Source organism: uncultured Succinatimonas sp. (assembly GCF_905203285.1).
GTDB lineage: Bacteria > Pseudomonadota > Gammaproteobacteria > Enterobacterales > Succinivibrionaceae > Succinatimonas.
In genome coordinates this window covers 1-57,671 of record NZ_CAJKVK010000002.1, presented here as the reverse complement: position 1 = coordinate 57,671, position 57,671 = coordinate 1, and the positions used below count along the sequence as shown (strand labels likewise).

General features: G+C 44.1%; 53 protein-coding genes (1 of these 53 running past the window's edge). 20 read left to right on the top strand and 33 right to left on the bottom strand.

The genetic code is table 11. From position 1 onward, the window contains the following. From nqrE to pheS, 12 genes are all read right to left on the bottom strand, one after another. Nucleotides 1-368, bottom strand: partial view of an NADH:ubiquinone reductase (Na(+)-transporting) subunit E gene (gene nqrE, locus QZ019_RS00625; protein ID WP_294564845.1) — the 5' portion only. The gene continues 232 nt to the left of window position 1, outside the view; the window shows 368 of its 600 coding nt (coding positions 1-368); it begins with the start codon at nt 366-368; its stop codon lies off the left edge, out of view. A gap of 2 nt (nt 369-370) precedes the next feature. Beyond that, on the bottom strand, nt 371-1,033 hold the full coding sequence (locus tag QZ019_RS00620; RefSeq protein WP_294564843.1) for an NADH:ubiquinone reductase (Na(+)-transporting) subunit D: 663 nt from the start codon (nt 1,031-1,033) through the stop codon (nt 371-373). Further along, on the bottom strand, nt 1,030-1,818 hold the full coding sequence (locus QZ019_RS00615; RefSeq protein WP_295481588.1) for a Na(+)-translocating NADH-quinone reductase subunit C: 789 nt from the start codon (nt 1,816-1,818) through the stop codon (nt 1,030-1,032). The genes QZ019_RS00620 and QZ019_RS00615 overlap by 4 nt, the downstream gene beginning before the upstream one ends. Beyond that, nucleotides 1,811-3,043, bottom strand: a complete 1,233-nt coding sequence (locus QZ019_RS00610; protein ID WP_295481614.1) for an NADH:ubiquinone reductase (Na(+)-transporting) subunit B — start codon at nt 3,041-3,043, stop codon at nt 1,811-1,813. The genes QZ019_RS00615 and QZ019_RS00610 overlap by 8 nt, the downstream gene beginning before the upstream one ends. An 18-nt stretch (nt 3,044-3,061) precedes the next feature. Continuing rightward, on the bottom strand, nt 3,062-4,414 hold the full coding sequence (locus tag QZ019_RS00605) for a Na(+)-translocating NADH-quinone reductase subunit A (protein ID WP_295481587.1): 1,353 nt from the start codon (nt 4,412-4,414) through the stop codon (nt 3,062-3,064). Between the two features lie 284 nt (nt 4,415-4,698). Further along, nucleotides 4,699-5,982, bottom strand: a complete 1,284-nt coding sequence (locus QZ019_RS00600; RefSeq protein ID WP_295481585.1) for an AmpG family muropeptide MFS transporter — start codon at nt 5,980-5,982, stop codon at nt 4,699-4,701. 1 nt (nt 5,983) lies between these two features. Beyond that, a complete protein-coding gene (locus tag QZ019_RS00595) occupies nt 5,984-6,472 on the bottom strand; it encodes a YajQ family cyclic di-GMP-binding protein (RefSeq protein ID WP_294564836.1) in 489 nt (162 codons plus the stop codon). A gap of 6 nt (nt 6,473-6,478) precedes the next feature. After that, nucleotides 6,479-8,359 carry a 1-deoxy-D-xylulose-5-phosphate synthase gene (gene dxs, locus QZ019_RS00590; RefSeq protein WP_295481582.1) on the bottom strand — a complete coding sequence of 627 codons (1,881 nt, stop codon included), beginning with the start codon at nt 8,357-8,359 and terminating at the stop codon, nt 6,479-6,481. Nucleotides 8,360-8,362: 3 nt separating this feature from the next. Continuing rightward, a complete protein-coding gene (gene ispA / locus QZ019_RS00585; RefSeq protein WP_295481580.1) occupies nt 8,363-9,247 on the bottom strand; it encodes a (2E,6E)-farnesyl diphosphate synthase in 885 nt (294 codons plus the stop codon). A gap of 8 nt (nt 9,248-9,255) precedes the next feature. Further along, the gene (gene xseB / locus QZ019_RS00580; protein ID WP_295481578.1) at nt 9,256-9,561 is read right to left on the bottom strand and encodes an exodeoxyribonuclease VII small subunit; all 306 of its coding nucleotides are present in this window, start codon (nt 9,559-9,561) and stop codon (nt 9,256-9,258) included. Beyond that, entirely contained in the window at nt 9,533-11,908 is a 2,376-nt protein-coding gene (gene pheT / locus QZ019_RS00575) for a phenylalanine--tRNA ligase subunit beta (protein ID WP_295481576.1), read from the bottom strand. Before pheT ends, xseB begins: the two co-directional genes overlap by 29 nt. Before the next feature lie 27 nt (nt 11,909-11,935). Next, nucleotides 11,936-12,919 carry a phenylalanine--tRNA ligase subunit alpha gene (gene pheS, locus QZ019_RS00570; protein WP_294564824.1) on the bottom strand — a complete coding sequence of 328 codons (984 nt, stop codon included), beginning with the start codon at nt 12,917-12,919 and terminating at the stop codon, nt 11,936-11,938. Between the two features lie 235 nt (nt 12,920-13,154). Here pheS and QZ019_RS00565 point away from each other — a divergent pair, with 235 nt between their 5' ends. From QZ019_RS00565 to QZ019_RS00550, 4 genes are read left to right on the top strand one after another with little or no spacing between them, the layout of a single operon-like run. After that, complete coding sequence (locus QZ019_RS00565) at nt 13,155-14,342, top strand: FtsX-like permease family protein (RefSeq protein ID WP_295481574.1); 1,188 nt, start codon at nt 13,155-13,157, stop codon at nt 14,340-14,342. 2 nt (nt 14,343-14,344) lie between these two features. Then, entirely contained in the window at nt 14,345-15,022 is a 678-nt protein-coding gene (lolD, locus tag QZ019_RS00560) for a lipoprotein-releasing ABC transporter ATP-binding protein LolD (RefSeq protein ID WP_295481572.1), read from the top strand. Beyond that, a complete protein-coding gene (locus tag QZ019_RS00555; protein WP_295481570.1) occupies nt 15,023-16,270 on the top strand; it encodes a lipoprotein-releasing ABC transporter permease subunit in 1,248 nt (415 codons plus the stop codon). It abuts the gene before it with no gap. A gap of 11 nt (nt 16,271-16,281) precedes the next feature. After that, a complete protein-coding gene (locus QZ019_RS00550; RefSeq protein ID WP_295481568.1) occupies nt 16,282-16,839 on the top strand; it encodes a DJ-1 family glyoxalase III in 558 nt (185 codons plus the stop codon). 59 nt (nt 16,840-16,898) lie between these two features. On the opposite strand, the gene thiI is transcribed toward QZ019_RS00550, so the two are convergent. The 5 genes from thiI to glgC all read right to left on the bottom strand — a co-directional run bounded on the left by thiI (nt 16,899) and on the right by glgC (nt 22,643). Then, nucleotides 16,899-18,356, bottom strand: coding sequence for a tRNA uracil 4-sulfurtransferase ThiI (gene thiI, locus QZ019_RS00545; RefSeq protein ID WP_295481566.1), 1,458 nt, complete (start codon nt 18,354-18,356; stop codon nt 16,899-16,901). Between the two features lie 86 nt (nt 18,357-18,442). Continuing rightward, the gene (locus QZ019_RS00540; protein WP_294564808.1) at nt 18,443-19,186 is read right to left on the bottom strand and encodes a peptidylprolyl isomerase; all 744 of its coding nucleotides are present in this window, start codon (nt 19,184-19,186) and stop codon (nt 18,443-18,445) included. 22 nt (nt 19,187-19,208) lie between these two features. Next, nucleotides 19,209-19,709, bottom strand: coding sequence for a hypothetical protein (locus QZ019_RS00535; RefSeq protein ID WP_295481565.1), 501 nt, complete (start codon nt 19,707-19,709; stop codon nt 19,209-19,211). Nucleotides 19,710-19,739: 30 nt separating this feature from the next. Then, nucleotides 19,740-20,891, bottom strand: a complete 1,152-nt coding sequence (locus QZ019_RS00530; RefSeq protein ID WP_295481564.1) for a 1-acyl-sn-glycerol-3-phosphate acyltransferase — start codon at nt 20,889-20,891, stop codon at nt 19,740-19,742. A 429-nt stretch (nt 20,892-21,320) separates the two neighbouring features. Continuing rightward, nucleotides 21,321-22,643: a glucose-1-phosphate adenylyltransferase gene (glgC, locus tag QZ019_RS00525; RefSeq protein ID WP_295481562.1), complete on the bottom strand. Its 1,323-nt coding sequence runs from the start codon at nt 22,641-22,643 to the stop codon at nt 21,321-21,323. Between the two features lie 292 nt (nt 22,644-22,935). Here glgC and QZ019_RS00520 point away from each other — a divergent pair, with 292 nt between their 5' ends. Together QZ019_RS00520 and QZ019_RS00515 are read left to right on the top strand one after the other, a co-directional pair. Beyond that, a complete protein-coding gene (locus QZ019_RS00520) occupies nt 22,936-23,628 on the top strand; it encodes a 5'-methylthioadenosine/adenosylhomocysteine nucleosidase (protein ID WP_295481559.1) in 693 nt (230 codons plus the stop codon). A gap of 10 nt (nt 23,629-23,638) precedes the next feature. Next, the gene (locus tag QZ019_RS00515) at nt 23,639-24,259 is read left to right on the top strand and encodes a Smr/MutS family protein (protein ID WP_295481557.1); all 621 of its coding nucleotides are present in this window, start codon (nt 23,639-23,641) and stop codon (nt 24,257-24,259) included. Between the two features lie 62 nt (nt 24,260-24,321). Here the strand turns inward: QZ019_RS00515 and asd are convergent, their stop codons facing one another. Then, entirely contained in the window at nt 24,322-25,434 is a 1,113-nt protein-coding gene (asd, locus tag QZ019_RS00510; protein ID WP_295481555.1) for an aspartate-semialdehyde dehydrogenase, read from the bottom strand. 9 nt (nt 25,435-25,443) lie between these two features. Continuing rightward, on the bottom strand, nt 25,444-25,920 hold the full coding sequence (locus QZ019_RS00505) for a hypothetical protein (RefSeq protein WP_295481554.1): 477 nt from the start codon (nt 25,918-25,920) through the stop codon (nt 25,444-25,446). Nucleotides 25,921-26,077: 157 nt separating this feature from the next. Between QZ019_RS00505 and QZ019_RS00500 the strand changes: the two genes are divergently transcribed. Together QZ019_RS00500 and lolB are read left to right on the top strand one after the other, a co-directional pair. Then, a complete protein-coding gene (locus QZ019_RS00500) occupies nt 26,078-27,811 on the top strand; it encodes a YcaO-like family protein (protein ID WP_295481552.1) in 1,734 nt (577 codons plus the stop codon). 3 nt (nt 27,812-27,814) lie between these two features. Continuing rightward, entirely contained in the window at nt 27,815-28,420 is a 606-nt protein-coding gene (gene lolB / locus QZ019_RS00495) for a lipoprotein insertase outer membrane protein LolB (RefSeq protein ID WP_295481550.1), read from the top strand. A gap of 62 nt (nt 28,421-28,482) precedes the next feature. Here lolB and QZ019_RS00490 read toward each other — a convergent pair whose 3' ends face one another. Further along, the gene (locus tag QZ019_RS00490; protein WP_009143677.1) at nt 28,483-28,761 is read right to left on the bottom strand and encodes an HU family DNA-binding protein; all 279 of its coding nucleotides are present in this window, start codon (nt 28,759-28,761) and stop codon (nt 28,483-28,485) included. 422 nt (nt 28,762-29,183) lie between these two features. Between QZ019_RS00490 and purH the strand changes: the two genes are divergently transcribed. Further along, the gene (gene purH, locus QZ019_RS00485) at nt 29,184-30,770 is read left to right on the top strand and encodes a bifunctional phosphoribosylaminoimidazolecarboxamide formyltransferase/IMP cyclohydrolase (RefSeq protein ID WP_294564778.1); all 1,587 of its coding nucleotides are present in this window, start codon (nt 29,184-29,186) and stop codon (nt 30,768-30,770) included. Nucleotides 30,771-30,785: 15 nt separating this feature from the next. Then, nucleotides 30,786-32,069 carry a phosphoribosylamine--glycine ligase gene (gene purD / locus QZ019_RS00480; RefSeq protein ID WP_294564775.1) on the top strand — a complete coding sequence of 428 codons (1,284 nt, stop codon included), beginning with the start codon at nt 30,786-30,788 and terminating at the stop codon, nt 32,067-32,069. 258 nt (nt 32,070-32,327) lie between these two features. Here the strand turns inward: purD and QZ019_RS00475 are convergent, their stop codons facing one another. Further along, complete coding sequence (locus QZ019_RS00475; RefSeq protein ID WP_295481547.1) at nt 32,328-33,434, bottom strand: ATP/GTP-binding protein; 1,107 nt, start codon at nt 33,432-33,434, stop codon at nt 32,328-32,330. A gap of 223 nt (nt 33,435-33,657) precedes the next feature. On the opposite strand from QZ019_RS00475, the gene QZ019_RS00470 reads away from it, so the two are divergent. Beyond that, nucleotides 33,658-34,431, top strand: a complete 774-nt coding sequence (locus tag QZ019_RS00470) for a sulfite exporter TauE/SafE family protein (protein WP_295481545.1) — start codon at nt 33,658-33,660, stop codon at nt 34,429-34,431. Here QZ019_RS00470 and QZ019_RS00465 read toward each other — a convergent pair. Beyond that, on the bottom strand, nt 34,372-35,022 hold the full coding sequence (locus QZ019_RS00465; protein ID WP_295481543.1) for a DUF416 family protein: 651 nt from the start codon (nt 35,020-35,022) through the stop codon (nt 34,372-34,374). The genes QZ019_RS00470 and QZ019_RS00465 overlap by 60 nt on opposite strands. A 95-nt stretch (nt 35,023-35,117) precedes the next feature. Between QZ019_RS00465 and QZ019_RS00460 the strand changes: the two genes are divergently transcribed. From QZ019_RS00460 to QZ019_RS00430, 7 genes are all read left to right on the top strand, one after another. Continuing rightward, a complete protein-coding gene (locus QZ019_RS00460; RefSeq protein WP_295481542.1) occupies nt 35,118-36,080 on the top strand; it encodes an MBL fold metallo-hydrolase in 963 nt (320 codons plus the stop codon). Between the two features lie 82 nt (nt 36,081-36,162). After that, nucleotides 36,163-36,999, top strand: coding sequence for a carbohydrate ABC transporter permease (locus QZ019_RS00455; RefSeq protein ID WP_295481540.1), 837 nt, complete (start codon nt 36,163-36,165; stop codon nt 36,997-36,999). A gap of 16 nt (nt 37,000-37,015) precedes the next feature. Then, nucleotides 37,016-38,251, top strand: coding sequence for an ABC transporter substrate-binding protein (locus QZ019_RS00450; protein ID WP_294564752.1), 1,236 nt, complete (start codon nt 37,016-37,018; stop codon nt 38,249-38,251). 35 nt (nt 38,252-38,286) lie between these two features. Continuing rightward, entirely contained in the window at nt 38,287-39,159 is an 873-nt protein-coding gene (locus tag QZ019_RS00445) for a carbohydrate ABC transporter permease (protein ID WP_294564749.1), read from the top strand. A gap of 15 nt (nt 39,160-39,174) precedes the next feature. Then, the gene (locus QZ019_RS00440; protein ID WP_295481537.1) at nt 39,175-40,269 is read left to right on the top strand and encodes an ABC transporter ATP-binding protein; all 1,095 of its coding nucleotides are present in this window, start codon (nt 39,175-39,177) and stop codon (nt 40,267-40,269) included. A 292-nt stretch (nt 40,270-40,561) separates the two neighbouring features. Then, the gene (locus QZ019_RS00435; RefSeq protein WP_295481536.1) at nt 40,562-42,319 is read left to right on the top strand and encodes a peptidoglycan DD-metalloendopeptidase family protein; all 1,758 of its coding nucleotides are present in this window, start codon (nt 40,562-40,564) and stop codon (nt 42,317-42,319) included. A gap of 156 nt (nt 42,320-42,475) precedes the next feature. Then, the gene (locus QZ019_RS00430) at nt 42,476-42,976 is read left to right on the top strand and encodes an Rsd/AlgQ family anti-sigma factor (RefSeq protein WP_294564740.1); all 501 of its coding nucleotides are present in this window, start codon (nt 42,476-42,478) and stop codon (nt 42,974-42,976) included. A 13-nt stretch (nt 42,977-42,989) separates the two neighbouring features. Here the strand turns inward: QZ019_RS00430 and QZ019_RS00425 are convergent, their stop codons facing one another. From QZ019_RS00425 to gltX, 7 genes are all read right to left on the bottom strand, one after another. After that, nucleotides 42,990-44,204, bottom strand: a complete 1,215-nt coding sequence (locus QZ019_RS00425; RefSeq protein ID WP_295481534.1) for an RNA-guided endonuclease TnpB family protein — start codon at nt 44,202-44,204, stop codon at nt 42,990-42,992. A 6-nt stretch (nt 44,205-44,210) separates the two neighbouring features. Beyond that, a complete protein-coding gene (gene tnpA / locus QZ019_RS00420; protein ID WP_295481532.1) occupies nt 44,211-44,633 on the bottom strand; it encodes an IS200/IS605 family transposase in 423 nt (140 codons plus the stop codon). Nucleotides 44,634-44,726: 93 nt separating this feature from the next. Next, nucleotides 44,727-46,103 (bottom strand): DNA repair protein RadA, encoded by a 1,377-nt coding sequence (radA, locus tag QZ019_RS00415; protein ID WP_295481530.1) that lies wholly within the window; start codon nt 46,101-46,103, stop codon nt 44,727-44,729. 2 nt (nt 46,104-46,105) lie between these two features. After that, complete coding sequence (serB, locus tag QZ019_RS00410) at nt 46,106-47,005, bottom strand: phosphoserine phosphatase SerB (protein ID WP_295481528.1); 900 nt, start codon at nt 47,003-47,005, stop codon at nt 46,106-46,108. A 67-nt stretch (nt 47,006-47,072) separates the two neighbouring features. After that, nucleotides 47,073-47,822, bottom strand: a complete 750-nt coding sequence (locus QZ019_RS00405) for a TatD family hydrolase (RefSeq protein WP_295481526.1) — start codon at nt 47,820-47,822, stop codon at nt 47,073-47,075. 1 nt (nt 47,823) lies between these two features. Continuing rightward, complete coding sequence (gene prfC / locus QZ019_RS00400) at nt 47,824-49,416, bottom strand: peptide chain release factor 3 (RefSeq protein WP_295481525.1); 1,593 nt, start codon at nt 49,414-49,416, stop codon at nt 47,824-47,826. 58 nt (nt 49,417-49,474) lie between these two features. Beyond that, nucleotides 49,475-50,875 (bottom strand): glutamate--tRNA ligase, encoded by a 1,401-nt coding sequence (gene gltX / locus QZ019_RS00395; protein ID WP_295481523.1) that lies wholly within the window; start codon nt 50,873-50,875, stop codon nt 49,475-49,477. 229 nt (nt 50,876-51,104) lie between these two features. On the opposite strand from gltX, the gene ptsP reads away from it, so the two are divergent. Both ptsP and QZ019_RS00385 read left to right on the top strand, forming a co-directional pair. After that, nucleotides 51,105-52,772, top strand: a complete 1,668-nt coding sequence (gene ptsP / locus QZ019_RS00390) for a phosphoenolpyruvate--protein phosphotransferase (RefSeq protein ID WP_295481521.1) — start codon at nt 51,105-51,107, stop codon at nt 52,770-52,772. Between the two features lie 5 nt (nt 52,773-52,777). Then, nucleotides 52,778-54,097, top strand: a complete 1,320-nt coding sequence (locus QZ019_RS00385) for a four-carbon acid sugar kinase family protein (protein ID WP_295481519.1) — start codon at nt 52,778-52,780, stop codon at nt 54,095-54,097. A 93-nt stretch (nt 54,098-54,190) separates the two neighbouring features. Here the strand turns inward: QZ019_RS00385 and QZ019_RS00380 are convergent, their stop codons facing one another. The 4 genes from QZ019_RS00380 to QZ019_RS00365 all read right to left on the bottom strand — a co-directional run. Then, nucleotides 54,191-55,138, bottom strand: a complete 948-nt coding sequence (locus QZ019_RS00380) for a transketolase C-terminal domain-containing protein (RefSeq protein WP_295481518.1) — start codon at nt 55,136-55,138, stop codon at nt 54,191-54,193. Between the two features lie 12 nt (nt 55,139-55,150). Next, nucleotides 55,151-55,969: a transketolase gene (locus tag QZ019_RS00375; RefSeq protein WP_295481516.1), complete on the bottom strand. Its 819-nt coding sequence runs from the start codon at nt 55,967-55,969 to the stop codon at nt 55,151-55,153. Between the two features lie 56 nt (nt 55,970-56,025). Then, entirely contained in the window at nt 56,026-57,303 is a 1,278-nt protein-coding gene (locus QZ019_RS00370; RefSeq protein ID WP_286035530.1) for a TRAP transporter large permease, read from the bottom strand. 15 nt (nt 57,304-57,318) lie between these two features. Continuing rightward, on the bottom strand, nt 57,319-57,671 hold a 353-nt coding region (locus QZ019_RS00365; RefSeq protein ID WP_295481513.1), incomplete at its 5' end, for a TRAP transporter small permease.

Genomic DNA, 57,671 nt, shown 5'->3' with positions numbered 1-57,671 from the left:
ATAACGCAGTTTACGGTAATGAGCGGTAAGAAAATACCCAAGGCGCTATAGAGGCTCGGTACGAATTTATCAAGGAACATTTCCAAGATCTGTACGATAGCTGCAATAACGCCGATCCAGGTAATAAAGCTCAAGAACGAGAGGTCAAGGCCCTGAATCAAGGCATCAGGCTTTAACACGTAGGTATTGATGAGGTTGTTGGCAGGAACGGCCAAAATCTGCACCATAACTACGGCAAGGCCCAAACCTACGGAAGTGGTAACTTTCTTTGAAACTGCAAGGAAAGTACACATACCGAGGAAGAAGGACAAAGCCATGTTCTCGATAAAAATACTCTTAACAAAGAGGGAAAGATAATGTTCTAACATTATTAGTAATCCTCCTTATGAGTATCGTATTCGGCAGGCTCGATAAGTTCCTTACGATAGCTCTTGACGGCCCAAATCAAAAGACCGACCAAGAAGAAGCCGCAAGGAGGCATTACGAGGAGACCGCACGGAACATACCAGCCACCGTTGTTAACGGTTTCCATGATGGTGATGCCGAACCAGGATCCGGCGCCGAAGATTTCACGGAAAGTAGCGATAATGCAGAGCACGACCATGTAGCCGATACCGTTGCCCAAGCCGTCAAAGAATGACTGAACGGGCGGATACTTCAAAGCAAAGCCTTCGGTACGACCCATAACGATACAGTTAGTGATGATCAAACCGACATATACGGACAATTGCTTTGACAGATCGTAGGCAAATGCTCTTAAGATCTGGTCAACGACGATAACCAAGGAAGCGATAATGGTCATCTGAGCGATGATTCGCACGCTGCTTGGAATGTAATTACGAGTAAGGGATACCGCGTAGTTTGACAAAGCGGTAACCGCCGTTACGGAAATACCCATAACGAACGCTGTTTTCATGCTTGAGGTAACAGCAAGAGTGGAGCAGATACCCAGAATCTGAATCATCACCGGGTTATTGGTGATAAGAGGCTCTAGGAAAGCTTCTCTCCAAGTAGGGACCTTTACATCACTCATTTAAGGATCTCCCCCTTGCGAAGGTTGTCAAGAAACGGCTTATATGCATCGCCGAACCAGTAATGAACGGCATTATTAACGCCATTTGAAGTCAAAGTAGCGCCTGATAATGCGTCAACGTCAAAGTCCTTACCGGGACCTTCACGATCCGGGACTTTGGTAATGTTCAAAGCGTATTCACCGTCGGCGTTTTCAAGCTTCTTACCCTGCCAAATGGCCTGCCAGCGCGGGTTGTCGATTTCACCGCCCAAGCCCGGGGTTTCACCGTGGCTGTAGAAGACGATGCCTTCAACGGTGTTGGCGTCAGTTGACAAAGCTAAGTAGCCGTATGCGGTACTCCACAATGCCTGACCGTAGAACGGGAGGATAATGCGGGTCGGAGTGCCGTTATCATCTTTAGCGATGTAAATCGGCATCAACTTGGCGCGTGAACGGATTTTAGCGATATCTTTATCAGCCGGAATGGCTTCGGAAGCACCAGCCTGCTTTGCTGCTGAAGCGAAATTGTAGCCGTCAGCCTGAGCCTGCATCTCAGGAACGATATTTCCTGAAGCGACGTCAAGCATTCTTGCCTCAATATGCTTTGCATAAGTGTCGGCAACGGTGGTTTCCACGTTGTAGCCGGAAACTTTCAAAATGTTGACCTGACGGTCATTGGCGATTGCAGCCTGCTGGAACGGTCCTAAAGCAACTACCGCACTTGATACCAAGACGGAGCAGACCAAGCAGAATGCAATGATGATGACGAAAGTTCCGACAGCAGAATCTTTATTCAGCTTAAGCACGGCTAACTCTCCTCTTCTTAATATTGCGCAGAGTTGCTAAGTAGTCGAACATCGGTGCGCAGCAGTTGGCGAACAAGATGGCGAGCATCATGCCTTCCGGATATGCCGGGTTAACGACACGAATCAAAATTACCATCACGCCGATCAGAATACCGAAAGCCCATTTGCCGCTGTTGGTAAAGGAGCTTGAGACAGGATCGGTAGCCATGAAGACCAAGCCGAAGGCAAAGCCGCCCAAAACGAGATGCCACATGAAGTTCATGGAGAACATCGGGTTGGTGTCGGAGCCGATGGCGTTAAACATGGTAGAGCACAGGAAAGCACCGATCAAAACGCCGAGCATGATGCGGGCGGATGCGATGCCGGTAACCAGGATGATTACGGCGCCTACCAAAATCATTAAGGTTGAACCTTCACCGATACAGCCGGGGATGTTACCTAAGAATGCGTCCATCCAGGTGATCTTCTCACCGGCGAAGTTGACTAAAGCGTCAACGCCGCCTTCCTGCCACTGGGCAAGAGGAGTTGCACCCGAGAAGCCGTCAACCGGAACCCAGCAGTTGGTACCTGAAATGCTTGCAGGATATGCAAAGAACAAGAAGGCACGACCTGCCAAAGCAGGGTTCATGAAGTTGCGGCCGGTACCGCCGAACAATTCTTTAGCGATAACGACGCCGAAGGAAATACCTAAGGCTGCCTGCCATAAAGGAATTGACGGAGGAACGATGAGGGCAAACAAGATAGAGGTTACGAAGAAGCCTTCGTTAACTTCATGCTTACGGACGATGCAGAACAGAACTTCCCAGAAACCGCCGACGGCAAAGACGACGATGTAAATAGGAAGGAAGTGGACTGCGCCGATTAACATCTTGCTGTAGAAGCCGGCATCAGCACCGAGCGATCCGCCTAACATCTGCACTAAAGCATAGTGATAGTCATAGCTAAAGAGCTTGTAGGAAGCGGATGCGATATCGGCGGCATTAGGCAATGAAGCGATAGCGCCGATGGTCTGGTTGCCTACGTTATACCAGCCCCATAACATGGCCGGGAGAACGGCAAACCATACGATGATCATGATGCGCTTCAAATCAACGAAGTCGCGGACATGAGTTGAACCGGTGGTTACCTTGCCCGGGGTGAATAAGAAGGTAAAAGTGCCTTCGTAGAGAGGATACAGCTTCTCAAGGACGCCGCCCTTCTCAAACATAGGCGCAAATTTTTTCATTATCTCTAACAACACGGCTTAACCCTCCAGCTCGATCTTAGTCAAGCTTCTGCGGAGCAAAGGACCGTAATCGGTCTTGCCAGGACATGCGTAAGTGCACAAAGCCAAGTCTTCTTCGGCAAGCTCTAACAAGCCAAGGAGCTTTGCCTGATCAACGTCGTTGATTTCAATGGCACGCAGCAGCATGGTAGGTTCCATATCAAACGGGAATACCTTCTCGTACTGTCCGATAGGAACCATCGGGCGCGGACCGCCGTTTAAAGCGGTATTGAAGGTATAAGCGGCCGGTTTGAAGAAAGCCGAAGCGAATGCACGGGATACAGAATGACGGTTAAAGCCCGGACCCATCCAGCCGAGGAACTCATTCATGGTGCCCTCTTCGATAAGGGAAACCTGAAGATGATAACGGCCTAAATATGCAAACGGACCTACTGCCTTATTGCCCCACAGTACGCTGCCTGCGATAACGCGGACGCCGTGAGGGGCGTTGGCGATTTCGCCTGCGGTCAGCTCGCTTACTGAAGCACCCTGGTAGGTAGATACCAGACGCGGGTTATTGGCGCAGGGACCTGCAACGGAAATGACGCGCTTACCGTAGTACTGACCTTCGGTAAACAAATGACCGATTGCGATTACATCCTGATAGCCGATGTGCCAAACGGTCTTGGTATCGGAAACAGGATCAAGGAAATGAATGTGAGTTCCCGGCAAACCTGCAGGATGCGGACCGGTGAAAACTTCTTCGCTTACGTTATTTGCGGTGCAGGAAGGTAAAGAACCTTCGGCTTTGCAGACGTATACCTTGAAATCGCCTAAACGGCTTAACACCTTAAGGCCATTGAGGAAAGCTTCGGGATCGGCGCTAATTACCACTTTCGGATCGGCGGCAAGCGGATTAGTGTCCATTGCCGTGACGAATAATGAGTGCGGTAAAGTATTGACGGCAGGGATCTTGTCAAACGGACGGGCACGGAAAGCTGTCCACATGCCGGACTCGACGAGCTCATCAATGACTTCTTTTGAAGTCAGATCCATTAATTTGTCGGCCGGGGTCTTCTTAAACTCAACGCTCTTGCCGTTCGGATCAATTTCAATTACAACTGACTGCAGGACACGTCTCTCACCGCGATTTACGGCTACAACCTTTCCCGCAACCGGAGCGGTAAAACGTGCTCCGGGATTTTTCTTATCCTCGAAAAGAACCTGTCCTTTTTTGACGACGTCGCCTGTTTCAATCGCCATGGAAGGTCTCAAGCCGGGATGATCACACACGCCTAAGATACCGACGTGAGTTACCGCTGGAGACTCTCCTATAGATTGCAGAGGCTGGCCGCCGATCGGCAGGTCCAATCCTTTTTTGATGTTAATCATAGGCGGTTCCAATCCTAAACTTCTGGGAGAAAACAACTACTCCACTGCAAATCCTCTTAAATTGAGCGGTATTTTTATTGGTAATAAAAGCCAAACTCAAATAAGCAGACTTAATCGGATAAATTTTATCATAAATATGAAAAAGTAATTTACGAAAATTACGCGCTTTTGTACTGCGTCAACATTTTGCAAAAAATTTGTTCTATCTATTAAAAATTTTTAAAAAGCGTCTTGACTGATGCAAATTCATCATTTTGCATGTTTAAAGAATGGAAAAACGCGCCCTACTCAAAGACCGACCCTTTACCGTTCCACGGCGCGACCTTAAATAAAAGAAGCATTCCGGGGATGGCAAGCAGCGTACATAAAATAAAGAAATTTTCCCAGCCAAGCCCCTCGACCAAAAATCCCGTCGCGGCATTGCAGAAAGTACGAGGAACCGCAGAAAAGGAAGTTAAAAGCGCAAATTGCGTTGCAGTATAAGCTGGATTGGTTTCACGCGCGATAAAGGACACGAAAGCCGCGGTACCAAGTCCCGTACCTAAGGCTTCAGCACCGATCACCAGGGCTAAAAGCCACACTCCGGCTTTGCCTTCGCCGCCTGCGTGCGCAAGCCACACGAAACCTAAAATCGTCACCATCTGCGCAATACCGAAAAGCCACAGCGCCTTGTTGATGCCGATTTTAAGCATGATGACGCCGCCCAGCAGTCCGCCTGCCACCATTGACCATAAGCCTGCGTTCTTGGCGACGATGCCGATTGTCGTGAGATTAAATCCCATATCCATATAAAACGGCGTGGCAAGCGCCGTTGCCATCGAATCGCCGATTTTATATAAAAAGACAAAGGCTACGGTTAAAAGAGCGGCAAAAACACCGCGCCTTTTTAAAAACTCGGAAAAAGGCTCGACCACGGCCTGCTTTAAAGTGCGCGGCGTATGTGCAACCTTAGGCTCTTTTAAAAAGACGCTTAGAATAAAGCCCGGCAGCAAAGCGCAGCCTGTTATGGTAAAAACCGCGTGCCAGGGCAGGATATCGGCTAAAATCAGCGACAAACCGCCCGGGACTAAACTTGAAATGCGATAGGCGTTAACAAAAAGCGAGTTGCCAAGGCCAAGCTCGTTATCAGGCAAGATTTCGCGCCGATATGCGTCAATGACTATATCCTGACTTGCCGAAGCAAAAGCGACCAAAAGCGCAAAAAAAGATACCAAAGCCATCGAGTGCTGCGGCTTTAAAAAGCCTAATGAGCTGATTAACACGATAAGAGCAAGCTGCGTAACAAGCATCCAGCCGCGCCTTCTGCCTAAATTAAACAGAGTAAAACGATCTAAAAAAGGCGCCCACAAAAATTTCCAGGTATAAGGGATCATGATAAGCGACATGATCCCGATGATTTTCAGATCAATTCCTTCTTTGCGCAGCCAGGCCGACATCAGATTCAACAGGACAAAAAGCGGCAAACCGGATGAAAATCCGGTTATAAGACAAATGCCCATGTTTTTGGAAAAGATTTGCGCGGCAAGCGTCGGCTTGTTTTCTTTACCTGCCGCTTCTTGTGAGACCATATCAGTCGCGGAAATTGTTGTACTGCAGCGGCTGGGAAAGTTCGGCCCCGCGCACTAACGCAATAACCGCCTGCAAATCGTCGCGCTTTTTACCGCTTACTCTTACGGTATCGTCATTGATTTTCGCGTCAACTTTAATTTTGGAATCTTTTATAAGCTTGATAATCTTTTTGCCCAGATCTTTATCAATGCCTTCTTTAAATTTCACGGTCTGAATCGATTTTTTGCCAGAACGGGTAATTTCCCCGAATTCAGCTGCCGTAGCTTCGATATTGCGCTTAACGAGCTTGCCGCGCAAAATGTCATCCATCTGCTGCACCTGAAATTCTTCGTCAGCCTCGACCTTAACCGTAAGCTCCTGCTTGTTTAAAGTAAATGCCGCCTCAACGCCGCGAAAATCATAGCGGCTTTGCAGTTCACGATTGGCATTATCCACGGCGTTTTGCAGTTCATCTTTTTTAATTTCCGAAACAATGTCAAATGACGGCATATTTACTTACTCCTTAAGAAAAGCTGCCAAAGTTTCATCAAGACCTGAAACGTCAAGCTTCAGATCATGCATGATTTCTTTACGGGTTCCTTCCATGATATAGCGATCAGGAAGTCCCAAATTTAAAACTTTAATCTGCCTGTCGCAGCGCTCACGCTGCACGAAAGAGGCAATCTCCTCACCGATGCCGCCCTTTACCACACCGTCCTCAACAGTAACGATGCGCTCATGAGTTTTCATCAGCTCTTTAACCAAAGCCTCATCCCAAGGCTTTATAAAACGCATGTCAACAAGGGTATAGCCTTTGGTTTTAGCGTATTCAAGATAATCCTGCGAGAAAGCGCCAAAGCACAGCAATACGGTTTTAGCACCTTCACATAAGATTCTGCCCTTGCCAAGCTCTACGGTATCATCAAGCGTTATACCGTCAAGATCGCCGGCGCCTTCAGTACGCGGATAACGCACCGCACAGGGCTTGCCGAGCTTAAATCCGGTGTTTAGCATCTTATAAAGTTCATCACGCGATGACGGCGCCATGATAATAAGATTGGGAATTGCCTTTAACGCCGCGATATCAAAAGCACCGTGATGAGTAGGACCGTCAGGACCTACTACGCCCGCTCTGTCAATGGCGAGCATAATCGGCAGATCCTGCAAAGCCAAATCATGGAACACGCTGTCATAAGCGCGCTGCAGGAATGTTGAGTAAATCGCGACCACAGGGCGCATTCCTCCTGCGGCAAGTCCCGAGGCAAAAACAAGAGAATGTTCTTCGGCAATAGCCACGTCAAAAAAGCGCTCTGGGTATCTTTTGGCAAACTCATCAAGCGCCGATCCGATACGCATGGCGGGAGTAATGCCGACCAACTTGTCGTTTTGTGCCGCCTTATCGCACATCCAGCGGCCGAAAACCGCGGAAAAAGAGCGATCGGAAGGAAAAGGAGTCGGATGAACGCCTTCAGCGGGGTCAAAGCGCGGGACTCCGTGATAGCAAATCGGATCTTTTTCAGCAGGAGGATAGCCTTTTCCTTTGCAGGTAACGACATGCAGGAACTGCAAACCGCCTATTTCCTTGACGTTCTGCAGGATCTGCACCAAACCTCTGACATCATGGCCGTCCACGGGTCCTATATAATTAAAGCCGAATTCCTCAAACAAGGTACCGGGCATGATCATGCCTTTGACATGCTCTTGCGCCCTTAAAGCAAAACGCCTTATCGCCGGCAATTTTTCCAAAACCTTTTTTCCGCCCTCGACAAGCTTGGCGTAATGAGGATTGGACAATACCCGCGACAATCCTTGGGCAAGTCCGCCGACATTTTCTGAAATGCTCATCTCGTTATCATTTAAGATGACAAGAAGATTTACGCCCTTATCGATAAAGGCTCCGGCATGATTCAACGCTTCAAACGCCATACCGCCTGACAGCGCACCGTCGCCTATTACCGCGACCACATGGCGCTTACTTTTAAGTTTATGCTGCGCCACGGCTATGCCTAAGGCAGATCCTATGGACGTTGACGCGTGTCCCGTGGATAAAACGTCATAAGGGGTCTCTCCGCGCCAGATAAACGCGTGCAATCCGCCTTTTTGCCTGATGGTGGCAAGTTCTTTACGATGTCCGGTTAAAATTTTATGCGGATATGCCTGATGACCAACATCCCAAATCAAAAAATCATCAGGAGTATCAAACACATAATGCAGCGCCACGGTGAGCTCGACAACGCCGAGTCCCGACGCTAAATGACCTGCGGTTTTACTTACGGTATCAATTAAGGTTTGCCTCACCTCCCGGCAAAGCTCGGGAAGCTGAGAGCGACTTAGTTTTCTGACATCGGCCGCATCATGAATTTTATCCAAAAGCGGCATTAAATCCTTTTCTTCCATTTATCAGTGATCGCGACTTACGGTAAATTCTGCAAAAGCTTTTAAAAATGTGGTATCGCAGCTTAGTATACTTAATTTATCTTGTGCTTTCTGTGCGGTCTGCCGCGCATAGAGTTTTGCCTCTTCAAGTCCCATAAGGGCAGGATAAGTGCTCTTATCAAGACCTTCGTCACTGCCGACCGGCTTGCCGATAACCGCGGTATCACCGATTACGTCAAGCACGTCGTCCCAAACCTGAAAGGCAAGACCGGTTAAAGCGGCATATTCATCCAAAACGACTTTAGTTTTTTCATCGGCATCGGCGCAAACGGCACCCATGGCGACTGCCGCGCGAATCAGCGCCCCGGTCTTTTTGGAGTGCAGAACTTTTAATCTCTCAAGCGGAATATGCTTGCCCTCGGCATCCAGATCCATGGCCTGTCCGCCGCACATGCCGGAAAATCCCGCGCCTTTGGCTAAAACCGCACACAGATCTCCTCTAAGCTCTCCGCTAAGACCTGATTTTTTATCACTGGCAAATTCAAAGCCTAAAGTCTGCAGCGCGTCGCCTGCAAGTAAAGCGGTAGCCTGCCCGAACTTCTTATGAACCGTTGGATGGCCGCGGCGCAGCTCATCATCGTCCATTTCAGGCATGTCGTCATGAATAAGGGAATAAGCGTGAATGCATTCGACCGCGGCCGCGGCATAATCAAGTACCGCATCGCTTGCGCCCAATGCCTTTCCGGTTGCATAAACAAGCAGCGGGCGCGATCTCTTACCGCCTAATATAAGACCGTAGCTCATTGCTTCCTTCAATGACGGAGCACATCCGTCAAAAGCATCAAGACGCGACTGCATAAAAGAGTTAACCCTATTTTTAACCCATAGGGCAAATTCATTTAACTCCACGCTTCCTCCTAAAAAGGGACGTCGTCTGAATCCGCTGCGTCCGCTTTGCTTTGTTCCGCTTCTTCAAGCTGTTTTTGTACTTTAAGTCTTGCAAGTGTGACTTTCTGCGTCATTTCATCAAGACTTTTACGGCAGGAAAGCACGAGCTCCATGCCTTTGCCGTAAGCGGCAATGGCATCGTCAATTGACATCTGACCGTTTTCAAGCGCGGCTACAAGCTGTTCAAGCTCCGAAAGCCGCTCTTCCAAACTAAGATCTTTTTTCCCTGCCATAATTGCTCCGTCATTAAGCGCGCAAATCGCCGTCAAAGTCATTTTTGACGCCTGCGACAATCTTATTTGCCAGATCTTCGACCACACTGTCCTCAAGAGTGCGGTCAGGATCCTGGAAAATAACGCCTAAAGCAAGACTGCGCTTGTCGCCAAGTGATGCATCCTCAAAGACGTCAAAGACGCGTACTTCTTTGATTATCGGGCTTATGCCCTTAATCAAATCGACGACGGCTACTGCCTCAACATCCTTATTCAAGACGAAAGCAAAATCACGACGTACGGACGGGAACTTGGAGATCGGTGCATAAAGCGGGATTTTGCGCGTAACAATCGCAGATTTTTCAATTTCAAATACGCCGACAGGCTGCTTAAAGCCCAAAGCTTTTTGAGCAAGAGGATGCAGCATGCCGACTACGCCGACTTTACGTCCGTTTAAATAAAGATCAGCGCCCTGACCAGGGTGCAGGAACTTACATTGAGTACGAACCCACTTAAAGGCCTTAGGATCGGCAGTTAATGACAAAACGGCTTCCACGGTGCCTTTAACGTCAAAGAAATCGACGGGACGGCTCTTTATATTCCACAACTCATCATCGTTATCACCGACGCAGATACCGGCAAGCATTGCTTCCTGACGGACTCCGTTCTCCGCGTCCTTGTCGATAATGTAGCGCAAACCGTTTTCAAACAAACGTACGCGCTTTTGCTGACGGTTGACATTATATTTGGCGACCACGGCAAGGCTTGCAAGCAAAGTGGTACGCATCGCCGACATCTCGGATGAAATCGGAGAGGTAAGCATCAAAGGATGTGCATCGTCAAATACGCTTAACACTTTAGGATCGGTAAAGGAATAAGTAATGGCCTCAAGATAACCGTTATCGGTCATGACGTCCCTTATTCTTCTATCCTTAACTACATGCTCCGCCTCATGGGTCATGTACAAATCGGAAACCGGCAGACTGTTTTCAATATTGTTGTAGCCGTGAATTCTTGCAACTTCCTCGATTAAATCCTCTTCAATCGCGATATCAAAACGGAAGCTCGGGGAAGTGGCGGTAAAGCCGTCGGCGGTCTTGGTCGGATTTAAATCAAGACGCGACAAAATATTAAAGACTTCGTCATCGTCAATGCGCTTGCCTAAAACTTTGGCAAGGCGATCGCGGCGCAAGGCAATAGGATTATAAACGGGCAAGAGATCTTCATGCTCGACGCCGTTTATAGGACCTGCCGTGCCGCCTGCAATCTGCAGCAGCAAATCGGTAGCGCGTTCCATGGCAAGACGCTGCACAAAAGGATCGACTCCGCGCTCGTAACGATGTGAAGCATCGGTATTAAGTCCGTACTCACGGGCGCGTCCTTTGATGGCAACCGGAGAGAAGAAAGCAGCCTCAAGCAGAACGTCGGTGGTAGCATCGTTGATGCCTGAATTCAAGCCGCCGAAGATTCCGGCAAGGGCAACCGGTCCCTTGGCGTCGGCAATTACCAAAGTATTAGGCTTTAACGCAACCTCATCGCCTGACAGCAAGGTAAGCTTTTCGCCCTCTTTTGCCATTCTGACGATAATTTTTTCATTTAAATTATTTAAATCAAAAGAATGCAGCGGCTGGCACAGCTCAAGCATCACGTAATTGGTGACGTCAACGATGGGTGACACGGAGCGGATGCCGCAGCGGCGCAGTCTTTCGGTCATCCACAAAGGACTTTTGGCCTTCTGGTTGACGCCGTGAATGATTCTGCACAAATAACGCGGGCAAGCCTCAGGGGCCTCTACCTCAACCGGGAAAATATCCTCACATGTGGCAGGAACGTTCTTAAAATCAGGCTCATGCACGTCGGTATTAAGCAATACGCCCACTTCGCGGGCAAGACCGCGAATGCCGAGGCAATCAGGACGGTTGGTGGTAAGGTCTACTTCGATAGCGCTGTCATCAAGCTGCATGTACTCATGGACATCCATACCGATAGGAGCATCCTCAGGAAGCTCGATAATGCCGTCAGACTCTTCGGCCATTCCAAGTTCAGCATAAGAGCAAAGCATGCCGCAGGAATCAACGCCGCGAAGCTTTGCCGCCTTAATCGTAATGCCGGGAAGCTTGGCACCGACCAGGGAAACCGCGACCTTAAGACCTTCTCTGCAGTTAGGAGCACCGCAGACAATCTGCAAAAGCTCACCTGTGCCCGCATCAACCTTGGTTACGTGCAAGTGATCGGAATCAGGATGGTTAAAGCACTCGACAACTTTACCTACGACGACTTTGTCAAATTCTCCGCAAACGGGAGAAACGGTATCAACCTCAAGACCTGCCATGGTGATCATGTCAGAAAGTTCATCTGCGCTTAAGGTATTGGGAACCCAAGTATCAATCCACTTTTTATTAAATCTCATTTTCTTTAATTCCGTCTTAAATTCCGATTAAGCAAACTGCTTTAAGAAACGCATGTCGTTTTCAAAGAAAGCGCGTAAATCATTTACGCCGTAGCGCAGCATGGTAAGGCGCTCAACGCCCATACCGAAGGCAAAGCCCACGTATTTTTCAGGGTCAACGCCGACATTCTTAAGCACGTTGGGATGAACCATACCGCAGCCTAAAACTTCAAGCCATTTGCCGCCTTTACGCTTAACGTCAACCTCGGCTGACGGCTCGGTAAACGGGAAATAGGACGGACGGAAGCGCACCTCAAGCTCTTCTTCAAAGAAGTTACGCAAAAACTCGTATAAAACGCCCTTTAACTCGGCAAAAGACGAATGCTCTTCAACCAAAAGGCCTTCAACCTGATGGAACATCGGGGTATGGGTCATATCGTAATCGTTACGGTACACGCGGCCCGGAGCGATGATGCGGATAGGCGGCTTCTGTTTTTCCATAGTACGGATCTGCACAGAAGAAGTCTGGGAACGAAGCAATAGACCGTTCTCAAGCATAAAAGTATCGTGGGAGGCACGGGCCGGATGGTGCGGAGGCAGATTTAAAGCGTCAAAATTATGATAATCATCTTCAATCTCCGGTCCGCCTACGGTGGTAAAACCCATGGAGCCGAATAATTCTTCAATACGCTCGATAGTACGGGTCACCGGATGAATGTTTCCGCGCTCGCTGTGACGACCCGGCAATGAAATATCGACTTTTTCTTTGGCAAGCTTTTCGTCCATAACGGCTTTTTCAATAGCAATGCGTCGTTCTTCAATCGCGGCGATAACAGCCTGCTTGTTTTCATTAACCAAAGCGCCGCGCTGCGGGCGTTCTTCTGCTGACAAAGCGGCAAGCTCTTTCATAAATTGAGCGAAAATACCTTTTTTGCCTAAATAATTAACGCGGACCGTATCTAATTCTTGGAGAGTTTTAGCGCCTTTGGCGGCATTTACGCCATTTTCTTTGGCTTCGACTAATTTGTCCATCGGTTTAATCCATACACAGTAACGGGAATTTTTCCCAAAAATAAACTGAAACGATCATATAATTATCGCACGTAACGGCAAGATCGTCATCTGTTTTTAAAACACGATGCCGTTTTACGCATCCGCCGCGTTAAAAACGGCATAAAAACGCCGAAAACGTGATAAAAAATAAAGTATCCTTTCATATTTAAAAGAATTTTTGTAAAACGGATGAAAAATCAAGGTACCAAAACCGATGTTTAAACCGCTTACTTTAGCCATAGCCATGCGCTACCTGCTTGCAAGAAAGACACACAAGTTTGCAAGCTTTGTCGCGCTTATCTCAACTATCGGCATCGCTTTGGGCGTAAGCGCTTTAATTATCGTCACTTCGGTAATGCAGGGACTTCAGGACAGACTTAAAGATAATCTTCTTGGCACAACTGCCCATCTTATCGTCTCATCCGATTCATCTCTTGACGCAGCGACCCTTACCTCCCTTCCTCATATTATTGCCATAACTCCTTACGTAAAAGGACAGGCTTTGCTGCAAAGCGATAACGGCATCGTCCTTGTCAACGTCGAAGGCGAGGACACTTCAAGGCTTGACTTTAATTTAAAAAAACCTGACGCGTTAAACGACGATATACCATCCGGATCTTTTGAGATTTATGCCGATATGGGGCTTTTAATGAAGCTTAATCTTAACCTTAATGACAAAGTAAGACTTATTAGCACGCAAAATGCCCGCTACACGCCTTTAGGCCTTACCCCGTCCCAGCGCATCTTTTATATAAAAGGAGCACTGCCGTCACTTATGGGAAACAACGACGTCCCTACGGTTAAAGGCAATTACTTAGATATAAAAAAGCTTTTAAGGATAAATAATAAAAAAGCCTCCTACCGTTTATATTTAAGCGATCCTTTTTTAATAAATGAAACGACCGCAAAGCTTCCTCAAAGCTTGACTTACACCACCTGGCAGGACAGCAAAGGAGATTTCTTTAAAGCCGTAGCTATGGAAAAACTTACCATGACGCTTATGCTCTTTTTGGTCATCATCGTCGCGGCTTTTAATATTCTATCCGCGCTTGCCATGATGGTAAGCTCTCGTCTAAGCGAAATCGCCGTACTTAAAACTTTAGGCATGAAAGAAAAATCCATTTTGCTTATTTTCATCATGACAGGTTCAGGCTGCGGCATCCTGGGCACCTTAATCGGTCTTCTTTTAGGCATCCCGCTTACGCAGAACATCACGAAAATCACGGAATTTTTAAAGATTTCAGTTAGCGCAAACGCAACCGAGCTGCCTGCGGTAATATCTCCTATGAATATTACGTTAATTGTTGCAGGTGCGCTCTTTTTATCGCTTCTTTGCACCCTCTACCCTGCCTACAAAGCGGCTAAAACCGATCCGATACGACACTTACAGCAAGGATTCTGAATATGAGTGAGATCATCCTTAAAGTCAGAAATTTAACCCGTACTTACGTTGAGAACAAAGTCTCAACTGCGGTTTTAAAAGGAATTAATCTTGACATAGAAGCAGGTAAAATCACCGCCGTTACCGGAAAATCAGGATCGGGTAAAAGCACGCTTTTGCATATCTTAGGCACTCTTGATAAACCCACTTCAGGAGAAATTATTTTTAAAGGTCAAGATCTTACGACGCTCTCAAATGACGCCAAAGCTGCCTTTCGCAATAAAAATCTAGGTTTTATTTATCAGTTTCACTACCTTTTAGGTGACTTTACCGCACTTGAAAACGTTATGCTGCCAAGCCTAATCGGCGGTAGGTCTGAAAAAGAAGCCAAGGAAAAGGCGCTTAAAATCCTGGAGCAAGTCGGTCTTAAAGACAGAGTTGATTTTCACCCGGGGGAGCTTTCAGGCGGACAAAGGCAGCGCGTCGCTATCGCCAGGGCTCTATGTCACGATCCTGATTTAATTCTTGCCGATGAGCCTACCGGAAATTTGGATGCAACCAATGCCGCTTCTGTATTTGAACTTTTCTCCTCTTTAGTTAAAGAGAAAAAGACTACCGTCATTATGGTTACGCATGATGAAACGCTTGCTACGCTTTGCGACAGAAAAGTAGTAATTAAAGACGGAGTTATTGAAAATTAAATGCTCGCTTTTACTTTAGGTCTGCGTTTTTACCGTTCAAAGCGCTACGGTGCTTTAGCCCGTTTCATGTCTTTTGCTTCCGTCACCGGAATTGCCGTAGGCGTCTTTGCTCTAATCGTCGGACTTTCCGCCATGAACGGATTTGAATACGAGCTTAAAAACCGCGTGCTCTCGGTTATTCCAGCAGCTGAAATCACTTCAAACAGTCCCTACTTTGTTAATGAAAAAGAATGTGTCAATTCTCTTTTATCATCTCCCGATATTCTTGCCGTCGCTCCGGTTATCCGTACCGAAGCCGTCTTAAATAAAGGCGGCAATTTTGCCCCTGTTGCGCTTTTAGGCGTTGACACCAAAAAAGAAGCTAAAGTCATCGATATCGAACGTTTTTTAAGCGTAAAGCTTGATGCCTTGAACACCGGCAATGAAAACGAATACGGCGTCATTCTCGGAGCCGAATGTGCAAGACGGCTTAACGTTTCGGCAGGCGACAGCGTTAAAGTGATTTTATCAAACGCCCTTAATGATAATAGCGACAACCCTTTAAGCCGTCCTGCCGACGCAATTTTAAAAGTGGTAGGAACTTTAAAAATAGGCGGTGAGCTTGATGCGGCTTTTGCCTTGATTTCAATAGACAATGCCAAAAGTCTTCTTGATATAAAAGGTCCCAATTCTTTTCATATTAAGGTCAAAGACATGCTTAACGTGCGTGATGAAGTTCTAAAGGCCGCCGCAGACTTTCCGCAAAGCGCCGGACTTAAAACCTGGATGACCACGCAAGGTAAACTTTATCACGACATTCAGATGATCCGATCGATAATGAATCTCGTGATGCTCCTTGTCATGGCGGTAGCTTCATTTAATATCGTGTCAAACTTAATCATGGCGGTAAGCGAGAAAAGCCGTGAAATCGCGATCCTTTTAACCGCCGGAGCCACGGGCGGTCTTATTATCCGCACCTTTACCGTAATGGGAGTTATATCAGGTGCTTGCGGCACGTTAATCGGCACGGTCGCAGGATGCGTTTTATCTTTAACGCTTACGCCCGTTTTAGGATTTTTTGAAAGTATTTTTAATATAAAACTGTTAAATCCCAAGATATATTTTATCGATTTCATTCCTTCACAATTGCTTATAAGTGATGTCATAATGGTGGCATGCTGTGCTTTATGCATGAGCTTTATCGCGTCTTTATATCCTGCGATAAAAGCCTCAAAAATAAGACCGGCTGAAGAACTTAGCGGCAATTAAAAGGAGAAGATATGACTTGCGCACTCGTTGTTTATGCCAACGGATCTGAAGATATGGAAGTAACCGCCATTACCGATATCTTAAATCGCGGCGGAATCAATGTAATTAAAGCCGCTTTAAATGATGACGGCGGCTTAAAAGTCACTTTAGCCCACGGCACCACGGTCGTTTGCGATAAAAACTTAAATGACTGCACTGATAATTACGACGTAATCGCTATACCGGGCGGACTTGAGGGAGCGGAAAACTGCCGCGACAGCAAGGAATTAATCGCAAAATTGCAGGAACAAAAGGCAAAAGGCGGATATATTGCCGCCATCTGTGCAGCTCCCGGTTTCGTGCTCGCAACCCATGGTCTTGTCGGAAACGCCAAAGCTACCGGATACCCGGGATGTGCCGACAATATCGAAAATTATATAGATAAAGGCGTAGTCGTTGATAAAGAAAGCAAACTCATCACCGGGCAGGGACCTGCTTTTTGCATGGAATTTGCGCTTTCAATTCTTGAAGAGCTCAAAGGCAAAACCGTTGCCGATGAAGTAAGCTCCGGCATGCTGCTTAAAAAATAATTTTTGTTCTCGTTTTCTAAAATATTAAGCGGCCTTAAAGTGCCGCTTAATTTTTTAATTTAAGGTCTCCACACTTTCACGTTATGAAAGCCCATTTCCTTTAACTGCCTTGCCTGCATCAGACTCATTACTCCCTGATCGCAGTAAAGAACATAGGTTTTTAATTGATCAAGAGATGAAAAATCTTTTGCCGTCTTATAAAAAGGCATTAACACGACCTCATTATCTTCAAGCTTTAAAGGAACCTTTGCCGCATCATCAGGGGATCTGACGTCAAGCACGATTTCACCGCGCTTTAATTGCGACTCAATCTCAACATCAGTCTTTAAGCGCTTTGTGTCCTCGGGAATTTCTTTGATATCAATAAAGCGTGAAGCCGCAACCGCTTTTTCCACCAAATCCGCATCCATTTTTGCCTCTTCTTCTTCCACAAAGGAAAGATTCGGACAAACGTTGGGATGATCGGAAATCACGCCACAGTATTCAGGCATATTCTCGGCAAAACCTGCAGTACCGATTAAAGTCGCTTCATCGATAATATCCTGCTTGTCTTCCATAACGAGAGGACGCAAAATCAGTGAATTTGAGGCTCTGTCAATATGCGAAAGATTGATTAAAGTCTGACTTGATACCTGACCTACGCTCTCACCCGTCACCAAAGCTGAAGCTCCGATTTTCTCGGCGACGGACGATCCGACGCGCATCATCATGCGCTTTAAAATCACGCCGCGCACGCCGTGGTGCGTACGTTCCAAAATCTGACCTACTATATCCTCAAACGGAATGGTGATGAACTTGACGCGATGTGATGAGGCGAAGCGATCCCAAATAAAATAGCTTTCCTGCTTAACGCCGATTTCATGGGCGGTTCCACCCATATTAAAGAATAAATAATTGACGCGGCAGCCGCGGCGAATAGCGCGATAAGTGGAAACACCGCTGTCAAAACCGCCTGAAATCAAGGAAAGAACATCACCCTGCGATCCGACGGGATATCCGCCGATTCCTGTATGCTTTCCGGTGATGACAAATGCCTTTTCTGAATCTATTTCAATATTAACCGTAACTTCAGGATGGGTTAAATCAACCCCGTTATTGGGAAAATGCTGCTTAAACATCCCGCCTATGATTCTTTCGGCCTGCTGCGAGGTAAACTCATGATTGCCGCGTCTTTTTACTCTTACGGCAAAGGTCTTGCCCGCAAGCTTCTCACCGTAGATAACTTTGGCATGCTCAAAAATATCATCAAAATTTTTAAAATCAAATTCATCGACTTCCAAAAAAGAATGAATACCAGGGATCCTTGATAATTCGCGAATCGCGGCTTCTCTCATGGACGTATCTTCTTTTTCCCCAAAGCGCACGATAAGCTTGTCCCACTGGGAATAGACATGGCATTCCATCGCGCGGTGCTTTGCAACGTTTAATATATTCTGTGACAAAAGCTTAATAAGGCGGTTGCGCACGGGACGGCTTTTAATCGAGATTTCAGGAAACAGTCTTAAAATAAATTTCATGATTTTTTAAGTCAAAAAGAAGATAAAAAAACTTAAAGCCCTGCAGGCAAAACCTGCAAGGCTTAATTATCAATGAGTAAATTTAATTATTGATGCTTGCAGCAATGATGTTCACCGTCTTCCTCATGATGATGACGTCCGCAGCAATGATGCTCTCCGTCTTCTTCATGATCGTGGTGATGTCCGCAGCAGCAGTGATGTTCACCGTCCTCTTCATGATCGTGATGGTGTCCGCAGCAATGGTGTTCACCGTCTTCTTCATGATCGTGGTGATGCCCGCAGCAGTGATGCTCACCGCCTTCTTCATGATCGTGATGATGTCCGCAGCAGCAATGATGCTCGCTTCCTTCTTCAGACGGGCAATGTCCGTTTACATGGGCATGACCGTGCTCTTTTTCCTCGGCAGTAGCTTCACGCACATCTTCAATAGTAACAAGGAAATTAAGCACCTTGCCGGCAAGCGGATGATTACCGTCAACGACAACGGTCTTATCGGTGATCTTCTTAATAACAACAGCCATAGGACCGTTTGAAGAATCCGCCTCAAATACGGCGCCCTCTTCAATATCAAAATCGCCGAAAAGCGAACGATCGATTTCCTGAACCAGACTTTCGTCATACTCTCCGTATGAATCGGCAGGATGCAATGTCACGGTAAAAGAATCACCTTTTTCATGACCGTCAATCGCCTTTTCAAGCCCCTTAATCAAAAAGCCGTGACCGATTAAAGCAACCACAGGATTTTTCGGATCGGTTCTGCCTACTACCTGACCTTTTTCATCAGTAACCGTAAATGCAACCGTAGCAACGGTGCCGCGTGAAATTTTCATAAGCAATCTCTTTTATTAACTATTATTTCTTCAAATTCTCTTTAGGTGAAACTAAAAAGTCCTCGGGAAAGCATTTTGCCGTAATATCACGGCCGCTAGAATCCTCGGCCTTAAACTTGCCTTGACTGTCAAGAATTAATCTAGCACAAATATCGCTGCTCGTTTTATCTTTTAAAACCAAAGCCAGGACAAATGATTCTTTTGCAAACTTGACTTCATGGGCATAGGATTTACCCACCTCGTCAGAAACAGTCCAAGTGCAGCCGCTAAAACCGTTATTAATTGAATCACATGCCTTTAAAAACGCAAAACCGTCAGCTAAATCACTTAAGGCTTTGGTTCTTAATTTAAGCGTGGCAGCATCAATTTCAGTATCCGCACTCTCTTCTTGAGCCTTAACATTATCGCTTGGGGTCATTAATACGGTTACGGCATAAGCAATAAGACAAACGACAAAAACACCAAGACAAGCGATGCGAAAACGGGACAAAGTGCCGTCAGCGTTATAAATAGGATGAAACATATTTATTCTTATCCGTTTCAACTCAGAATATTAACTGTTTAAAGAATTACGATTTTCATAAGGCTTTGCGTACATCGCAAGAACTCTTTGCCTTAACTCCTCAGGATAGGCATTGATTCTTGCCATGAATTTATCCTTATCCTCAGTTTTTACGGATTCATCCTCACCTGAGGCAATCATGATGCTCGGATAAAGTTCGTAATTTCTCCAGATAAAGCTGTCAATAATTTTGGCAAGCTCCTGCGGCGAAGAGAAACCTGAGGTTATAGGATCGCCTGCAACGATACTGACTCTGCCTTTATAACCTTTAATGCCGCCTATAATACTTTCAATATCCTCAAGCTCGCCTTTTTGGTACTGACCGTTATTTTCCTCGCGCTCTTTAAGTTCGCGGGCTTTTGACAAATCAGCAGGATCGTACTCATAAGTAATTGACACGGGCACGATATTAAGCGAACTCATGTACGTGCTAAAATCCTGCTTTAAGCTGCGACCGTATAAAGAAATCATCTTAAGTACGGCTTCTTCGACGCGATCGTCGCCGTCTTTTGCCCGTCCCTCACGCTCGGCTATCCAAATCGAATGTCCCTCGCTTAAAGACAAACCGATATAAGATGACAAATGCGTCATTGCCTTTAATTTTTCGCGCGGAGCCGAAATCGAGCGCTTGACGATAAAGCTTTTATTAAGACGCATCAATGATGATGCCGCCTGGGTTTTTAAAAGATTATCACCGATGGCAATGCGAACGGTATCAAATCCTGCATCATGCAAAGCCAAATCGATAAAAGCAGGATCTAAAGAGATATCACGGTGATTTGATATAAATAAGTAACCGCGTTTTGGGTCAAGCTTATCAAAGCCCTTAAATGTAACTCCGTCAGTGGTTGCGTCAATCATATGGCGCATATAGGCTGCGACTTTATCCTGAAAATCAGCGATATTATTGATTTTGTCGCAGTAATTTTTAATATAGCGGCGCACGAAAGGACGCAAAACAAGACCGCACCATTTGGATAATATCGGGTAGCGGAAACGCAAAATTCCGTCAAGAACTGATTTATCAGAACAAATTTTAGCAAGCTCGGTTTTTATTTCATCATCTCGACACGGACGAATATCATCAAAAATCGGATCGTCACTGCTTAATTTGCGCATGGATGATTCAGCGCTCTTGCTCATTTGGGCCCTCGTAAAAATAGAAATCGTTAAACTAAACTATTTTAGCAAATATAGGCAAAAATCCCAAAACCGTATTTTTAACAAAATATGTCAGAAGTCCCTATCCTCTTTAGGGTGGGGATGAATGGCACAGGGCAGACCACCTGACTTTGGTGTGCAATAAAAAACAGACTTATTGTACAGCCTAAACCGCAGGATTTGCAGGGATTGCTAGTTGATACTGGCGCCGACGGGTGTCTTGAGCGAGAAGACGCCCCGCCTTCTTTAAGTCGAGGAGTAAATCACAAGAAGGCCAAAAGTAAGACAACAGTCTGCACGCCGTCTTCTAAGGTAAAGAATATTTCACAAAATTTTTAGCTGTATTTTGCGCCATAAAAAAACAAACCGCAGGACACTGCCTGCGGTTACAAATGTTAAGGTACGTGAGGCCTAAACATATTCGATTGAGCGATTGGAGCGGTAACTGTCAAAATCTTTGAACAACTCAGGCTCGGTCTCGCGCAGTTTGTTAATCATATTTCTCGTGACCAAAGTTACACCGCCTTCGGTACGATAGAAGCGACGGGCGTCAACCTCAGGGTTCTCACCGATGATGAGATTACGAGGAAGCTCTACGCCGCGATCCAAAATTACCTTAGTCAAACGGCATCCGCGATGAACGACGCAGAACGGCAATACGACAGCATCAGTCAAGAAACAGTTGGAGTGTACGCGGGCAGCCGAGAACAACACTGAATGGCAAATTGACGATCCGGAAATAATGCATCCAGCAGAGCATAAGGAATTTCTTACGATTGAAGAAGTGCCGTTGATGTCCTGAACGTATTTTGCAGGCGGCATCTGTACCTGGTAAGTCCAAATCGGCCAGCTGGTGTCGTAAACGTCCAACTGAGGCTGTACGGAAGCGATATCCATGTTAGCTTCCCAGTAAGCATCCAAAGTTCCGACGTCACGCCAGTAGCAGATGTCCTTGTTGCCGCGGTTGCGGATGCATGACTTGGTAAAGTCATGGGCATAAGCCTTCTTCTCACGGACTAATGCAGGGATAATGTCCATACCGAAGTCACGGTGGGAATCAGGATTTTCAGCATCCTGCTGCAATACTTTATACAGATACTCGGCATCAAAGACATAAATACCCATTGAGCACAAGCTTCTGGTCGGATCGCCCGGCATAGGAGGAGGATCCTTAGGCTTTTCGATAAAGTCGGTGATAAGACCGGTTTCATCAACCTTCATTACGCCGAATGCGGTAGCTTGCTCTCTAGGAGCAGGAATGCAGGCTACGGTAAGAGGAGCGCCGTGCTGAATGTGGTCCATTACCATTGCGGCATAGTCCATCTTGTAAATATGGTCACCGGCTAAAATGACAATGTACTTAGGGAAATGATTACGGATAATATCAATATTCTGATATACGGCATCCGCGGTACCCTGATACCAATGTTCTTCGTCAACTCGCTTCTGAGCCGGGAGCAAATCAATAAACTCATTGAACTGGTTGCGCAAAAAGCTCCAGCCTGACTGAATATGACGCAGCAAGCTGTGGGATTTATACTGAGTTACGACACCGATTCTGGTAATACCTGAGTTAACGCAATTTGACAAAGCAAAGTCAATGATGCGGAACTTACCGCCGAAGAAAACTGCCGGTTTTGCTCTTGTGTCTGTGAGCATGCGTAAACGGCTGCCGCGGCCACCGGCCAATACAAGGGCTAATGTTTGTTTAGCCACGTCACGTACGTTATCCACTTAACACCTCTTTTAAAGTTGCTTAGGATCTAATTAAAATTTTCTGCTTTTAATTTTGAACCTATATAAAGTGCATTACCACGGCAAATGCTTTCTTTTGAGAGAACTCTCAAAAAAACCGACAAATTTGATCTTAAAGGTGAAACTTAACGCACATTTTTCTTTAGAAAAAAGGTGTTGATTCTGAGCCTGTTTCTTAAATTTTCATGCAAATCCGCAGCCTGCCTTTACTAAAAAGGCTACTGCGCTGTTACAATTGACGAAAAATTAATATGTTGGAGACAAGACACTCATGAAATTAGGAATTATCGGAGCCATGGATGAGGAAGTTGCCAAACTTTCTTCCCTTATGACTGATAAAAGAATTGAAACAATCGGCGTCCATGAATTTTTTATCGGTAAGCTCAACAATAAAGAGATAGTTTTATCAAGATCGGGTATCGGCAAAGTCTGTGCCGCAGTCACAGCCACACTGCTTATTGAAAAATTCAAGGTTGACGCGGTAATCAATACCGGCATCGCAGGTGCCGTTTCCACCAAATTAAAAATTGCCGATATCGTATTTTCCACCGCTGCGGCCTATCATGACTATGACATAACTGTTTTCGGCTATAAAAAAGGTCAGGTCCCGATGTTCGAGCAATACTTTAAAGCCGATGAGAACCTGTTGCAAAAGGCTCGTGAAATCTCTTCCTCCATTGAAGGCTTTAATGTCTATGAAGGAGTGGTTTTATCAGGCGATCAGTTTATCTCGGACAAAGCAAAAACCCGCAAGATGATTGAGACCTTCCCTGAGGCTCTCGTCACCGAAATGGAAGGAGCGGCAATAGCCCACGTCTGCACTGATTTTAAAGTTCCTTTTCTCGTGATCCGCTCGGTATCTGATATGGCTGACGATAATTCACCTAAAGCATCCGTAGACTTTATGGACGTTGCCGTAAACAACAGCGTAAAAATCGTCTGTGCTCTTGTCGATAAGCTTTAAGAGGCACAACATGTCAGAAGACAAAGAAGTTTTTGCCGATCTGCTCGATTTACCTGAAGATAACGGACAGGAAATCGACTTTGCCGCCGCCGTAGGCAAAGTCGACAAACTTAAACAGGATACGATAGTAAAAACAACGGCTTTAATGGATAAAGAACTGTCTAATATCAAACGAGAAGCGGCGGAGCGGGATAATAAGCAGGAATTTGACGATCATGTTTCATCCGCTTTCGTCCCGATTGTCGATCCTAACGAGGTTTTATCCTGGAAGACTCCCGGGGCGCAGCCCTATCTTCTGCGTAAGCTTAAAAACGGCGAATACCGTGAAGCCGATTTTATCGATCTGCACGGCAAAACCATTGAAGAAGCCTATGAAATCGTAAGGGCATTTATCAGGCACGCCAAACAGGAAGAATTCCGCTGCGTTCTCATCATTCACGGCAAAGGCAGTCGTCAGGTCAAAAAAGCTCAAATGAAAAGCTATGTCGCCCATTGGTTAAAACAGATGAATGACGTCATCGCTTATCACAGCGCGCCTGATTTTAAAGGCGGAACCGGTGCGGTTATGGTGATTTTAAAGAAAGGAGATAAAGCTTCGGCTTTAAACCGTGAACGGCACGCAAGGCGCTGACTTTACTCCATATGATTAACCCCGCAAAAAAGCGGGGTTAACTAGACTCATTTTTCAGTTTTTTAGTCAACTAAAAGTCGCAGCATGCGGCGCAGCGGCTCGGCGGCACCCCATAACAGCTGATCGCCTACGGTAAAAGCAGAAAGATATTCCCCGCCCATCATCATCTTGCGGATACGTCCGATAGGAACATTTAAAGATCCTGAAACTTTAGCCGGAGTAAGCTCCTGCAAGGTTACGTCCTTTCTGTTCGGAATAACGCGTACCCACTCATTCTGTGCGGCAATAAGGCTTTCGATTTCCTCGACCGGAACATCCTTTTTAAGCTTGATGGTCAATGACTGGCTATGGCAGCGCATGGAACTGATACGTACACAGTTGCCGTCAACCGGTACGGTTGCAGGCGCATAACCTAAGATCTTGTTGGTCTCGGCCATACCCTTCCACTCCTCACGGCTCTGGCCTAAAGGCATTTCCTTATCAATCCAGGGAAGAACGCTGCCGGCAAGAGGAGCGGTAAAGTTTTCGGTAGGGAAATCTTCGGCATTCATGCAGGCACGTACTTTCTTTTCAATATCCAAAATTGAAGAATGCGGATCGGAAAGCTCGGCTTTTACGCAGTCATGCAGGCATCCCATCTGCAACAGAAGTTCGCGCATGTTCTTGGCGCCGGCGCCTGATGCGGCCTGATAAGTTGAAGAAGAAATCCATTCAATCAAATCGGCTTTAAATAAACCAGCCAATGCCATTAACATCAAACTTACGGTGCAGTTGCCGCCGACGAAAGTTTTCATGCCGGCATTTAAAGCGTCATCAATTACATTCTTATTTACCGGATCCAAAATAATGACGGCTTTGTCATCCATACGTAAAGTCGATGCGGCATCAATCCAATAGCCGTTCCATCCGGACTCACGCAGTTTTCCGTACATCTTTGACGTATAGTCGCCGCCTTGGCAGGAAATAATGATATCTGTTGATTTAAGAGCGTCTAAATCGTATGCGTCGGCAAGTTTGCCGGTATTTTTACCGTTAACGGCAGGTGCATCCTGTCCTGCCTGTGAAGTAGAAAAGAACAAAGGCTCGACTTTATCAAAGTCATGTTCCTGCAGCATACGATCCATCAATACGGAACCGACCATGCCGCGCCAGCCGATCATGCCCAACTTTTGCATTGTGAACACCTATTCAGTCTTGTTTGCGTTATTTAATTCACACTTGGCAATTGCGATTTTACGTTCATAAGTGTGAGATTCGTTACGTAATAATACGGTAACTCGGCGTCCCGATGAAAGAATATTTCCCAATATGGGGTTTGCGCACAATCTTTGTGCATTTTTTGCGATATTATCGAGACTTTTGTTTAATTGCTCCGGCGTTGCGCGTGCATAGAGATCGTCATCTTTTACCACATGCATGACAAGTTCATCGGGCAAATCATCAATTTGAGCTATTACCGTATCCTCATCCACAGGAACCGGCAGCGCGTTTTTTAAATCATCAAGCGTTAAAAGCTCATCGTTTGGCCTAAATTTTTCCGCATAAATCACGTACGCGGCAAAAATGACCAACACGACAAAGCATACTTTATAGTTACGCTTAAACCATAAAGCCCATCTTTGCAAAAGATTTAGTTTTCCAGGATCTGTGCCTTCACTCATAAAACACCCGAGAAAATATTTAAGACGCCTGCATTGTAGCAGAGTAAAAGCTTTTTCTAAAAAGCGGAAAATGTGTTTTTTCTCTTAATCAAAGACTCTCTTAATCTATGTTATCCTTTTATACGTTTTTAGACTTCATATTGTAAGACTGTTTCTCATGCCAACTTATATTGCAGGAAAAGATGCTCCGCTTGAAGAGAGCATCGCACTTTTCAGATCTCGCGCCCAAGAACTTGATCTTAAAATTATCGAGCACCCGTTTTTACATCCGCTGCCGGATATCTATTCAATCAATATAGAATCATCCGTAAGTCCTTTTGTGTACTCAAACGGAAAAGGCACAAGCAAGCTTGCCGCTTTAGCCTCAGCTTACGGAGAACTCTTTGAGCGTCTTTATACGCACATATTCTTTAGCGACTACTATTTGGGTCCTAAAATCGGGAAAGAACCTTTCGTCCACTACGAAGATGAAAAATGGACCGACCTAAATCTGCCTAAAAAAGATCTTTTTAAAGAGATCTTAAATGCTTCTTTAAAAAAATTTTATCTAACCGATAATGAATTAAGTCTTGAGGTTTTAATTGACAAGCAAGGCGCCGTAAACGGACGCGGTATCTGCTCCCTGCCTTTTACTGAAGCCTTTTCTAAAAAAACCGTATTTTTCCCCGTTAACCTTATCGATAATCTTTACGCCTCAAACGGCATGAGCGCCGGTAATACTAAAGAAGAAGCCGCAGTGCAGGCTTTATCGGAAATCATCGAGCGCTATACTAAAAGCACTATTATAAAAAATGCCTATGCCCTGCCTGAGGTTCCTAAAGACTACATTGCAAAATTCCCCAAACTTTTACACACGCTTGACCTGTTAAATGCAGGATCTTTTAAAGCCGTTTGCTACGACGCATCTCTTGGCGGAAAATTTCCCGTAGTATGCGTGGTTTTGTTTAATGAAAAAAACGGCACCTGCTTTGCCGCTTTCGGATCTCATCCTCTTTTTGAAGTCGCGCTTGACAGAACGTTAAGTGAACTCCTGCAAGGGCGCAATCTTAATGATTGCGATGACTTTGCCGAGCCTTCCTTAGAACCTGAGATTTATGCCGACCCGACCAATCTTGAAAGCCATTTTATCGATTCAACGGGCATACTGCCGCTTGAAATGTTTAAAGCAAAGTCCGATTTTGCTTTTTCGCCAGTAAATTTTGCCGGAACTACTTCTTTACAATATGAGTTCTTAAAAGAACTTATTAAAAAAGAAGGCTTTAAAATTTATGAGCGTTTTTATACCGCCGCGAACCTGCCTGTCTGCCGCATAATCATTCCCGGTATGTCCGAGGTGTACCCTATAGACGATCTTGCGTACAATAACTGCGCTGCGGGCTTTTCACTTATTAATGAAATTTTAGAACTCAACGCCAAAGCTCCTTGTGAAGATGAAATTGCCGCGCTTCTTTGCAAAATAGAAGACGCCGATTTTTCCGACGACGCTCCCGTATTTGAATCTTTAGGCATCATCGCTGATGACATTCCCGCATTAAAGAATCTGCGTTTTGGGCAATTAAAATGCCTTCTTTATCTAGCCTTAAAAGATTATGACAACGCTCTCTTTTACGCCAAGTGGACGCTTAATTTCAACGCGGCAATCTTTGATGAAGCCGATCTTAACTTTTACCGTTGTCTTGAAAAAATGCTTGAATGCATTGACGATCCTCTGTTATTTAAAGATTTACACCGTTGTTTTACCTTACTTTACGGTGAAGAAACCGTCCAAAAAGTTTTAAGTCATATTGAAGGCAACGATCATTTTTACGGACTGCCGAAGAATGTCTTAACTTTAGATAGTTTTAAAGCTCACGAAAAACTTATTAAAATTTACGAAAAAATCAGGGAATAAATTATGAAAAGAATTAAAAAGTTAATACTGCCTTTAACCGCAAGCGCTTTTGCATTACTTCTTGCCGCCTGCCAAAGTCCGATTGAACAAAAAGAAATAAGCTATATCCCCGACAGTTATTGGACACTCATGCAGGATAAATTAAAAACGGTTAAAAATTTAAACTTAAAAGGTCGTATCGGCATTCAAAATCCCCAAGGGCGCATGAGTGCCAACTATATTTACAATTTAAAAAATGAATCCTACAGCCTTGAATTGATTTCATCACTTGGCAGCCAAATCGGTAAATTAACTGCCGACAAAGATAAAGCAATGTTGATAGTTAACGGCAAAGTCTACACAAGCCATGACGGCGAAGCCTTAATTAAGGAAATCTACGGGCTGTCCCTTCCCGTAAACAACCTAAAAGACATCATGCTCGGTATTCCGCAGGGCATGGCGTTAAAAGATGCTTCAGGAAAATATCAAAGTGCGGTCATCGCAGGATTTTTGGTTGAATATCAAAAATTTGCCGATTTTAATGATTACGCATTGCCGACAGACTATCAAATAAGCAATGAAGATACTTTACTTAAAGTAAGATTAAATGAAGTATTGACCATCAACTAAAGACAAAAAACCCTGCAAAATCAAGCAGGGTCAATGTCTCTTTTAAAGTTTTAGAGTAAAAATTAACGACCGTTAACGGCTTTCTTCAACTCGGCACCGGCAGTGAAGGAAGGGGTCTTGGAAGCCGGGATCTGGATAACTTCGCCGGTCTTAGGGTTGCGGCCTTCGCGTGAATTGCGCTCGGTGATCTTAAAAGTGCCAAAGCCAACCAACTGAACGCGGTCACCTTCGGATAAAGCTTCGCTGACACTTGCCAAAACTGCGTCTAAAGCACGGCGAGAACCTGCTAAAGACAAACCGGAACGCTTTGCAATCTGCTCAATGAGTTCAGACTTATTCATAATTTTTCCCTAATAATTTATTAATTTTGATTTTTAACTGCGAATTTTACAGAAACAGTCATTTTATAAAGCCGTAAAAATCACAGTATCGAAAATTCATTCCTGCTCTACAGCAACGACTGCAGCGCAAGGGTATTTAAAAAAACTTATAAATTTCACCACAACTTAGTTAAATGATCAACAAAAAACTGCTAAAAAGCTGAAAAAAATGCGGCACGTGAGCTCATGATCAAAAGATTAATGACCTTTTTACGCTGAAAATTGATCTCAACAACCGCCTTTTGCGTTTTTCTCAAAGAGCAAGCGAGAAAAATCCGCGGATTTTTCTTCGTTTGATGTAAAATAGCAACGCGTTTTTCTTACAAAGAATCTCTCTGTTCTTTGCTTAATCTGTCTTATTTTTATTTATGGAGTCTTCTAAGATGGATCTTTATCGTCCTATCAAAAGAGCCTTAATCAGCGTTTCCGATAAAACCGGCGTCGTTGAATTTGCCAAAGAGCTGGCAAAGCGCAATGTCGAAATTCTTTCAACCGGCGGCACCGCCAAATTACTTGAAGAAAATGGCGTTAAGGTCATTGAAGTCTCCGACTATACCGGTTTCCCTGAAATGATGAGCGGCAGACTCAAGACCCTGCATCCTTTGGTTCACGGAGGAATCTTAGGCCGTCGCGGTACCGATGAAGGCGTTATGCAGGAGCACGGCATCAAAGCAATCGATCTTGTCTGCGTCAATTTGTACCCGTTCGTCAAAACCGTTTCCGATCCTAACTGTTCTCTTGAAAAAGCTATTGAAAACATTGATATCGGCGGGCCTACCATGGTTCGCGCCGCCGCAAAGAATCATCGCGACGTAGCCATTGTCGTAAGAGCTTCCGATTATGATCGCGTTATAAAAGAAATGGATGCAAACGAAGGTTCGCTTACTTATGAAACCCGTTTCGATTTAGCCGTAGCCGCTTTTGAACATACCGCAGCTTATGACGGTGCTATCGCCAACTATTTCGGTCTTAAGGCTCCTGACTATGGTATTGATGACGGTGCCGAACGCCATTTCCCGCGTACTTTAAATCAGCAGTTCATTAAACTGCAGAACATGCGCTACGGTGAAAACCCTCACCAGAAAGCCGCCTTCTATAAAGAAGCTGACGTTAAATGCGCCTGCATCGCCACTGCAAAGCAGCTCCAAGGTAAAGAGCTTTCCTATAACAATATCGCCGATACTGACGCCGCTATTGAATGCGTCCGCGAATTCGACAAGCCCTGCTGCGTCATCGTCAAGCATGCCAATCCGTGCGGCGTAGCTTTAGGACAGACTTTGGTTGAAGCTTATGACAATGCTTTTGCCTGCGATCCTGAATCTGCTTTCGGCGGCATCATAGCTTTTAACCGTACTCTTGATAAAGATGCAGCCAAAGCCATCATCGATCGCCAGTTCTGCGAAGTTATCGTAGCTCCGCACGTTACTGAAGAAGCTAAAGAAGAAGTTGCCCGCAAGAAAAACATCCGTTTGCTTGAAATCGGTGATTTGAGCATTTCCCCTAAGCGTATGGACTTCAAGCGCGTAAACGGCGGCCTTTTAGTTCAGGAAGCCGACACTGAAACCGTCAAGCGTGAGGAACTTAAGGTCGTAACCAAACGTGCTCCGACCGAAGATGAACTTGAAGAATTGTTCTTTGCTTGGAAAGTCTGCAAGTACACCAAATCAAATGCTATCGTTTACACCAACAATAAACGTACTTTAGGCATCGGCTGCGGTCAGACAAGCCGCGTATTCTCAGCCCGTATCGCTTGCCTGCGCGCTGAAGACGCCAAGCTCTCTCTTGAAGGCGCTGCTTTAGCATCTGATGCTTTCTTCCCGTTCCGTGACGGTGTTGATGCCGCAGCAGCTGCAGGCATTAAGTGCATTATCCAGCCGGGCGGTTCAATTCGTGATGAAGAAGTGATTAAAGCCGCTGACGAACACGGTATTGCCATGGTATTTACCGGCATGCGTCATTTCCGCCACTAATTAAAGGAGTCTTAGATGAAAGTTTTAGTAATCGGTAACGGCGGACGCGAACACGCTCTTGCTTGGCGCGCTTCCCTTTCACCTCTTGCCGACAAAGTTTTTGTCGCTCCGGGCAACCCCGGCACCGCTCGTGAAGAAAAAATGGAAAACGTTAATATCTCCGTAAGTGATATTGACGGCTTGGTAAAATTTGCCAAAGACAATAATGTCGATCTGACTATTGTCGGTCCTGAAGCTCCGCTTGTTGACGGTGTCGTTGACGCTTTTAAGGCTGAAGGTCTTACCATTTTCGGACCGAGCAAAGCTGCAGCTCAGCTTGAAGGCTCCAAATCTTTTACCAAAGATTTCTTAAAGCGCCATCACATTCCGACCGCCGCCTACGAAATTTTCGATAACGCCGACAAAGCCTGTGCTTATATTAAAGAGCAAGGCGCTCCTATTGTTATTAAGGCAGACGGTCTTGCCGCCGGTAAAGGCGTAGTCGTCGCCATGACTGAAGACGAAGCTATCAACGCCGTTCATTCCATGCTTGACGATCACGCTTTCGGCAATGCCGGAGCTCGTGTCGTAATTGAAGAGTTCATGGAAGGCGAAGAAGCATCCTTCATCGTTATGTCAGACTCCATCAACGCTTTACCCATGGCAACCAGCCAGGATCACAAGCGTGTCGGCGACGGCGATACAGGTCCTAACACCGGCGGTATGGGAGCCTATTCCCCGGCTCCGGTTGTAACTAAAGAGGTTTATGACCGCGTTATGAATGAGATCATTAACCCTACTTTAGAAGGTATGCGTAAAGACGGAATCCCGTACTTCGGCTTCCTTTATGCAGGTCTTATGATTGATAAAAACGGCGCTCCGCGCGTAGTCGAGTTCAACTGCCGCTTCGGTGACCCTGAAACCCAACCTATCATGCTGCGCATGCAGTCGGATTTAGTTGATCTTTGCCTTAAAGGATCCAAAGAAAACGGACTTAAAGGACTTGAGGTTAAATACGATCCTCGTCCTGCAGTAGGAGTTGTTCTTGCAGCAGAAGGTTATCCCGCATCTCCGCGCAAAGGTGATGAAATTTCAGGGCTTGATGAAAAAACTCCTGAAGGCACCAAAATTTTTGAGGCCGGCACCAAGTCTGTTGACGGTAAAGTCGTAACTTCAGGCGGACGTGTTTTATGCGTTACCGCTTTAGGTGAAGATATCAAAGATGCACGCGACCGTGCCTATAAACTTATTGAAAAAGTCCACTTTAACGGCATGTTTTATCGTAATGATATTGCATGGCGTGCTTTAAAGCGTGATTAACGACTAATTCAACCGTGAACTAACAATTTAAGGCTGTAAAAAAAATCTGCAGCCTTTTTCTTTTTTGCATACAGCCAAAATTTTGATCGATCCGAAGTTAGGTTGATCAATACCTTGGTTAGCTTGGTCGGTACCTTGGTTAGCTTGGTCTACAGAATTGATATTTTCTCTCACCCGTTCTTTGTCGTCAATTTTCCAAATCTTCCGCAAGTTTTGTGCCTGCTAATAATTTTTCAACCTAAAAACAACATTAAATTTTTAACAGTTGAATGCCCCAGATATATACAATTTTTCTAAATTATTTCCCTGTCTTATTTCGCGTTGTGTTCTATCTGCAAATGATTTCAGCTGAGCTGACTCATCTAATAAAAAACAGCAATCAGGTCGTACCTTTTTTGTCTTTAACAAATTGGTATTATGGGTTGTAACTATGCTTTGTATAGGTAATTTTATTAAATACGTTAAAATATTATCAGCAACAGAAAAATGATAAAAAGCATCAAATTCATCGATAAAAACAAAAGTCGATTTATTCATAAATTGCATCCAATAAAAGAATCTTGACAATGCCAATGTTCCACTAGATGCAGTCATAAACATAGGTAATAATTGTTTATGTTTAAAATAAATTTTTTCCGATCCATCAGGGAGTTTCATTACTGATAGTTTTTCATTAACTTCATTTTTATTTAAAAATTTTTCAAAATCTTCTATTAAATCATGTTTAATAATATACTCATCAATATTAGTATTCGATAAACCTCCTATAAAAGAATTTCTTCTAAACCATAACATTCCTAAAATAAAATCCATTAACTCGAATACTAAATTATCTTTAAGTCTCGGTGAATTATTTACCATATATCTTAAAAAAGAAATACTTCCAACCTGAATTTGGGTATTTAAAGATTCAAAACCAAAATCTTTTATGCCGTCGAAATTTGTAATATTATTTGTTAAATCCCATTCAAAAATGCATTTCTTATTAATTATCAACTTTTCTTTAATCAAAGTTTTGTAGTCTTTTTTGCTATAAATATATTCAACATCTTGCCCATGTATATTAAAAACATATTCAAAGTCAGCACAATTATTAATACCATCGGCTCTCAGGTAATACTGATAAGCTAAAGAATCAGTAGACACATCTGCAAGATGATGCATTACATCAAAAATTGCATAACCTAGGTTGCTTTTTCCTGAAGCATTAGGCCCATATACCACAAGAGACTTAATAAAGTTATGATCTTCAGATAAACAATCTTCGCTATATGAATAATCTCTGACATTGGAGAAATCTAAAAATAATTCTTTAAATTGCTTAAAATTTCTTACTCTAAAAGATCTTAATATTGCAGTAGTCATAAAAGTCTCCTTGCCGTAAAAAAATTACAGCAATATAACTTTACATTATTTTTGATTCTTTTTGCATTTAAATTTGTGCCTTTGTGTCAAAAAATACAAACAAAAGTGATGATGTAAACCTTTCTCTTAATTGTCTTGACACTATCCTTCCAACGTCATACCCTACATCCCACATTAAAAATGAATTCAAAAACTTAACCGTGTTCTTCTTTTAAAGTCAAAAATGATCCAAGAAATTTTAGATGAAATTATATTATTTAGCGTCTCGTTTATAGCCAACCTCTTTGCCTCAGTTTCAGGCGGCGGCGCAGGATTCGTGCAATTTCCCTTACTTATATTAATGGGTCTTCCTTTTGCCGAAGCTTTAGGCACGCATAAAGTAGCCGTAATCTTTCTTGGAGTAGGAGCTTTAAGCAAGAAAAAAAGCGAACACGGCAAATTTAATCTTGACCGGCAAATTGCGCTTCTTATGCTTCTTATCGGCTGTCCCGCCGTCGTGGCCGGAACGCTTATAGTTATCAGCGTTCCTTCGCAAATTGCCGAAATCGCCGTCGGTCTTATTACAATCGCTGCAGGTATTTACACTTTCTTTAAAAAACAATTCGGATCAAACGCCAATCCCGAGCGTTCTAAACTGCGAGTTTTCGCCGGAACATTGGCGATTATCGCAGTCGGATTGTTTTCAGGATCTTTATCATCAGGGGCAGGACTTTTTGCCACTCTCACCTTTGTTTCGATTTTCCGATTGGATCTTAAAAGCGCCATTTTACACACCATGGTATTTGTCGCCACGATTTGGAATATCGTAGGAGCGATTACCGTAGGATCGGTAACCGCTATTCATTGGTCATGGGTGCCCGTACTTATTGCCGCTACTTTTTTAGGATCTTTTGCCGGAACTACGCTTTTAATTAAACTTCCGGTAAAAATAGTACGTCTAGTTTTTTCCTGCGTGGCTATTATGAGCGGCATAATCCTCATATCTACAGCCGTGTAGATCGTTTTGCTCAATACCGATATTGCTTACATGATCTTTAATTGCGATCTTAATAAGCATCTTGGCTAAGTCAGGATCGCGCTTTGCGCCTCGCAGCATTTCCATCAAATCAATTTGGAAATTGATCTCGTTGTCAACCAACTCCTGCTCACGCATCGCATCTTCATCAAGATCTTCTTCGGTATTGTTTTCCACCATACGCACAACAGAAGCAAGGCTTGACCTTGAAGCTATTTCCGCCTCGTCGCCCTGATGCAGAATAATCGCATCAAAAGCTGCGGTTAAAGAAGCTGCGGCATCTAAAGCAAATAAAGTACCGAGACTGTCTCCGTCTTTATCAGGATCGGGAACGAAAGGATCAAAAACATCCAAAACTTTTTCTAAATCGATGTGATTGAATTTATCTAAGTGATATTCCCAAAGTTTTTTCAGCGCGAAATTAAATTCCGCTTTACCTTTATGCTTTACGGTATCTACCCATAATTCAAAATTAGGGAACTGACGATGGGCTAAAACCAAAGCAAAAAGACTTTGACGCCACGGAGACAACTTATTTAAAGTCGGATAAAACTTTTCACCGAATAATGTCATGAAACAAAACCTTACACGTTAATTTTTCTTTACAGAGATTTTACACAGATTTGCTACAAAGATAGAACAAGACTTTAGCAAATCAGGAACTAAATATGCAGCTTTATTTTGTCAATGTCGGTTACGGCGAGTCCATTGTTATCAAAAACGCAGAAAAAGCAATTATTATCGACGGCGGACCTGACGACAAAGAAACTTATGAAGAAAAAGGAACAATCAGGCTGCATGAGTTTTTAAAAAAGATAAAGGTAATGACAATAGAAGCGATGATCTTAACGCATCTGCATTACGATCACATAGGAGGGCTTTATAAAGCCGCAGTCGATTTTCCCGTTAAAACATTTTATACGAGCATAGTCAGCGATTTTTCTTCTCAAGGCGTAAATTACATTAACGAAAATCCACAAGAGAACATTTCCACCTTTATGCGCGGAATTGCCCTCTACAAAAAACTGCTTAAGACGCTTACAAAGAACAAAGTTCCTTGTCATGAAATTGCCAAAGAAAACCGTTTATCTTTTTTTAACGGTCAGGTACAAATTAAGACAATAGGTATTACCAAAGATAATCTATTAAAACGCAAGATCATGCTTGAAAATGCTTTTTTAGACTATCAAAATCCTGATAGTCAAAAAATTCTGCTTCAATTTGATAAAAGCGAAAATTTATTTTCTTTAGCGCAATTTGTCACAGTTAACAATCATTCCTTCATGCTTACGGCAGATCAATCATGTATTGCTCGCTTTACCGATGAACTGCGCCAGGCTGATGTAGTTAAATTAACCCATCACGGTCAGATTGACGGTATGCCGTCATGTCTTATCGATATCTGCAAGCCTTCATTTTTTATTATCTGCGCCGACAGTAAGCGCACTTACAACAGCGCCCGTCCCGAGATAATTGCAAAAGCCGAAGATTATTTAAAAAAGGAGTCTATTGCAGGCCAAATTTTTATTACCGGAATGCTTAACCGAAACTTTTCTTTAAATGAAGAAATTTGTGCCGTAGGCTTTGAATGTAAAGAAAATTTACTTCCTTTTGCCGTATTAAAAAAATAACTTAACAAACGCCTTATATAAAGCAAATTTGAATTTAAAAAGTGTTTGCTAATCTTACGCCATCATTTTTAAAGGTGTAAGTATGATTAGCAACAAACGACAAAAAACCGTAAAAGGAATATGTCTTGCCTTTTTAATGGTATGGACGCTTTTTCCCATTTACTGGATGTTCACCCTTTCAATCCGCAGTCAGGATGATTTGAACTCCGGATTTTCTTTTTATCCGCGATCTTTTTCACTTGAGAATTTCATCGGACTTTTTACGGAAAAGGGATTTTTGAACGCCATCTTAAATTCTTTATTCGTAACCTGTACATCACTGTGCGTATCTTTAGTATTCGGCGTAATGTGTTCTTACATATTATCCCGTGCCAGATTCAAATTCGGAATGAAAGGCCCGATGCTGTTCTGGGTACTGCTCATAAGAATTCTGCCGCCGATTTCCCTGGCGCTGCCGCTTTACATCATGATGACCTCACTTGGCATCATCAATACGATGACTCCTATCGTACTTGCCCATATTTTAATTAACGTGCCTTTTATCATCTGGTTTCTCCTGTCATTTTTCCAAAAACTTCCCGTAGAAGTTGAAGAAAGCGCTATGGTCGACGGCGCAAGCGAATGGCAGATGTTTACCAAAATCGTTCTACCCCAGGTTCTTCCGGGGCTTACTGCGGTCGGTATCCTTTCCTTCATGACTTCATGGAACGAATACCTTTACGGCGTTATCTTCGTGCAGGATCCGCAGAACTTTACCATTCCGCTGCTCCTTTCCACCATGAACTCCGAACAGGAACTCACCCAATGGGGCATGGTCGCATCAGGCGGCGTCATCTCCTTAATCCCGGTTTTATTTTTCGTAATTTTCGCTCAAAACTTCTTAATCTCAGGACTGTCAAGCGGTGCTGTGAAAGAGTAATTAAAAGGAAATAACCATGAGACATTCTCGCTTTTTAAAATCAGCAATCTCCGCATTAGCCGGAGCAGTAATATTAAGCTGCAGCGCCTCAACCGCTCTTGCCGACGATGAGGTTACCTTGACTATCGCCGCCCGCGGCGGTTCACACGTTGACGTAATCAACGCCGTTAAAGACAAATTTGAAAAAGAAAATAACTGCACCATTAAAATTCTGGGCCTTGAAAACGCTTCTTTAAAACAGAAAGTATCTCTTGATTCCCGCAATGAAGAAGGTGCCTTTGACCTTGTAATGCTTGACGATCCGTGGATCCCTGAGTTTGCAGCAGGCGGTTTGCTTTTAAACCTGACCCAAAACGGCTATAAAGACGATCCGGATTTCGTAACCACCTCACTTGCCGTGTGTAAAGAACCATATGCCTCAGGCGATACCTACGCCCTGCCTTTTGCCGGTAACGTAACCTTGCTTTTCTACAACGAAGGTGTTCTCAATAAGGTCGGTGCAAAAGTTCCCGATAACTGGCAGGACGTTTTAACCATATCTCAAAAAGTTAAAGAGCAAGGACTTTTAGGCTATTTAGTTCGCGGTCAGCAGGGCAACCCGATTGTCGGTGACTATCTGCCGATTTTGTGGGCATTAGGCGGCGACGTTTTTGATAAAGACATGAAGAACGTAACCGTAAACTCCCAAATAGCAAAAGACGCCCTTGCCTTATACATCGAACTTTACAAGACCGGTGCCAACTACGATAAAAACGATCTTGTCGCCTCCGTATCCAAAGGCAAAGCAGCCATGAGTCTCGGCTGGCCGTCATGGTTTATTTCAGGCTCCGATTCACTTGCCAACTATGCAGTTATTCCGGGAAAGAAAGACGCCTCATCCCCTGAGTACAGCGCCGGCGTGATCGGCAACTGGATGATGGGCGTTACCGCCAACACCACCCATAAAGATCTTGCCATCAAATTACTGCAATACTTAACCTCAGCAGAAGTACAGATAAGCGCCGCCGATAAAGGTGCCGTTCCTACCCGTACCTCGGTCTTCAACAATGCCGATTTGAATGCCAAATACCCGTTCTATCAGGTACTGCTCAAAGGCACCGAAAAGTCTAAAGTTCGTCCCCGCACTCCGCTTTGGGGTGAAATTGAAAATGTCTACGGAATCGAGCTTTCCAACGCTTTAACCGGACAAAAATCAATTGACGATGCTTTAAACGACGCTAAAGTCGCTATCGAAGAAGTCATCGCCCGTTAACAGTAAAGCCCCGCGTAAGCGGGGCCTATATCATCATGAAAAAATCAACAGGTCTTTTTGAATACTTAATGATAAGTCCTACGGCTTTAGTCTTAACCGTATTAAGCTTATTTCCGTTAATTTTCATTATTTACTACAGTTTTACCGATTATTACTATCTATCTTTATCCGATCCGAAAAACATCGGCATTGATAACTACATAAAACTGTTTTCAGATCGCTACTTTCTGCAGGCTCTGTATAACACCTTCATTTTTACGGTCGTAGCCGTAATCACTGAAGTATTTTTAGGTCTTATGATAGCGGTTTTGATTGACAGCATCGTCAAAAGACAGAAATTTTTCAGAACCGTAAGTCTGCTGCCGACCCTGCTGCCTCCCGTAACCGTGGCTTTGGTATGGCAAATCATGCTTGCCAATAATGACGGTCTTTTCAACTCGATTCTTAACATCTTGGGCTTTGCCGGTTATAACTTCTTAGGCGAAATCGATACCGCATTCTGGTGCATCCTGCTTATTGATATCTGGCAGTATTCGCCTTTTGCCTTCCTTCTCATGTATGCCTCACTCCAAGGCGTGCCTAAAGGACAATATGAAGCCGCAGCCGTTGACGGAGCCAATGCCTTCCAGCGCTTTATCTACATTACCTTGCCCAATATTTCAAACGGCATTGCGCTTGTTGCCATATTGCGCATGATTGACTCATTCCGTCTGTTCGATAAAGTCAACGTCTTAACCAAGGGCGGACCTGCAAACTCAACTGCCACAATCTCCCAATATATTTATCAAAACGGCGTCAGCTCATTGCGCGTAGGTTATGCCTCAACCGCGTCAGTAGTAATGACCGTCATGGTTCTTGCCATGGCTTCAATCTACATCTACCGTTCTTTTAAAACTAAAAAGCTTTAATAAAGGATTTCTTTCATGGCCAAAATATCGCTTCAGCACATCAACAAAACCTATGACGACGGCGTGTGCGTAATTGATGATTTAAATCTTGAAATCAAAGATAAGGAATTTATCGTTTTAGTCGGACCTTCAGGATGCGGCAAATCCACTACTTTGCGCATGATCGCAGGTCTTGAAAGCATTTCACGAGGTGAAATGTATATAGGCGATCGTCTCGTCAATGATTTAAATCCTAAAGAACGCAATATCGCGATGGTTTTTCAAAGCTATGCTCTTTACCCGCATATGTCCGTATATGAGAACATGGCTTTTTCCTTAAAACTGCAGAAAGTCGACACCGGAACTATCGATCGTAAAGTCAGAAACGCGGCAAGAATGCTTGATTTAGAGCATCTTTTAGAGCGCAAGCCTCGTGCCTTATCCGGCGGTCAGCGTCAGCGTGTGGCATTGGGACGCGCCATGGTTCGCGATCCTGATGTCTTTTTACTTGACGAGCCGTTATCAAATCTTGACGCTAAATTAAGAACCCAGATGCGTACCGAAATTTCTTCTTTACATAAACAGCTCGGTACGACTTTCATCTACGTTACCCACGATCAGACCGAGGCCATGACCATGGCCGATCGCATTGTCGTAATGAAAAGCGGTGAAATTTTACAGGTCGACACCCCGACCAATCTTTACAATCATCCTAACTGCATGTTCGTAGCCGGATTCATCGGCTCACCGCAAATGAACTTCTTTAAAGGCAAGCTCGAAAGAAACGGCGATCGCCTTGATTTTGAATTTGACGGTAACGTCATCGCTATTGATAAAGATCATCAGCCAAAGCAGCTTGAAAATTATGCCGGCAAGGAAATTTATATCGGTATCCGTCCTGAACATATCCATATTAGAGCTCACGAAGAAATGCAGAAGGTCCGCGCAACAGTCGAGTTCCGTGAATTGCTCGGGGCTGATATCTGTCTTTACACCAAAACCGGAAGCGATCGCATGGTGATTAGATGTCCTTCGACTTATGAAGGTGAATTAAGCCAAAACTGCGACTTTTATCTTGATATGTCAAAAGTGCATTTCTTTGACGCAAACACTCAAAAAACAATCGCTTAAGTTCCCTTTTTTAAGCCTTGCTTTTTTTGTGGCAATGCTGCTTCTTTTCACTGCCTTTGCATATTGAAAATTAACCGACAGAATTTAAATAAGCCCAGCTGTTTTTGCCTCTTAAACCTTATTTGCAGCCTTAAAATATCTTCAGTAAAATTTTCATTAAAAAAATTGAACTTTTTGCTTCAAAAATGGTCAATTTCACATAAAATATGAGAAATTTTTTTATTTTTCATAGCGTCTCTTTTTTCTAAGAGGCAGTTTCCGGCAATTTATTTCACATAAAACCTATTGTTGCATGCATTTTGAAGATTTCATTTCAGGTGAGCCTCTTGAAAAAGGCTCCGCAAGTGCTTTATTACCGAAAAAGCATACTATTGCCATCTGCATCTCAATTGCCGTCGTCGCTTTAGCCGCCATATCAGTTTCGATTCCTGCGGACGCTTCAAATGACGCAGGATTAGTTGCCATCAACGATTCAGACTCATCAGACGAACTTATTCTTATCGATCCTGATGCTACCGATAATATTATCCGTCCTGAAAGCTCACTTACTGAAGCCCTTTTCCCGAATATCGCCAACGCTAAGGTTAAGACCTATGCCGTAGGCAAACAGATTGTGGAAATCGATTCCGATCCGATAACTCTTGACTCAATGGATGACGAGCTTGCCGACGAAGTTATAGATGAAGATAACTCAATTGAAAACCAAGTAAGAAAGCTCGCTAAAGCAGAAGGTACGGATTTAACCCCTAATCATTGGTACACCGAAACCGTGACCAAGGGCGACACCATATCATCAATCTTCTCGGATTTGAATATTCCGGCAAGAACCCTGGTAGCTATACGCAAAACGGACGGTTTACCCAAGTCCTTTGATAATCTGCAGATTGGCGACAATCTTTCATTCTTGATTGACGATGACAATAATCTGTTATCTTTCGTCAAACAGGAAAACAAAAAATCCCAGCTGCGTTTTACCCGTCCTGACGGATCAAACACTGACTTTGTTTTAACAAAAGAAGCTTTAAATGCACATACTGCCGTAAGCACCGGCAAATTACTTGCTGAAGCCAAACAAGCGCTTAAAAAATTAAATGCGTCTCCTGCAAAAGAGATTCAGGACAACTCGCAAGGCTCTCTATTAGCTCAAGCCAAGAAAAAAGCCGATGCTTTAGAAAAAGAAGCAGTAAAAGCCTCGGCGAAAAAAGACACCTCACCTAAAAGCACGCATGAGAAGCTTTTTGCATCACGCGGCAGGCTTGTCGTCGTCAACATAAAAAAGGGTCAAACTTTTACCGAAGCGGCATACGGCAGCGGACTTAGCTATTCGGAGATATATAAAATCATCGGTTTGTTTAAAGGCCGCATTCAATTTTCACGCCATATACAAGCAGGTGATTCCATGCGCGTCCTTTTCTCCAACAGTAAAGGCAAAGGCTCGATAAATGCCGTTGAATTCAAGCTGTCACGCCTTGGAAAGGTTGCGTCTTACCGCAACCTCACCGATAACCGCTACTATGATGAAAACGGTCCTGCCGTCGCGAAAAAAGCCACGTTTAAACGCATCCCGCTTGAAGGCAACGTCCGTATTTCATCGCAGTTTAATCCCAACCGCCGCCATCCGGTCACAGGACGCGTCCGTCCGCATAACGGAACCGACTTTGCGGTAAGGGTGGGAACTAAGGTTATCGCTCCGTCAAGCGGCGTTGTCGAAACCGCACGCTACTCACGTTCTGCAGGCTACTTTATCGTATTAAATCATGCCAACGGCTATTCCACCGTTTACATGCATTTATCAAAGCTTAACGTCAAGCCGGGACAAAGAGTCAAGATGGGACAGGTTATCGCCCGTTCGGGTAATACCGGAATGTCTACAGGTCCCCACCTGCATTACGAGTTAAGAAGAAACGGCCGTCCGGTTAACGCCATGCGCGTTAAGCTGCCAAGCTCCGGAGTTTCTTCTGCGACCACAAGACAAATTCAGCGCTTTAAAAATAACGTCGCGCAATTTAAAAAAGATCTTTATAACTCACGGCTTATCGCTAAAAACTAAGTCTGGTTTTATAACTAAATTTTCTGAAGCGATCGGATTTTCCGATCGTTTCTTTTTTTACGCGCACAAAGCTTAATTTTTGACGAAATTAACATCAATATTTACCGATTTCTTTTAAGCTTTAAACAAGTCTTACAAAGACTTGAGGAGCTACGTATGGGACAAGAGACTTTAAGAGGTTTTAATACTCAGCTGCAAGACGTTGAAGATCGTTATTCCTGGATCAATGACATGATTAAAGCACGTCAGGATCTTGTTTTGATGTACATGAAGCTTTTAAACCTGACGCCCAAAGGAAGTACCGATATCACCGAATGCTATCCTTCTTATGAGGAAGTGACCAGTTTTTGTGAGCACCTTATAGATTACCTGTCCCACGGTCACTTTGATCTCTACCCTAAAATAATTGAGCTTATAGAAAACGCCTCAGGTCGGTCGTTATCCATCGCGCACCGTGTTTTACCGCGTATTGAAAAAACCACGGAATTTTTAATGCGCTTTAGCGATTTATACGCAGAAGATCTAAACGAAAAGAAAATGCAGAGCTTAAAACGCGATCTTGAACAGGTAGGAAAATGCCTAGAGCAGCGTTTTAGAAACGAAGACCGTCTTATTATCGGACTTCGTCTCGTCCACTCCATCATGAAAAGCCAGTGACCTACTCCCCCACCTAAGAGGTAGGGGCTTCCTTCTCGTTCAAAACTCCTTGTGGAGTCAGTATCAGCGAGCTGTCGCCACTGGTCCAGCGGCCTAGCAATTCTATTGCATGATCCTTGAGGTTTTCGCAAGCGTTCTTGTCCCTGTGATGGTGATGCCCGCATACCGGACAATCCCATTCACGCACAGCAAGGTTTTTGACCTCAGGATTTTTAGTTTTACAATGTGAGCATAATTGCGAGCTTGGATAAAGCGGATGGATTTTAACTAAAATCTTCCCCTTAGCCTGAAGCTTATAAGCCAAGAAGTTTCTAAGCATGCCAAAACCGTTGTCATAAACGCTCTTGCCGAAATTGAGCGCTTTGGCCATCGCTTGAAGATTTATGTCCTCTACTGCAGCTGCGTCAAAGTTATCGGCAACATTATGCGAAAGCTTATGCAGAAAATCTTTTCTGCGATTGGCCGCTTTCTCATGGATAGCGCCGACTTTATGGCTCTGCTTCCAATAGTTATGGGAGCCGTATTTCATACGCGAAAGCTTGCGCTGTGCGCAAGAGAGCTTTTTCTCAAGCTTACGGTACCATTTGATATCTTTTTCCGTGACATCAAAGCTGCCGCTTGATGAAACGATTAAGCTTGGCATGCTGTAGTCAAAAGCCTCAACCTTATCTGCCGCAAAATGCTCTTTAAGCTTAACTTCTTCTTTCTGCACCTCATACACAAGAGATGCGTAAAACTTGCCGCTTGCCGTCTCTTTGATGGTAACGTGCTTGAGCTCACCGCCCGGTATATTGCGGTGAAGAATGATTTTGACGTCACCGGCCTTAGGCAGACGCAGCAGGTTTAAAGTGTCGCTTTTGTGAATAAGGCGGATATTATTGTTCGTTGCGTTTGTGGTGTAGCTTCTTTTGTCCCTTCCCTTTCTTTTAAAATTAGGATTTTTTCCTTTGGCAAACTGCCGCTTGCAGGCCTGATTTAACTCAAGCTGAGTATTGGCAAGTGCCAAGGAGTCAACCTCATTAAGATATTTATAGCTCTTCTTTAAATGAGCGGGAGTGGTGTTCTTAAACTTGACCCCGCCTAATTCCCGATTGGATTTTATCCTTTCATCCAAAAGGAGATTCCAGGTTTTGCGGCAGCAGCCGAAGGTCTTCCAAAAAATGATGCGCTGAGCCGGCTCCGGCTTTATCCTGCATCTTAACACTTTATTGACCTTGACCATTGCCATAAGAGATTAATCCATCCCCTGTTTTTCTATATACTCTTTGATAACTTCAAGAGAAGCTCCGCCTGCACTTATCAGGCAATAGCTTCGTGACCAGAAATACTCCTTCCACAGGTGCTTCCTGAGCTCAGGATATGCCCTCTTTACCACCCGGGAGGATGCACTTTTATAAGCATTAATAAATTTTGAAAGCACGGTATCAGGCTGTGCCTTAAACAGAACATGTACATGATCGCTGTCGTGGTTCCACTCTTTAAGCTCAGCTTTATAGTCCGGAGCAATCCTTATGAACACTTCTTTTAGAAATTCGGAAATTTCATCATCTATCACCTTGCGCCGATATTTTATAATCAGCACTAAATGATAACTGAGGCTGAACACTGAATGATTGTTATTATCAAGCTTCTTTCTAATAGACTTATCAATACGCATATTCAATATTGTACACCGGAGTGCATGGCAGTCAAGCCCCGGATGCCATTCAGCTCCACCTTATCAGAAGGTGGAGACTTCTGGCTTTTATTGTTAAACTAAATCAATTAAATCACTAATGCGCTTTACGGCAATGATTTCCAGTCCGGAAGGCGCTTTTTTAGGAGCATTGTCAAAAGGTACGATAGCTCTTTTAAATCCTTGCTTAAAAGCTTCGGCAATACGTTCCTGCCCGGACGGCACCGGTCTTATTTCTCCGGTAAGCCCCACTTCACCAAAAGCGATGGTTGTTCTGTCTATAGGTCTTGAGTGATAAGAAGACAACAGCGCAAGAATTAAAGGCACGTCAGACGCTGTTTCCTCAACCTTGACGCCGCCTACGACATTAACAAACACATCCTGATCGGCAAGCTGGCATCCTCCGTGACGGTGGAGTACCGATAAAAGCATGGCAAGACGATTAGGATCGGTTCCTAAAGACAAACGCCGCGGATTACCAAGCTGAGATAAATCAACCAACGCCTGCAGCTCGACTAAAAGAGGTCTGGTTCCCTCCCATACCACCATGGCAAGAGATCCGGGAGCTACCGTTTCCTGACGATTTAAAAAAATCGCCGACGGATTTTTAACCTCGCAAAGGCCATGATCGGTCATGGCAAAAACGCCAATCTCATTTACCGCGCCAAAACGGTTTTTATGGCAGCGCAACGTTCTAAATCGCGGATCGTTGCCTGATTCCAAAATAACCGAACAGTCCACGCAATGCTCTAAAATCTTAGGACCTGCAAGAGTTCCGTCTTTAGTCACGTGTCCGATTAAAAATACCGCGATTCCGGTTTTCTTTGCAAACTGAGTCAAAGCCGCCGCACCTTCGCGTACCTGACTTACGGAGCCAGGAGCCGATTCGACTCCCTGCACATGCATTACCTGAATGGAGTCGACAATCAATACCGCGGGCTTTTCCTGCGCCGCGATTTTACAAATCTCATCAATGGATGTTTCCGCCGCAATTCTTACTTTCTCAGTAGGAAGCATCAGGCGCTGCGCTCTTAACGCCACCTGCTGTAACGATTCTTCACCGGTGATATACAAAACCGCGGCATGACTTGCAAGCTTGCAGACCGTTTGCAGCAGCAATGTCGATTTGCCAGCTCCGGGATTGCCGCCTAAAAGCACGACCGATCCAGGAACGATGCCGCCGCCTAAAACCCTGTCAAACTCGTTATATCCCGTATATAAGCGCTGCGCCTTTTCAAGCTTTACGTTATTAAGATTACTTACACCGCTGCCGCTTGCTCCGGCAAAGCCCGACATGGCACGGGCTGCCGCGCTGCGTCCTGCCGAAGGCTCGTCATTTACTCTTATTTCGCTTATGGTATTCCACTCGCCGCATTCACGGCACTGTCCCTGCCAACGCGGATATCGCGCTCCGCAGGAAGCGCATACATATACCGTTTTAACCTTTGCCATATCTACAGGTCACCGCATTTGAGCATTAACAAAACAGTGGAAAGATCAGAATAATTAAGACAGGTTAAAGCTTCAGCCTGTACCTTGGGTTTAGCATGATAGGCAATGCCCAAAGACGCGGCATTTATCATTAAAAGATCGTTTGCTCCATCGCCAATTGCTATGCTTTGTTCATTAGCGACGCCTGATGATTTCATCAAATCTGAAAGCGCAGCTTTTTTCTTTACCGCATCAACAATCTCGCCTTCAACCATGCCGGTAAATTTCCCGTCTTTAATCTCAAGGCTGTTGGCTCTCACCAAATCAAGATCGTATTTATCCTTAAGAACATTAATAAGCTGCACAAAACCGCCCGAAGCAATGCCCACTTTCCAACCGTTTTCTTTAAGACCGTTTACCAGTATGCCGTAACCGTCGGTTTCACGCATGATAGATTTTACTTTTTCAAGAACTAAGGCATCGCCTCCTTTTAACAGCGACACTCTCTTTTTTAATGATGAAGCAAAATCAAGTCTGCCGTGCATCGCTTCACCCGTAATTGCCGCAACTTCATCATAGACGTTAAGGCAACGGGCGATTTCATCAATGCCTTCAATCTGCACGGATGTCATATCCATATCCATCACCAAAACTCCGGGAGTCTTTAAAGACGGAACGGACTGCACCATAAGAGCATCAAAATCAAACAGTTTTTGACAAACGGCTTCTTTTAGCCGTTCCTTTAATTCAGCATAATTACCGCATTCATAAGTATATAAGGCATATGAATGATTAAACTCAACCCCGGACGCTTTTAACACAAGCGACTTATCATTTAAAGCTAAATGTTCGCACAGTCTGTTTATCGCGTTTAACTCGTTTAAGTCATTATTCTTTACTGATAAATATAAAAACACCTGCATCTTTTCGTCCTTTTACAAACTGCGGCTTTTACAATAATAACGCTATTTTACAAAAGGACTAAAGAATTTAAAACGCACGCGCGATATTTTCGCCATTAAGGTTCAATACGGAAAATGAATTAACTAACACTTTGTTTTTACATTCTTTTTTATCTAAAGAAAAAAGTATACTAAGATCCTTTATCAAACTTTCAAAAAGTTTTACATCGTAGTCAAAGCGCCCATCAAAATCGCTTTCCAGCACAAGATTTGAGATACCCGCATAAGCTAAGGCTTCGTTAAACGCCCTGCCTCGCTTTAACCCATATCGTCCTACGCCAAGCTTAAACCCCGCATCCAAATAGCGCTTGGCCAAATCTTTTGAAAAGGTAAAACCATGAATTATTCCGCTTAGTTTTCCATTATATTCATTTAAAAGTTTTAAAAGTTCGTTATGATATTTTCTTATATGCACTGAAAGGGGCAAAGAATAAGCTGCGGCCAAATCACAAAAAAAGCGCAGATTATAAAGCTGATCATCAAGTGCAATCGCCGCTTTGTCATCCAATCCGCATTCGCCGATGCAAACTATTTTATTGTTATTTAAAAGATTATTCCAATCATCCTTTTCTTTATCACTAAGTTTTCCTATAGAAAAGCACGGATGAAGACCCACGCCCGCATAAATATTTTCCCCATGAAGCCGCGTATTTAAAACACTGTCATTAAAATCCACGGCAACAGATAAGGCACAGATTTTATTTTCTTTAAGTATATGACAAAGCGCGTCTTCAAGACGCGCTTTGGTCAAATGCATATGAGTATCAAAAAAGCACATTTTAATGCTCGCGCGTTGCAGCAAAATGCACTTTAGGATGGCGCTCCATAGTCAACGATAAGTTAACGCCGGAACTTGCCAAATACGTAAGATTATCGCCGCCGTCATAAGCAAGATTCTGCGGAACCTTCTTTTCAAGCTCTTCAAGAGCTTTAGGATCATCAGAGCTTACCCAGCGGGCAGTTGATACATTGACGTTCTCATAAACGGCATCAACGTTATATTCATGCTTAAGCCGTGATACCACCACGTCAAACTGCAATACGCCGACGGCACCTACGATTAAGTCATTGCTGACTACAGGACGAAATACCTGTACCGCGCCTTCCTCTGAAAGCTGCACCAGACCTTTTAACAGCTGCTTTTGCTTTAAAGGATCTTTTAAGCGAATGCGGCGGAAAAGTTCAGGCGCGAAATTAGGAATACCGCTAAAATGCAGAATTTCACCTTCAGTAAAGGTATCACCGATACGAATGGTTCCGTGATTATGAATACCGATAATATCGCCGGCTACGGCTGAAAGCGCCATTTCGCGCTCACCGGCCATGAATGTCACGGCATCGGAGATCTGGACATCCCTCTCAATGCGCACGTGACGCAATTTCATTCCCTTGTGGTAACGTCCTGAAACAAGACGCATGAACGCGATACGATCGCGGTGTTTAGGATCCATATTAGCCTGGATCTTGAAGATAAAACCGGTAAGCTTCTCTTCGGTTGCTGCAACTTTTCTTGAATCAGCCTCGCGATCCAAAGGCGACGGGGCCCATGAAGTAAGACCGTCAAGCATGCAGTCAACGCCGAAATTACCTAAAGCGGTACCGAAAAACACCGGGGTAAGATCGCCGTTTAAAAAAGCCTCTTCATCAAAAGGATTTGATCCGCCTTGAATAAGCTCCATATCCTCGCGCAGCTTTGCAGCAAAATCCTCACCGACAGCCGCGTCAAGCTCGGGATTATCAAGTCCTTTTATTACGCGGCGCTCTTGAATATGAAAGCCTTCACCTGAGTGATATAAAAGAACTTCATCTCGAAGGATATGATAAATACCCTTAAAAGATTTGCCGCTGCCTATAGGCCAAGTGATCGGAGCGCATAAAATATTAAGCTCGTTTTCAACTTCATCCATAAGCTCTAAAGGATCGCGGGTTTCGCGGTCAAGCTTATTCATAAAAGTCAAAATCGGAGTTGAACGCAAGCGGGTTACTTCCATAAGTTTGCGAGTACGCTCCTCAACGCCCTTGGCCGCGTCAATCACCATCAGGCAGGAATCAACGGCAGTAAGCACGCGATAAGTGTCTTCAGAAAAGTCTTCGTGACCCGGGGTGTCAAGTAAATTGACGATACAGCCGTTATATGGGAACTGCATTACTGAGGTGGTAACTGAAATTCCGCGTTCCTTTTCCATATCCATCCAGTCGGATTTGGCAAAAGAACCGGTGCTGCCGCGGCCTTTTACTTCACCTGCTCGCTGAATGACACTGCCAAAAAGCAAAACCTTTTCGGTAATCGTGGTTTTACCGGCGTCAGGGTGGGAAATAATCGCAAAGGTACGGCGCTTTCGCACCTCATTTATAAAATTCTGATCTGCCATAAATTATTTACGCATAAAAAAAGCGGGCAAAATAGCTTTGTCCGCTTAATCAAATCATCTACTTGGAAAAATGAGCAATCGCTTTTTCAATACGGTTTAAAGCGCGATCGCGTCCGACTAACACCATAGTGTCACCGATGCCGGGAGACATAGCGGTACCGGTCATGGCAAGACGTAAAGGCTGTCCGACTTTACCCATGCCGATCTCAAGTTTTTTAGCCAAAGCTTCAAGTACTTCATCAATGGCCTGAGGATCCCATGAGGAAAGAGAGCGTAAGGACTCAAGCGATGCTTTTAACACGTCAACAGAGCCTTCTTTAATCCACTTCTTTACTCCGGCAGGATCGTATTCAGTGAAATCCTCATAGTAGCAGCGTGCCTTTTGTGCCATCTCTTTTAAAGTGTGGGTACGTTCGGCATAGTTTTTAACTACAAGTTCAGGAGCAGGACCTTGAGACAAATCCGTAACACCGATACGGTTTAAATGCCAAACAAGCTCTTTTGCCACTTCTTCGACCGGCAAAGTCTTCATGTAGTGAGCATTAAGCCAATCGAGTTTTTTGGTGTTAAAACTTGATGCGCTCTTTGAGATCTGAGCAGGATCAAACCACTCAATCATCTCATCACGGGAGAAAATTTCCTGATCACCGTGGCTCCAGCCAAGACGTACCAGGTAATTCACCAAAGCTTCAGGCAGGTATCCGTCTTCACGATACTGCATGACGCTTACTGCGCCGTGGCGCTTTGACAGCTTAGTGCCGTCATCGCCTAAAATCATGGCGACATGACAAAATACCGGGATCTTGGCGCCAAGTGCCTTATACAGGTTTATCTGACGCGGAGTGTTATTGACGTGATCGTCACCGCGAATTACGTGGGTAATACCCATATCGTAATCATCGACAACCACGCAGAAATTGTAAGTAGGAGTTCCGTCAGAGCGCTGAATAATGAAATCATCAAGCTCACTGTTCTGGAATTCGATATGACCTTTTACCAGATCGTCAAAAGCGACGGTTCCGGTGTCGGGATTGCGAAAACGGATAACGTAAGGCTCATCAGGAGCATGTTCGCTGTGATCGTCACGGCAATGACCGTCATAACGGGGCTTTAATCCTTTTTTCATCTGCTCCTGACGCATCTTCTCAAGACGCTCCTTAGAGCAATAGCACTTATAAGCAAGCCCTTTTTCCAAAAGCTCATTAATGACTTCTTTATAACGGTCAAAACGCTTGGTCTGATAATAAGGACCTTCGTCCCAATTAAGGTTAAGCCACTGCATTGACTCTAAAATAGCGTCAATTGCAGGCTGAGTGGAACGTTCTCTGTCTGTATCCTCAATACGCAAGACAAATTCACCGTTACAGTGTCTTGCGTACAACCATGAAAACAATGCGGTTCTGGCACCGCCGACGTGCAAAAATCCCGTAGGTGACGGGGCAAAGCGAGTCTTGACCATTTATCTTAATATCTCTTAACTGCTATTTAATTCAAGATGGGCGTATTTTAGCACTTTCGCTTGCTTTTTGCCGCCCCAAAATATGCCGCTTTAAGCTTGTCAAGTGGCGATAACGCATTAAATTCTCATCAAAAAATCAAAAAATGTAAGCCGTGAGCCTTTTTTAGATAAAAAGCTTCGGTTAATATTTGAAAGTTAACCGGAAATAATGACGCGATAAATAAACTATATGGAAATGCCAACAAGTCAAAAAGCACAAATGCAGATCCGCGGTACGCCTGCAAGCCGCGGCATAGCTTTCGGCCGCATCTCTTTTTTAAAACGTCATGCTCTTCCTTCTGAGCGGCATGAAGTTTCTGACGTAAAAGCAGAGCTTGAGCGCTTTGAAAAAGCTCGAACCGATGCCATAGCACAGCTTTGCAATCTCTATGAAGCATCCCTAGAAAAAGTCGGTGAACAAAATGCGGTAGTATTTCAGATTCACCAGATGATGCTTGACGATCCTGATTACGTTTCCCAAATTAATGAATTAATCGAAAACGAACACGTTAACTCCGAATATGCCGTAGATTTCGTTTCCAAAAAATTTGCCGACATGTTCAAAAGCATGGACAACGATTACATGCAGGGACGCGCGGCAGACGTAATCGATATTTCACGCCGAGTAACCGAGCTTTTGCTTTTAAACTCAGGCCAGCTCATTCCGCAAAAAATCACTCCGTCACAAGGACAGCCCGTAATTTTAGCAACCGACGATCTGTCCCCGAGTGAAACCGTTCAGCTTGATAAAGACTCGGTATCCGGCATCATCACTTCAGAAGGTTCATCAAGATCGCATACGGTAATCTTTGCAAGAACCATGGGTCTTGCTTCGGTTATCTGCATAGGCCCCGATCTTAATCCTTCCCTTGAAGGCAAATTCGCCATTGTCGACGGCGGAGCCGGTATCGTTTATATTGAGCCTGATGAAGCGACAATCGCCGAATTTACTGAAAGAAAGCGTACGGAAGATGCGCTACGCGCCCGTCTTGAACAGTTCCGCGGCAAGGAAACTTCTACTTTATCCGGCAGAAAAATTCACCTTTACGCCAACATCGGATCTGCAGACGATATCGAGCTTGCCAAAGCCTCGGATGCAGAAGGCATCGGACTTTTCCGCAGCGAATATATTTATCTGTCATCACCAGATTTCCCAAGCGAAGAAACTCAATTTAATATTTACAAACAAGTACTTGAAGGTATGGGCGGCAAACAAGTAGTCATACGCACTCTTGATATCGGTGCGGATAAAACGGCTGATTACTTTATGCTAAAACCCGAAGACAATCCCGCGATGGGAATGCGTGCCGTACGCATCTGTCTTACCCGCCCGGAAATCTTCAAGACTCAGTTAAAAGCTCTCTATCGCGCTTCAATATACGGAAATCTCGCCATCATGTTCCCGATGATTACCTCCGTTGAAGAAGTAAAGCAATGCATTGCTTTATGCGATGAGGTAAAAAAGGAACTTGACGAAGCATCAATTCCCTATTCTCATGACGTAAGTCTCGGAATTATGATTGAGACCCCAGCCTCAGCCATAATCAGTGACGAGCTGGCTCATTACGTGGATTTCTTTAGTATCGGTACCAACGATTTAACGCAATTTACATTGGCAGTAGATCGCCAAAATGCCGAAATCAGCAAATTCTTAAACCCTTATCATCATGCAGTTATCCGCCTTATTGAAACCACTGTGAAAAACGCGCATGATGCCGGCATTTGGGTCGGTGTTTGCGGTGAGCTTGCTGCCGATGAGGGATTTACCCATGAATTGGTACGTATTGGCGTTGATGAAATCTCCGTAGCTCCGTCAAGCGTACTTATGTTGCGTGCCCGAATTTCAACTTTAGGATAATAACCATGGCTGAATGCGTTGTAATTTCAGATGAAATCACCGGCGGCAGTTCCGTTGCCGCAATGCTTGAAAAAAATCGCTGCACCGTTTGCTCGCTTATAAGCAATAAAGGATTAAAAAATCCTGAAACGGCTAATTTTGACTGTCTTGTATATTCAACCAACAGCCGTACGCTTACGCCGGAGCAAAGCTATCAGTTGGTATTCTATGCAGGCAAACTTTTAAAAAATCCTGAAGTAAAACTTTATGCAAAACGCATCGATCCTTCTATGCGCGGCAACACCTGTACCGAAACCCAGGCACTGCTTGACGCTCTTGGTGAGCCGGATCGCGTGGCCATCGTCGTTCCGGCATTTCCTGATTTAAAACGTATTAATGTCGGCGGCTACATATTAGTCGACGGCTTGCCGCTGCAAAAATCACTAGCAGGACTTGATGATATGCGCCCTGCTCAAGGCGGCCGAGTTGCGGAGCTTTTCTCAGAGAAATTCCGCTATCACACAGAGGTTTTATACCTAAAAGAATTCATCAAAGGCACGGAACACCTAAGTGAAAGGATCCGCGAACTTGCCAACCGCGGAGCCCGTGCAATCGTTCTTGACTGCACTTCTCAAGAAGATATCAATACCATTGCAGATGCAGTTTTGGCTTCAGGCATTAAATTCCTCGCAGTAGATCCGGGCCCGTTTACCGCAACGCTTGCACGAAAAGTAATGCGTGAAGCGGAATCACATAAAGCAGCCAATCAAAAGATTTTCGGTTTGGTGGGAGGCATCAGCCCGCTTATTGCTGCCCAAGTCGAAAAACTGCGTCTTGAAGAACAGGTGTTATTTATATCCGTAGACAGTGCCGCTTTAATTGAAGACGATCAGCGCCGAGCAGCTGAGATCGATCGGGTGGTAAATGAGTATCTTGCCAAATGCGATGAATACAAAATCATATTTGTCGTATCCGATCACTTGGGAGCTACATCCCAGCAAATACTGACTTATGAAAAAGAGCTGGAAAAGACAGGAAGATCAAGTCTTGAAGCGCTTGATTTAACCAGTTCCGCATACGGACAGATAGCAAGACGCGTGCTTGCAGGCGATCCTAACGTTAAAGCCGTTTACTCCACCGGTGCCGAATATACTCTTGCCGTATGTAGAGAACTGAAATCCTCAGGACTTAACATCTTAGGACAGGTTTTGCCGCTTACCGCTTACGGAGAAATATTAGGCGGTGACTTTAACGGTCTTAAATACGTAACTTCATCGTCATCCGCTACCGACGCAGCGACGATTACGGCAAGTATTCAGTATCTGAAGAGAAAGATGGAGATTTAACCTAACTTTCGAATACAGATAAAAAAATCAGTCCCGCAAGTTTTGGAGGTCGGGACTGATTGAAGTTCAAACTAAAAGAATGTATAAAACGTATTAGTTTTTAATCTGCAGTAATTTACTGGCAGTATCAACAATATTATCGACAGTAATACCATTTAAAGCCAAAAGTCTCTCATACGGAGCAGATTGTCCGAAACAATCCTGAACTCCGATACGTTTAACTTTACCTTTTCCCATCTCTGCTACAACTTCACAGACCGCACTTCCTAACCCATTAATAATATTATGATCTTCGATGGTTATAATGTTACCTATTCTATTTACAATATCTTTTATCGTATCAACATCTAATGGTTTTATAGTATGCATATCAATAACTTCAGCATTTATTCCTTCCTTCTCTAGAAGATCTGCTGCTTGTAACGCTAAACATACGGTATCACCATTTGCAATTAAGGCAATGTCCTTTCCTTTTTTACAGGTAATCGCTTTTCCTATTTCAAACTCTTGATTCTCATCATAAATTACAGGAATAGCATCACGAGTAAAACGTAAATATACAGGACCATTAAATTCCGCTGCTTTTCTTGTTAACGCTTTAGCCGCATAGTAATCAGCTGGCATGATAACAGTCATTCCAGGGATTGTCCTTAAAACTCCCATATCTTCAATACTTTGATGACTTGCTCCATCATTTGCAGGTGTAAGACCACCGTGGGAACAGGCAATTTTAGCGTTTAAGTGGGTATAACAAATTTCCTGCCTGATTTGTTCAGCCATTCTTAAACTACCAAACACTGCATAGGTTGATACAAAAGGAATTTTACCTGTAGTTGCCAAACCTGCGGCAATTCCTGCGGCATTCTGTTCTGCAATACCAACATTAACATGCTGTAAAGGTAATTCCTTGGCGAATTTATCTGTTTTACATGATTTTGCAATGTCGACATCAACCACGTAAATATTGGGATTTTCATGTCCTAAAACGCAAATTTCTTCACCAAAGGCATTTCTTGTTGGTATCTTTTTTAACTCTGTCATGATCTAAACTCCTTATGATAATTCGCGCATTGCTATTGCGTATTCTTCAGCATTCGGTGCTTTACCATGCCAACCCAATTGATTCTCCATAAAGGAGACTCCTTTTCCTTTTATAGTGTGAGCATGAATACACTTAGGGCAATTTTTATCCGAATTTCTGATCTTTTCGAAAACACTTAAAATTTCATTAAAGTCATGACCGTTAATTTCATAGGTTTCAAAGCCGAAAGCTTCGAATTTCTTAGTTATATCAAGGCAAGGAACTATTTGATCCAAAGTGCCGTCAAGCTGTAAACCGTTGTGATCCACAATTACAATCAAATTTTTCAACCTAAGAGCATTTGCGGACATTACAGCTTCCCAAATTTCTCCTTCATCGAGTTCTCCATCACCCAAGGCGACAAAAACTCTATAATCTTTATGATCTCTCATCCCGGCAAGAGCCATACCTACGCCGCAGGCAAGTCCCTGACCTAAAGATCCGGTTGAAATGTCTATGCCAGGACATTTTTTCATATCCGGATGCCCCTGTAGAATCGAGCCTTCTTTACGCAGTGTGTGTAAATGCTTTTCTTCAAAGTATCCGAGTTTACCTAACGCGGCATACTGTATCGGACAAGCATGTCCCTTTGATAAAACAAATCTGTCTCTATCAGGCCATTTCGGATCTTTTGGATTTATATTCATTTCATTAAAATATAATGCAGTAACTATATCAGCTATGGAGAAAGCCCCACCCGGATGCCCTGACTGTGCTTCATATATCATAGTTAAAGCTATTCTTCTTAACTCTTGAGCTTGTTTATAAAGCTCCTTTGCGTTTAATTTCATAACACTCTCCTAAATCTTTACTATTCGGGATAATTGCTTACCCCGAATTGCTTTTATTAATCAACCAAGATTGAAGGCAACCAAGTTGCAATCGGAGGAATATAAGTAATGAGAAGTAATGTAAAAATTGATGCAATAACAAAAGGAACTACAGCACGCGATATTGCTTTAAGCGAAGTTCCTGAAATTCCGCATGCAACATAAAGATTGATACCGACAGGAGGTGTAACCAAACCTATTGATAAATTCATTACGATTACGCATCCAAGATGAATCGGATCGATTCCCAACATTTGTGAGACAGGGAATAAAATCGGAATGATAATGTACTGAGCTGAGTTGGCGTCGATAAAACAACCAGCAATTAACAAAATAATATTGATAATCAATAAGAAAACATATTTATTATCACCGCAAAGATTAATCAATAATCTGCTTGCTTCTCCAGCTACTCCGGTAACAGTCAAAGCCCATGCAAACAAACTTGCTGTTGCAACGATGAACATAACAACGGCAGTCTGGGATACGGAATCTTTAAGGACCGGCATAATATCAGTCAACTTTAGATTTTTGGTGACAAGTCCCAAAATCATTCCATAGGCTGCTGCGACAGCTGCTGCTTCCGTCGGAGTAAAAATACCTCCGTATATACCGCCTAAAATGATCACAGGCATCATTAAGCCGCCGAATGCCTTTTTGAAAGCACTCCATCTTTCGGCACCGCTAGCCTTAGGCATTAAAACCAATTTGCGATCACGGCTTATATATTGCATTGCGATCAGCAAAACTAATCCAAGTAAAAGACCCGGGATAATACCTGAAGCAAATAGAGCACCTACGGATTGACCGGTAATGGAGCCGAAAATAACGAATGCAATTGACGGAGGAATAATTAATCCGATTGCGCCCGTTGTAGCCATCAATGAAGTTGATGTTGCTTTGTCATATCCGGAATTAACCATTGCCGGAATTAAGATTAAACCCAATGCGGCAACAGTAGCCGGACCTGAACCGGAAATTGCAGCAAAAAAGCATGACACGATAACGCACACTGCAGCCATTCCGCTTTTGCGATGTCCGACTAAAGTCTTGCAAAAATCAATAAGCTGACGAGATATTCCGGCTTTTTCCATAATATTTCCAGCAAGAATAAAGAATGGAATAGCCAACAATACAAACTTACTGGTAGCAGAATAAAGGTTATTCGGAATAATGGCTAAAGGTAAAACCTCATAAAGCAATGCGCATATACTTGACATTGCAAGTGAAGTTGCAATCGGTACATTTAAAAACAGCAGTATAAAGAAAATGCCGAATAGAATTAATGCTAACATACGGTCACCTTCAGATTATTTTTTAAGTTCAGTGATAAAGAGTTGAAGATATCTAACAGCTAAAATAAAGCCGCCAAGAGGAATAGTTATGCCGAAAATCCATTCAGGCCATTGCATTCCGGATGTAACGAACTCAAGTAAATACTCGACACGAACGGTATCTAATCCGTAATACAAAATGATGATGCCGAAAATAAAACCTAATGCGTGAGCAAACAGTACGCACAGTTTTTGATATTTTGGTGAAAGCAAATCCGTAATTACGGTTAAGCCTAAATGTGCGCCCTTCTTTGCCGCAACTGCTGCACCGACAATGCTTAAAACAACTAATCCCATTGGCGTTAGTTCTTCGACAAAAGGCATAGAGC

What these genes read in the sequence shown, in the direction of transcription:
- QZ019_RS00465 (WP_295481543.1), bottom strand. Translation starts at nt 35,022, where the DNA reads ATGACATTATTCGGTGAAAAGTTTTATCCGACTTTAAATAAGTTGTCT.
- serB (WP_295481528.1), bottom strand. Translation starts at nt 47,005, where the DNA reads ATGCAGGTGTTTTTATATTTATCAGTAAAGAATAATGACTTAAACGAG.
- xseB (WP_295481578.1), bottom strand. Translation starts at nt 9,561, where the DNA reads ATGACTTTGACGGCGATTTGCGCGCTTAATGACGGAGCAATTATGGCA.
- prfC (WP_295481525.1), bottom strand. Translation starts at nt 49,416, where the DNA reads ATGGCAGATCAGAATTTTATAAATGAGGTGCGAAAGCGCCGTACCTTT.
- QZ019_RS00555 (WP_295481570.1), top strand. Translation starts at nt 15,023, where the DNA reads ATGCTCGCTTTTACTTTAGGTCTGCGTTTTTACCGTTCAAAGCGCTAC.
- purH (WP_294564778.1), top strand. Translation starts at nt 29,184, where the DNA reads ATGGATCTTTATCGTCCTATCAAAAGAGCCTTAATCAGCGTTTCCGAT.
- QZ019_RS00595 (WP_294564836.1), bottom strand. Translation starts at nt 6,472, where the DNA reads ATGCCGTCATTTGACATTGTTTCGGAAATTAAAAAAGATGAACTGCAA.
- QZ019_RS00405 (WP_295481526.1), bottom strand. Translation starts at nt 47,822, where the DNA reads ATGTGCTTTTTTGATACTCATATGCATTTGACCAAAGCGCGTCTTGAA.
- QZ019_RS00505 (WP_295481554.1), bottom strand. Translation starts at nt 25,920, where the DNA reads ATGAGTGAAGGCACAGATCCTGGAAAACTAAATCTTTTGCAAAGATGG.
- QZ019_RS00605 (WP_295481587.1), bottom strand. Translation starts at nt 4,414, where the DNA reads ATGATTAACATCAAAAAAGGATTGGACCTGCCGATCGGCGGCCAGCCT.
- QZ019_RS00565 (WP_295481574.1), top strand. Translation starts at nt 13,155, where the DNA reads ATGTTTAAACCGCTTACTTTAGCCATAGCCATGCGCTACCTGCTTGCA.
- QZ019_RS00540 (WP_294564808.1), bottom strand. Translation starts at nt 19,186, where the DNA reads ATGAAAATTTCACGCGGCACCGTTGCTACGGTTGCATTTACGGTTACT.
- QZ019_RS00610 (WP_295481614.1), bottom strand. Translation starts at nt 3,043, where the DNA reads ATGAAAAAATTTGCGCCTATGTTTGAGAAGGGCGGCGTCCTTGAGAAG.
- thiI (WP_295481566.1), bottom strand. Translation starts at nt 18,356, where the DNA reads ATGAAATTTATTTTAAGACTGTTTCCTGAAATCTCGATTAAAAGCCGT.
- pheS (WP_294564824.1), bottom strand. Translation starts at nt 12,919, where the DNA reads ATGGACAAATTAGTCGAAGCCAAAGAAAATGGCGTAAATGCCGCCAAA.
- lolB (WP_295481550.1), top strand. Translation starts at nt 27,815, where the DNA reads ATGAAAAGAATTAAAAAGTTAATACTGCCTTTAACCGCAAGCGCTTTT.
- QZ019_RS00500 (WP_295481552.1), top strand. Translation starts at nt 26,078, where the DNA reads ATGCCAACTTATATTGCAGGAAAAGATGCTCCGCTTGAAGAGAGCATC.
- QZ019_RS00450 (WP_294564752.1), top strand. Translation starts at nt 37,016, where the DNA reads ATGAGACATTCTCGCTTTTTAAAATCAGCAATCTCCGCATTAGCCGGA.
- purD (WP_294564775.1), top strand. Translation starts at nt 30,786, where the DNA reads ATGAAAGTTTTAGTAATCGGTAACGGCGGACGCGAACACGCTCTTGCT.
- QZ019_RS00435 (WP_295481536.1), top strand. Translation starts at nt 40,562, where the DNA reads ATGCATTTTGAAGATTTCATTTCAGGTGAGCCTCTTGAAAAAGGCTCC.
- QZ019_RS00370 (WP_286035530.1), bottom strand. Translation starts at nt 57,303, where the DNA reads ATGTTAGCATTAATTCTATTCGGCATTTTCTTTATACTGCTGTTTTTA.
- QZ019_RS00460 (WP_295481542.1), top strand. Translation starts at nt 35,118, where the DNA reads ATGCAGCTTTATTTTGTCAATGTCGGTTACGGCGAGTCCATTGTTATC.
- QZ019_RS00520 (WP_295481559.1), top strand. Translation starts at nt 22,936, where the DNA reads ATGAAATTAGGAATTATCGGAGCCATGGATGAGGAAGTTGCCAAACTT.
- QZ019_RS00425 (WP_295481534.1), bottom strand. Translation starts at nt 44,204, where the DNA reads ATGGCAATGGTCAAGGTCAATAAAGTGTTAAGATGCAGGATAAAGCCG.
- QZ019_RS00515 (WP_295481557.1), top strand. Translation starts at nt 23,639, where the DNA reads ATGTCAGAAGACAAAGAAGTTTTTGCCGATCTGCTCGATTTACCTGAA.
- dxs (WP_295481582.1), bottom strand. Translation starts at nt 8,359, where the DNA reads ATGGAAGAAAAGGATTTAATGCCGCTTTTGGATAAAATTCATGATGCG.
- QZ019_RS00440 (WP_295481537.1), top strand. Translation starts at nt 39,175, where the DNA reads ATGGCCAAAATATCGCTTCAGCACATCAACAAAACCTATGACGACGGC.
- radA (WP_295481530.1), bottom strand. Translation starts at nt 46,103, where the DNA reads ATGGCAAAGGTTAAAACGGTATATGTATGCGCTTCCTGCGGAGCGCGA.
- asd (WP_295481555.1), bottom strand. Translation starts at nt 25,434, where the DNA reads ATGCAAAAGTTGGGCATGATCGGCTGGCGCGGCATGGTCGGTTCCGTA.
- tnpA (WP_295481532.1), bottom strand. Translation starts at nt 44,633, where the DNA reads ATGCGTATTGATAAGTCTATTAGAAAGAAGCTTGATAATAACAATCAT.
- QZ019_RS00620 (WP_294564843.1), bottom strand. Translation starts at nt 1,033, where the DNA reads ATGAGTGATGTAAAGGTCCCTACTTGGAGAGAAGCTTTCCTAGAGCCT.
- QZ019_RS00530 (WP_295481564.1), bottom strand. Translation starts at nt 20,891, where the DNA reads ATGAGCAAGAGCGCTGAATCATCCATGCGCAAATTAAGCAGTGACGAT.
- QZ019_RS00490 (WP_009143677.1), bottom strand. Translation starts at nt 28,761, where the DNA reads ATGAATAAGTCTGAACTCATTGAGCAGATTGCAAAGCGTTCCGGTTTG.
- QZ019_RS00375 (WP_295481516.1), bottom strand. Translation starts at nt 55,969, where the DNA reads ATGAAATTAAACGCAAAGGAGCTTTATAAACAAGCTCAAGAGTTAAGA.
- QZ019_RS00535 (WP_295481565.1), bottom strand. Translation starts at nt 19,709, where the DNA reads ATGTTTCATCCTATTTATAACGCTGACGGCACTTTGTCCCGTTTTCGC.
- QZ019_RS00385 (WP_295481519.1), top strand. Translation starts at nt 52,778, where the DNA reads ATGGCTGAATGCGTTGTAATTTCAGATGAAATCACCGGCGGCAGTTCC.
- QZ019_RS00430 (WP_294564740.1), top strand. Translation starts at nt 42,476, where the DNA reads ATGGGACAAGAGACTTTAAGAGGTTTTAATACTCAGCTGCAAGACGTT.
- ptsP (WP_295481521.1), top strand. Translation starts at nt 51,105, where the DNA reads ATGGAAATGCCAACAAGTCAAAAAGCACAAATGCAGATCCGCGGTACG.
- QZ019_RS00475 (WP_295481547.1), bottom strand. Translation starts at nt 33,434, where the DNA reads ATGACTACTGCAATATTAAGATCTTTTAGAGTAAGAAATTTTAAGCAA.
- QZ019_RS00380 (WP_295481518.1), bottom strand. Translation starts at nt 55,138, where the DNA reads ATGACAGAGTTAAAAAAGATACCAACAAGAAATGCCTTTGGTGAAGAA.
- QZ019_RS00445 (WP_294564749.1), top strand. Translation starts at nt 38,287, where the DNA reads ATGAAAAAATCAACAGGTCTTTTTGAATACTTAATGATAAGTCCTACG.
- QZ019_RS00600 (WP_295481585.1), bottom strand. Translation starts at nt 5,982, where the DNA reads ATGGTCTCACAAGAAGCGGCAGGTAAAGAAAACAAGCCGACGCTTGCC.
- lolD (WP_295481572.1), top strand. Translation starts at nt 14,345, where the DNA reads ATGAGTGAGATCATCCTTAAAGTCAGAAATTTAACCCGTACTTACGTT.
- QZ019_RS00455 (WP_295481540.1), top strand. Translation starts at nt 36,163, where the DNA reads ATGATTAGCAACAAACGACAAAAAACCGTAAAAGGAATATGTCTTGCC.
- QZ019_RS00550 (WP_295481568.1), top strand. Translation starts at nt 16,282, where the DNA reads ATGACTTGCGCACTCGTTGTTTATGCCAACGGATCTGAAGATATGGAA.
- gltX (WP_295481523.1), bottom strand. Translation starts at nt 50,875, where the DNA reads ATGGTCAAGACTCGCTTTGCCCCGTCACCTACGGGATTTTTGCACGTC.
- pheT (WP_295481576.1), bottom strand. Translation starts at nt 11,908, where the DNA reads ATGAGATTTAATAAAAAGTGGATTGATACTTGGGTTCCCAATACCTTA.
- QZ019_RS00470 (WP_295481545.1), top strand. Translation starts at nt 33,658, where the DNA reads ATGATCCAAGAAATTTTAGATGAAATTATATTATTTAGCGTCTCGTTT.